The sequence below is a fragment of the Streptomyces sp. CBMA29 genome, assembly GCF_014596445.1.
Taxonomy (GTDB): domain Bacteria; phylum Actinomycetota; class Actinomycetes; order Streptomycetales; family Streptomycetaceae; genus Actinacidiphila.
This window is the reverse complement of the sequence record NZ_MECL01000028.1, coordinates 1-56,735: the sequence shown is the minus strand read 5'-3', so window position 1 is coordinate 56,735 and position 56,735 is coordinate 1. Positions and strand designations below refer to the sequence as shown.

The window sequence follows — 56,735 nt, the reverse complement described above, 5'->3', positions numbered from 1 at the left end:
GTCGAACAGGTAGTGGCCGACCACCGACCAGGCGAAGTTGCCGTTCTCCACCAGGGTGTCGGCGGCCACCGCGAGCAGCAGCAGGACCAGTGCGGCGGTCACCCATCGCAGCGGGCGGGCGGGGCGGCGTACCGGCAGTCCGGCCACCTCGTCCGCGCTCAGCACGACGTCCTCGGCGGAGGCGACCCGTGCGGCGGCGGGGGCGGTCATGGCGTCGGGGTCGGAATCGGGCTGCTGGCCGCCAGGTTGATGCCCGGCTCCGTCAACTGTAGGTCGTCCAGGTCCCACTTCTTCATGATCGTGGCGTACTCACCGCTGGCGATGACCGCCTTGAGGGCGCCGAGGAACGCCTGCTGCAACTGCGTGGCGTCCTTCTTGAAGATCATGCCGTTGTAGTACTTCTGGAGCAGCGGATTGGTGACCATACGGATCGGCTTCGGCGCGGCCTTCTTGAGGGCGTCGGCCGCCGCGTAGTCGTTGAGGACGAAGTCCACGCGGCCCGAATAGAGGGCCAGCAGCGCCGCGTTGGCGGTCGGGAACTTGTGCACGGAGATGGCCGGCTTTCCGGCCTTCGTACAGTGCGGGTTGAACGTGGTGTCGATCTGCTCCGCGAGGTCGAGGCCCTGCTGGGTTCCCGTGCTGAGACCGCACAGCGACAGCGGGTCGGAGGTGACCTTGGTGTCGGACTCCAGCGTGTAGACGGCGCCGGTCGCGTACGCGTTGTCGACGAAGGTGACCTGCTTCTCGCGCTCGGTGTTGTCCGATATGCACTCCATGGCCATGTCGTAACGGCCGCTCTGGACGCCCGGTATGAGGCTGTCGAAGGTGATCGACGTGGCGTCCACCCGGATGCCGAGCTTGGCGGCCATGGCGTTCCACAGGTCGGGCTCGTACCCGACCATGGTCTTGGCTCCGCCTTCGACGCTCTCGCACGGCGGGTACTCGGCGTCGGTGGCCAGTTTCACGACGCCGGACTTCCTGATCGCCGCGGGCAGCAGCGCGTTGAGCGCGGGGTCACCGCTCGCGGACGCCGCAGCGGTAGCGCCGCCGCTCCCGGTCGGACCGGCGTTCGCGGCCGATCCACCGCCGTCGCCGCACGCCGCGACCGTCACCACCCCCAGCAGTGCGGCTGTGACGGACACGAGGACTCTCACCGAACGATCCATCTCTTCCTCCCACCTCGGGCTCCCGGATCACGGTCCCCTCACCCGCCACCCAGGTCCCTTTGCGCACGGCCGCGTCATTACGTGGCCGCCGTGAATCGACCTATGCAACGTAAGTTTGTGACGCATCCAATGCAATGCCTCGGGAAGATGAATTTTTCTATTCACAACGAGGTAACATGTCGGCAATCGCCTGCCGTGCCCGATCCGGCCACCTGTCCGGCGCGCCCGTACGGCGGTCAGTTCCGCTCGCGGGAGGCGCGGAGGGTGCGCGGTCGGTCGATGAGATGGCCGGGGCCGTTGTCGTCCTTCGACGCGGCGGGACCGCGCAACACGTCGGTGACGTCATGGAGTTGGCCGGCGAAAGGCCCCGCTGTCGCCGGGCGGCACGCGCACGCCGAAGTGCGCCGGGCAGTCGGCGAGGGACTCGTGCGGGGTGTCGACAGCGCCTGCGTAACGGGCGGGTCGGGTCGGGCCTGGCCCGTACGACCGACCGGCAGCGTGTCGGGCGCGGCCTCGCGACGGCGGACCTGACGCGGGACGCGCGCGGGTTCGCCGTGCGGGTTCGTCGCGCGGGAAGCCAAGGCCGGTCCAGGGCGTGTCCGGCGGATCATGGGCGGACCAGGCGGCACCTGGCACGCTCCCCCATGATCCGCCGGACAGGCGCTAGGCGGCCCCGCCGCCCATCAGCCGTCCGAAGGCGGCCGGGTCGGCGTCGTATCCGCGGATGTTCTGGTGGAACCGCCACTCCCCCGCGTCCCCGCGGGTGAATTCGGCGACGGTCGCGGCGGTGGCGTCGGCCACGTCGGCGAAGTCGTACTCCAGGAGAGCGTTGTATCCCTCCAGTAACCGGATGTCGGGGTTCGCCGCCTGACCGAAGGTGAGCCGGCCGTCGCGCTGCTGGATGGCGACGCCCACCACGACCCGGCCGTACGAGGCCGACAGCCGGTCGAGTTCGATGGTCATGCTCTCGTCGGCGCCGAAGCCCTTGCCGGTCTTGCTGTCACGGTTCAAGGTGATGGTGCCGTCGGGCGAGCGGCTGTCGAAGTACACGAGGTACGCGGGCTCGCCGCGCCGGTCGTCCGTGGCGAAGGTCGCGGCGATCAGGTCGAGATCGGTGTCGGGCGAGCCCAACGGACTGGGATCCCACCGCAGTTGGACCTCGATCTTCCCGCTGCCCTTGTTGAGGCTGCTGCTCACCGGGTCTCCCCCTCCTCGGAACCGCGCCGACGTGCGAGAACGTACCGATCATGCCGGAAGCGAACGTGCCGGATGTACGGGCCGCGCCGCCCGGTCGTCCGCGCCCCGGCCGTGCCCGCGTCGCCGACCGCCGGGGTCCATGCCTCGATTAACCACACCGCCGGGCGCGCTGTCCACACCGCCTCCGGCCGCGCCCGGCGTACTTTCACCGCCGGGGCGCGCCGCAGCTCCCGGCCTCGCGCACTGGCGTAGACCAATGATGGTCACCGGAGCCCCTTCCGCCACACGGTTCTACGCGCGTAACGTACGCCGTTGTCATGGCCACACCACCAAGGAACCACCCCTCTCGCCCTTGGAGGCGCACATGGACAACGCCGGACACGACTCCCGGCGCGGGTCGGCGCCACGCCGCGCGCTCGCGGCGATCGGCACGCTGACCGCTCTCCTCGCCCTGTTCGTCGCGGCTCCCGGCGCGGCCACCGCGGCCTCCCCTTCCGGCGGCGGCAGCCCGATCGCACACCCAGAACTGGACTGGATGGGCTCCACCATTACGGCCCACGAGGGCCGGTCGAGCGGCGGCGGCGCGGTGACCCCGAACGCCGCGCAGACCCTCGGCTTCGACGTGAGCCACTACCAGGGCACCGTCAACTGGGCGGGCGCGTACGCCAACGGCGCCCGGTTCGCGTACATGAAGGCCACCGAGGGGACGACCTTCCGTGACCCCAACTTCTCGGCGAACTACACGGGTTCGTACAACGCGGGCTTCATCCGCGGCGCGTACCACTTCGCGACCCCCAACTCCTCGACAGGCGCGGCCCAGGCCGACTACTTCGTCGCGCACGGCGGCGGCTGGTCCAAGGACGGCAAGACGCTGCCGCCCATGCTGGACATCGAGTACGGGCCGTCGTCGACCTGTTGGGGGCTGAGCCAGGCCGCGATGCGCACCTGGATCACGTCGTTCATCAACGAGGTGCACGCCAAGACCACCCGCTGGGCGACGATCTACACCACGACCAACTGGTGGACGACCTGCACGGGCAACACCTCCGCCTACTCGGCCAACGACCCGCTGTTCATCGCGCGGTACGCCTCCAGCGTCGGCGCCCTGCCGGCCGGCTGGCCGTTCTACACCTTCTGGCAGCACGCCGACTCCGGCGTCTTCCCCGGTGACCAGGACTACTTCAACGGGGCGTTGAGCGGACTGCTCAATCTCGCCAACAACACCTGAGCGCACGACGGCGGCCCCGCGCCCACGGAAGGGAGGAACCGTGGGCGCGGGGCCGCCGCATGCGCTGCCTCAGGGCCGTCAGCGGACGGCCGCGAGGTCAGCGGGAGCCGTGGTGGCTCTCGAAGGCGTAGCCGCCACTGGCCTCGAAGCCACCGATCTCACCCTTGACGGTGGTGATCCCGTACGGGCCACCGAGGTTGGTCTTCTCGAAACCGGCGAAGCCGCCCGCGGTGTGGAAGCCGCCCATCCCGGAGTGACCGCCGTCGTGCGAGACGGCAGCAGCGGCCGGAACGGCCGACAGGAGCCCGGCGGCGGAAACGGCGGCGACGGTGATGGCGATACGACGAAGCATGTCACTCTCCTGCGTGTTGGTGGGTGAGTCTTCACCGTGACCCGGTACCGCCCGGCCCGCACCTCGTCGCGCGCACTCGGCTGACGGGACGCCCCGAACGGGCTACGTGCCCTCCGGCGCGGTCAGCGTGAACAGTCCGCCGTCCGGGTCACGGACGACCGCCGACTCCCCCGCGGGACCCGCGTGGTGCGCCACGACACCGCCCCCGTTGGCGCGGACCGCCCGCAGCGCGGCGGGCAGGTCGCGCAGGGTGAAGAAGACCTCCCAGTGCGGGCGCTCGACGGGGTCGGGCGCGGCCTGGACGGCGCCGCGGCCGAGCCGGGCCACGACCCGCCCCGCACTGCGCAGCACCACCTCGTCGCCCTCGTACGCCACCTCGCAGGCGCCCGGCCGGTCGCTTGCCCACAGCAGCACCTCGCCGTAGAAGATGGCCGCCTCGAACGGGTCGGGGGTGCGCAGCCGCAGCCACACCGGCTGCTCGTCGCGCCAGCGCGGCCAGGATTCGGAGAGCAGGCCCTCCCAGATGCCGAAGACGGCGCCGTTGCGGTCGGCGGCCAGGGCTGCTCGGCCGGATTCGAAGGCGATCGGGCCGACGGCGACGGTGCCGCTGCGCTCCCTGATCCTGGCCGCGGTCTCGTCGGCGTCCTCGACCGCGAAGTACGGCGTCCAGGCGACGGGCACCTGCCAGGCGGAGGCCAGTTCGGCGATGCCCGCCACCGGCCTGCCGTCGTCCAGCGCGACGCTGAACCGGCCGCCCAGCTTCGTCCCGCGGTAGGTCCAGCCCAGGACCGCCGCGTAGAAGCGGTGGGTCGCGGCCAGGTCGCGCGAGGTCAGGCTGACCCAGCACGGCGCGCCGAAGACGGCGTCGCTGGATGTCGCGCCCGTCCCGGGGCGCGGGCTCTGTCGCGTGGACACGGCAATCACCACCTGACGGGTTCGACGGGGGGCCGGACGTGTTCCCGCGGGCCGCCGGGCCGGCGGGGCGGATCGTCCTGGTCCGTCCCTCAGTGTGCCGTCGATGGGCCCGGACCTCCTGTCGAGCCGGTCGCGCCGTCACGCTCCGTGGCGCCTGCCGCCTGACAGTGAGCGCGTACGGCGCGGTGGCCGGGGTTCGGCGGAGGACCGCCGGGCGCGTCCTCCGAGGGCGAACACGGTGGAACTGCGGGTGGCAGGCCGCGTACCTAGGATGGGAGTGGCGGGCCTCGGCGCCATGCCGTGGCCCGGCACCGGTGATCCGCACGAATGGGGGCATGGATGCTGGGGACAGAGCCCAGCGGCGCGACACGGACCGTGATCGTGACCGTCGACGACGATCCCTCGGTGTCGCGTGCGGTCGCACGCGACCTGCGGCGGCGCTACGGCGAGGAGCACCGGATCGTCCGGGCGGAGTCCGGGGAGTCGGCGCTGGAGGCGCTGCGCGAGATGCGGCTGCGCGGCGACGCGGTCGCGGTGATCCTGGCGGATTACCGGATGCCCGCGATGAACGGCATCGAATTCCTCGAACGGGCGATGGATGTGTATCCGGGAGCCCGCCGGGTGCTGCTGACGGCGTACGCCGACACGGGCGCGGCCATCGACGCCATCAATGTGGTGGACCTCGACCACTATCTGCTCAAGCCCTGGGACCCGCCGGAGGAGAAGCTGTATCCGGTGGTGGACGCGCTGCTCGACGCCTGGCGCGCCTCGGACCACCGGCCGGTGCGGGAGACGAAGGTCATCGGCCACCGCTGGTCGGCGCGTTCGTCGGGGGTCCGCGAATTCCTGGCGCGCAATCAGGTGCCGTATCACTGGTACGCCTCGGACGAGCCGGAGGGCCGGAAGCTGCTGGCCGCCGCGGACGAGGACGGGGTACGGCTGCCGGTGGTGATCACCCCGGACGGCAAGCCGCTGGTGGAGCCGACCGACCAGGATCTGGCCAGCAGCGTCGGTCTGGCGACGACGCCCTCGGCGCGCTTCTACGACCTGGTGGTCATCGGCGGCGGCCCCGCCGGTCTCGGCTCCGCGGTCTACGGCGCGTCCGAGGGGCTGCGGACCGTGCTGGTGGAGCGCACCGCGACCGGCGGACAGGCGGGGCAGAGTTCCCGGATCGAGAATTACCTGGGCTTCCCCGACGGGGTCTCCGGCGGGCAGCTCACCGACCGCGCGCACCGGCAGGCCACCCGCTTCGGCGCCGAGATCCTGACCGCGTGCGAGGTCACGGGACTCGAGGTCAGCGGCTCGGCGCGGACCGTGACGTTCGCCGACGGCTCCGCGGTCTCGGCGCACACGGTGATCCTGGCGACCGGCGTGTCCTACCGGCAGCTCGACGCGCCCGGCGTGTCGGAGCTGACGGGCCGCGGGGTCTTCTACGGTTCCGCGCTGACCGAGGCGGCCCGCTGCCAGGAGCAGGACGTGTACATCGTGGGCGGGGCGAATTCCGCCGGGCAGGCCGCGGTGTATCTGGCCAGGGGCGCCAAGTCCGTGACGATCCTGGTCCGCGGCGACTCCCTGACCTCGTCGATGTCGCACTATCTGGTGCAGCAGATCGGGGCGACCCCGGCGATCAGGGTGCGTACGCGCTCGGAGGTCGTGTCCGCCGAGGGCGAGGACCATCTGGAGCGGATCACGCTGCGCGACACCACGACCGGCGAGACCGAGACGGTCGACGCGGGCTGGCTGTTCGTGTTCATCGGCGCCGCCCCGCTGACGGACTGGCTGGACGGGGTGGTGCTGCGCGACGAACGCGGGTTCGTCGTGGCGGGTCCCGATCTGGCGCCGCCGGGCGAACGCCCGGTGGACTGGCCGCTTGAGCGGCCCCCGTACCACCTGGAGACCAGCGTGCCGGGGGTGTTCGTGGCCGGTGACGCGCGCGCCGAGTCCGCCAAGCGGGTGGCGTCCGCGGTCGGCGAGGGCGCCATGGCCGTCATGCTCGTCCACCGATACCTGGAGCGGCTATGAGCGTCCAGTACCTGCCGTGCGACGTGGCCGAGCTGCGCTCGCTCTTCTTGTTCGAGAAGCTGACCGACGACCAGTTGGACTGGCTGTGCCGCAAGGGCCGGGTGCAGATGGAGGAGCCGGGCGCCGTCTATCTGGAGGGCGAGCCCGCCACCTGCTTCTACGTGCTGCTCGAAGGCACGGTGGTGATGTCGCGCCGGGTGGGGGCCGACGACGTGGAGGTCTCGCGCACCTCGGACCGCGGGGTGTACGCGGGCGCCTTCCAGTCGTATCTGGGCGACCGGGTGCCGCAGGTCTACAACAGCTCGCTGCGGGTCACCGAGCCGTCGCGTTTCTACGTACTGTCGTCGGACCACTTCGCCGAGCTGATGCGCGAGTGGTTCCCGATGGCCGTGCACATGCTGGAGGGGCTGTTCTTCGGCAACCGCAGCACCAAGCAGGCCATCGGCCAGCGTGAGCGGCTGCTGGCCCTGGGGTCGCTGTCGGCCGGTCTCACCCACGAGTTGAACAATCCGGCCGCGGCGGCGCTGCGGGCCACGGCCACACTGCGCGAGCGGGTGGCCGGGATGCGGCACAAACTCGGCATGATCGCCGGGGGGCCGCTCGACCGGGCCACGCTCGCGACGCTGATCGAGCTCCAGGAGCGGGCGGTCGAGCAGTCCGCGAAGGCCGTGCAGCTCACCCCGATGGAGACCTCGGACCGCGAGGACGCCATCTCCGACTGGCTCGACGACCACGGTGTGACGGCCGGGTGGGACCTCGCGCCGAATTTCGTGCAGGCCGGGCTCGACACGGACTGGCTGGAGCGGGTCGCCGCCACGGTGACGCCCGACACCCTCGACAGCGCGATGCGGTGGCTCAACTACACGGTCGAGACCGAACTGCTGATGAACGAGATCCAGGACTCCACGGCCCGGATCTCGACCCTGGTCAACGCGGCGCGGCAGTATTCGCAGCTCGACCGGGCGCCGTACCAGGTGGTGGACGTGCACGAGTTGCTGGAGAGCACGCTGCACATGCTGACCGGCAAATTCGGTCCCGGCATCAAGGTGGTCAAGGACTTCGACCGTACGCTGCCGAAGATCCCCGGCTATCCGGGTGAACTCAACCAGGTGTGGACCAATCTCATCGACAACGCGGTGGCCGCGATGGAGGGGACGGGCACGCTGACGGTGCGTACGGCGCTGGACCGCGAGCAGCTTCTGGTCGAATTCCGTGACACCGGAGCCGGTATCGCGCCGGAGATCCGGGAAAGGATCTTCGAGCCGTTCTTCACCACCAAGCCGGTGGGCGAGGGTACGGGGCTTGGACTCGACATCTCCTGGCGCATCGTGGTGAACAAGCACCACGGCGACCTCCAGGCGGAGTCGGTGCCCGGCGACACCCGTTTCCTGGTCCGCCTGCCGCTCACGGCGGAGCAGCCGGAGGCCGCACCTGATGCGGCGTCCGACGCCCGGCCGGAGGCGGCGCGGCAGGCCAGCCCCGACAGTCCGTCCGACAATCAGCGGGAGCCGTCATGACGACCACCCCAGGTATCGACCCCACCGCCCAGCCCAGCGGGGCCGGTTGCGCCGACTGCGACGCGGCGGGCGGCTGGTGGTTCCATCTGCGCCGCTGCGCCCAGTGCGGGCACGTCGGCTGCTGCGACTCGTCGCCCGCGCAGCACGCGAGCGCGCACTCGGCGGCCACCGGCCACCCGATCATGCGGACGTTCGAGCCGGGCGAGGACTGGTTCTGGGACTTCACGACCGACGCGTACGTCGAGACCGACGTGGCGCTGGCCCCGCCGCAGAGCCGTCCGGCCGACCAGCCGGTGCCTGGCCCGGCCGGCCGGGTCCCGGCCGACTGGCGCGCCCGCCTCAACTGAGCGGCGGACGCGCCGAGTCGGCGTACCGCGCGGACCGGCGTACGTCGGGCGGGAGCGCGCCGTCACGGCGTGCTCCCGGCCCGCGTACGCCGGATCCGTCAGCGGTGGGCGCTGCTGTTGCGGCGGCGGGTGAAGTAGACCGCGCCCGCGCCGAGCACCAGCAGGGCGGCGCCGCCGCCCGCGAAGGCCACGGTCTGCGAGCCGTTGCCGCCGGTCTCGGCCAGGTCACCGCTGGAAGTGTCGGAGGCCGGCTCCACGACGGGCGAGCCGACCGGGCCCGCGGAGTTCGTGGGCGACGCGGTCGGTGACGTGGTGTCGTCGACGACCGGGGCGCTGGAGCTCGGCGTCGTCGACGGAGTGTCGGACGGGGTGTCCGACGGCGAGTCCGACGGGGTGTCGGTGACCGAGTCCGACGGGGACGGGCTGGTCGTCTCGCTGTCCGAGGGCTCCGGCGAGGTGGTGGTCGAGTCGCTGGGCTCGGGGCTGTCCGTCGTCTCGCTCGGGGACGGCGACGGAGAGTCGGTGACCGAGTCGCTGGGCGACGGCGACGGGGTGGAGCACGGCGCGCTGCCGTTCCACGCCGTGATCAGGTTCTCGGGGGTCGCGGAGTACGGGTAGCGCGGCAGCTTGCCGTGGCCCTTGCCCTCGCCGCCGTCGTACTTGGTGCCGTTGCCGTACAGGTCGATCTGGCCGAAGCAGGACGGCGCGTAGGCGCTGACGTCCAGGGTGGCCTTGGTGTTCTTGTGGTCGAGCGTGGTGGTGTCCCAGCCGAGGAACGCCTGCGTGCCGGAGGTGTCCCAGGTGGGGCCTTCGGCACTGTAGGACGCGAGCGACACGTTGTAGGTGCAGCCCTTGGTGACCTTGTCCGTAAGGCGGACGGTGATCTTCGTCGGGATCGTGTTGTCGATCCGGCCGTTGGTGGACCAGGTGCGGCCACCGTCCTCGGAGTGCTCGATGTGCGAACGGCCGCAGTTGTTCTTGTCGTTGCCGGACGCCTGCGCCGTACCGACGCCCGCCAGCGTGACGGCGGCGGTGAGCGAGCCGAGGCCGACCACGCCTATGGCTCGTCTGGTGATGGAACGCTGCACTGAATCTGCTCCCTGCACTGTGAACGGGCAGCGGAGGCAGGCGGAGCGGGTCGGACCCTACGCCGTACGCGAGACTCGTGCCCGATGGCCTGCGATGGAGTCTCGCCGCCGACGATGATCGGCCTGTTGGCCGGTGACCGAGTATGCCCCTGCGGGGGACGGTCTGTACAGCGCGAAAACGCCGTTTTCGCGGCTTTGCGGTCGGATTATCGCCCTGCGAATATGTCGCCGCACTGATACCGAAATGGGGCGGCGTTCACGGGAGTTCGCAGGAGTTCCCAGGAGTTGACTGGAGTTCACACGCGGCGGGGTGCTTCACCAGGAGTGCGTGCAGGTGCCGCCGGGCGCGTGGAAGCAGGCGGTGACGGTCTTCCCGTCGGGGCGCGGGTGGGCCTCCCACTCGTCGGCGAGCGCGTCCACGATGGCCATGCCCCGGCCGTGGGTGCGCTCCTCGTCGGGCGCCTTCTCGGCGGGCAGCATGCCGGAGGAGTCGCTGACGCTCAGGTGCAGGCAGCAGCCGTCCCAGACCATGACGACCTGGGCCTCGCTGTGCGCGTGCACATGCGCGTTGGTGACGAGTTCGGAGACGGTCAGGACGACGGAGTCCGCCGTGTCGGGCGCCTGCGTGCTCCAGCCGAGCACGTCCAGGTGCTCGCGCGCCCACTCGCGCCCGGCCCTGACGCCGTACGAGACAGGGAACGACCTGGCCCAGCCGACTGCTTTCACGGACATCTCGCACGCTCCCGCACCGAGTCGTTGTGTGCTCGCCGGCCGAGCCCCGGCTCCGGTGAAGGTCGGGGCCCCCGGCCGCCATGCCGGTAGGGCGAACGGCGGCCGGGCGCGATCCCCTGCGAGTCCCCCGCGGGGGATGAACGTCCCCTACCCCCGCCCGCGAACGCCATGCCGGGCGAAGGTGTCGGCCCGTGCGTACGCCGCGTCGCGGCCGGACGGCAGCCGGAGGGCAGCCGGAGGGCAGCATCATCGCGTACGTCGTCGTCACTCGTACGCCGATGCTCGCCGCGGCGCTCGACCGCCGTCCTGGCACCTCAGCCGATACGGTGTGAGCAGGGGTCGATGCTCGGGTTCGCGGTGCGCGTGGAGGACCGGTGGGAGAGGACGGCGACAGCTCGGGCGGGCGCTTGCCCCGTTTGCAGCTCGACGAGCTGCTTGACGAGTTGCAGGTCCGCATCGGCGCGGTGCGCGGCACGCAGAACCGGGTGCACAGCCTGCTGGAGGCCGTGCTGTCGGTGGGCCGGGAGCTGGACCTCGCGCATGTGCTGCGGCGGATCGTGGAGACCGCGGTCGTCCTGGTGGACGCCGAGTACGGCGCGCTGGGGGTGATCGGCGACGACGCGCGGCTCTCGGAGTTCCTGACCGTCGGAGTGTCCGAGCGGGAGGCCCGCGCGATCGGGCCGCTGCCGTCGGGGCACGGTCTGCTCGGTGAACTGATCCGCCGTCCGGAGCCGCTGCGGCTCGCGGAACTGTCCGATCACCCTGCCTCGTACGGCTTCCCGGCGAACCATCCGCCGATGCGCTCCTTCCTGGGGGTGCCGATCCGGGTGCGCGACGAGGTCTTCGGAAACATCTACCTCACCGAGAAGCGCGGTGGCAGGGAGTTCGACGGCGACGACGAGACGCTGCTGTCGACGCTGGCGGTCGCGGCGGGTGTCGCGATCGAGAACGCGCGGCTGTACAAGACCGCCCGCGAGGGGCAGCGGTGGATGGCGGCCAACGCGGAGATCGTGAGCACGCTGCTGTCGGGCGCCGGTGAGATGGACGTGCTCGGGCTGATCGTCGAGCACGGCCGGCACATCCTGGCCGCGGACCTGGGCGTGGTGGCGCTGCCGGTCGAGGGGACCACCGACCTCCAGGTGATGATCGCCGTGGGTGTCGACGCCGAGACCCACCGCGGTCTGGTGCTGCCGTGCGAGGGCTCGTTCATGGGCGCCGCGATGGCCGCGGCGCGGCCGATCACCACGGTGGAGATCGCCGAGGACCCGCGGGTGACGTCGGGGCCGCCGCGCTGGAGCGGCCTGGGGCCGACGATCGCCGTGCCGATGATGGCGGGCGGCACGGTGCGCGGTGTGCTGCTGCTCGCCCGTGAGCTGGGTTCCGTCCCCTTCACCGAGGCGGAGTCCTCGCCGCTGCTGAGCTTCGCGGGGCAGGCCGCCCTGGCGCTGGAGCTGGCCGAGCGGCGGCGCGGCGCCGAACAGCTCGCGCTGCTGGAGGACCGCGACCGGATCGCCCGTGACCTGCACGACCTGGCCATCCAGCGGCTGTTCGCCACGGGGATGACCTTGCAGAGCGCGGTGCGCTTCGTCCAGCATCCGGAGGCGAGCGAGCGGCTGCTGCGCGCGGTGGACGACCTGGACGAGACCATCAAGATCATCCGATCGACGATCTTCGGACTGCGCTCGCACGACCGGGAGCGGACCACGCGTGGCCTTCGGATACGTGCCTCGATGGCGGTCGAGGACGCGGTCCCCACGCTCGGCTTCACCCCCGGCCTGCGGATGGAGGGGCTGATCGACACCGATGTGCCCGCCCCGGTCGCGGAGGAGACCGTCGCCGTCCTGGTCGAAGCGCTCTCCAACGTCACCCGGCACGCCCGAGCGACCTCCGCCGAGGTCTCCCTGGTCGTCGCGTCCGGAACCCTGACCGTTACGGTCGACGACGACGGCGTGGGCGCCCCTTCCGGCGGGCGCCGCAGCGGGCTGCGCAATCTGGAGGAACGGGCCGGGCGGCTCGGGGGCGAACTGGCCCTCTCCACCAGCCCCCGCGGCGGCACCCGCCTGGTCTGGCGCGTGCCGGCCGCACCGCCCTCGGCGGGTCCCAAGGCGTAGCCGGGCACCGCGCGCGGCCGGGGCCTACGGCGTTCCGCCGTCGGTGACGTCGGCGGCGGGGCGGCGGGGTGTGGCCGGGCCCTGCGGGCCGTAGCCGAGGCGGATCAGCATCTGTACGTGTTCCATGCCGCCGCGCGGGTCGCGCAGCAGCCACCGCAGGTCGTCCCATTCCAGCGCCTGATGGAGCAGTGACGCGCGGACGGCATGGGCGGTCGCGACGAGCAGGACGTGCTCCAGCGCCTGACCGGCGCGCAGCCAGTCCGCGGGGTGGTCGTGGCCGGTGGACAGGACCGCGATCACCGGGCGCCGCTCGAAGGCCGCGGCGGGCTGGTAGTTCTCCGGGCGCAGCGCGGAGAAGTCCCGCAGCGGCAGCCGGCCCGCGCTGTCCCGCGGGCCGAGCGCCCGGCCCGGGAGGCCGTCCGCGCTCCCCTCACGGATCCAGCTGCGGCTCTCGGTCCGGCGGTCCGAATCGCTCATGCCGCGCCGCTCGGCCTCCGTGGTGAACTCCAGCAGGCGGGCGGTCTCCTCCGCGGCGGGCCGTACCAGCCGGGCGCCCTCGGCGTCCGCGGCCTCGGCCAGTTCGGTCAGCAGTTCGGCGGGGAGTGCCTGCTCGGAGAACGGCAGACGGCTGCTGTGCCGCCGCCAGATCGCGTCGTACAGGCCCTGCCGGTCGTGGCGGGCACCGGTCGGCAGCGGTCCGGCCAGGCGTACCGCGGCCAGCAGGTCGGGCTCGGCGGGGTCGGGCAGCAGCCGCAGCACCGGGTCCCAGCCGAAGTGGGCGACCGCGACCCGGAGGTTGAACAGGGCGGCGCCGACCGACAGGTGGACGGCGCGGCCCATCGGATCGGTGTGCCGCAGCCCGCGGTCGACGGCCGCCCGTACCTCCAGCGTGCTGGTGTCGGGGTCGAGCCGGAACCGCCACGGCTGAGTGTTGTGGATCGAAGGCGCCGCGCCCGCCGCGGAGATCAGTTTCTCCAGGGTCTCCGCGTCCAGTAGTGCGGTCCGCATCGCGTTCTCCTCCCGGCCCGTCCTGCTTCCAGGCTGAGGGAGCACGACGGGTGGCGGGAGGGGCCGTTGGTGCCCGGCCGGAGGGCCGGTCGGCCCCCGTATTCAGCGGCGGCCGTGCTCCGGCCCCGAGTGCTGGCCGGTGTCGTGCGTGGCCATGACGGCCGCCTGGATGCGGCGCTCCACGCCGAGCTTGGCCAGCAGCCGCGAGACGTTGTTCTTGACCGTCTTCTCCGACAGGTACAGGCGCTTGCCGATCTGGCCGTTGGTGAGTCCCTCACCGACGAGTTCGAGGATCTCGCGCTCGCGCGGCGACAGCGAGGCGAGCGCCTCCACCTCGGGTTCCGCCTCCGCTGTCGCGCCGCCGCCGCGCAGATTGCTCATCAGCCGGGAGGTGGTGGCCGGATCGAGCATCGACTGTCCCGAGGCGACGGTCCGCACGGCGGCGACCAGGTCGGAGCCCTTGATCTGCTTGAGCACATAGCCCGCGGCGCCCGCCATGATCGCGTCGAGCAGCGCGTCGTCGTCGTCGAAGGACGTCAGCATCAGGCAGGCGAGACCGGGCAGCCGGGACCGCAGCTCGCGGCAGACGGTGATGCCGTCGCCGTCGGGCAGCCGGACGTCCAGGACGGCGACGTCCGGGCGCAGGGCCGGTCCGCGGGCCTCGGCCTGCGCCGCGGTCGCGGCCTCGCCGACCACCTCGATGTCGGGTTCCGAGTCGAGCAGGTCGTGGACGCCGCGCCGGACGACCTCGTGGTCGTCCAGCAGGAAGACCCTGATCGGCGCCTGCGGTGAGAACTGCCGTACTTCGGTCATGTCCGCCGATCCCTCGCCCTGTCGTGTGCCGCGCCCGGTTCTCCGATCATGAACGGTCGTACGGACCCGTTGCTAGGGCCGAACGGTCCCTTGGCCGGTATCGGACGTCGGGGCTGGGTCTGGCCCGCCGTTGTCGGAATGGCGGGCCCACGGCCGGGAGGCCGCTCACCCTCCTTCGCCTCCGCGTCTCCGGCGGCTCACGCGGCTCACGCGGTGCTCACCCGTCGAGCAGTCTGGCCCGGGTGCTCTGCAACCGGTGGGCGACGACCTCGCCGACCCTCATCGCCAGGGCTCGTCCGAACACCGGGTCCGCTTCGGCCAGCGCCCGTACGATAGTGGCGTCGAACTCCTGCGCCCGTACGGGGCTTTGGGCCTGGGCGCCCATGTGCCAGAGATACGGCGGGAACAGCCAGGACCAGCCGAGCAGATCTCCGGGGCCCAGCATCTCCACCTCGGGGGCCGGGCGTCCGGGCCGGCGGAGGTCGAGTGTGACGGCGCCGGTGCGCACGACCCAGAACCGGTCGGCCCGCTCGCCCTCCTCGTAGATCCGGGTGCCCGCGGGGAACGACACCTCTCGGGCAAGGCTCTCCAGCCGCTGCCGTCCCGGGGACGGGAGCGAGCTGAACAGGCCAGTAGTAGCGGTTCTCATCACCGTTCCCCTTCGGCTCGCGTCGCTTCGGCTCCGCCGACGCGCTCTCACCTGCCGCCCCTCCCCCTCACGGTGCGGCGCGCGCACCCCGTATTCCAGGGCCACCCGGGGTAGCCGCCCCGGCCGAACGGCCCTCGCGAGGTCCCTGCACAGGGGCCAATGGGCCCACTGTTCATCTGCATAAACAGGGGAATGGGTAGATAAAGGGACGAAAGCGAGGGATCTCAGGGGCGGCCGGTCGATATCCCGGCCGGTTCGCCCGCGGCGGCGAGAAGGGAACGGCCATGGCGTGCGGAAGCCTGCGGGTGTATCTCGGGGCGGCCCCAGGAGTGGGCAAGACGTACGCGATGCTCGGCGAGGGCCACCTGCGGGCCGGCCAGGGCACCGACGTGGTCATCGCCTACGTGGAGGACTACGGCAGACCGCTGACCCGCCGGATGGCGGAGGGCCTGGAGCAGGTGCCGCGCCGGACCATCGGATACCGCGACTGCGCCTTCACGGAGATGGACCTCGACGCCGTCCTCGCCCGCCGCCCGCGACTCGCGCTGGTCGACGAGATGGCCCACACCAACGTCCCCGGCTCGCGGAACGAGAAGCGCTGGCAGGACATCCACGAATTGCTCGACGCGGGGATCAACGTGATCTCCACCGTCAACATCCAGCATCTCGAGTCGCTCAACGACGTGGTGGAGCACATCACCGGAGCCAAACAGCACGAAACCGTTCCGGACGACGTGGTCCGCGGCGCGGACCAGATCGAACTCGTGGACATGTCCGCCGAGGCGCTGCGGCAGCGGATGGCCGACGGCGACGTCTATCCGCCGGAGCGGGCCGAGCTGGCACTGGTCAACTACTTCCGCGCCGGAAACCTCACCGCCCTGCGCGAGATCGCCCTGCTGTGGGCCGCCGACCGGGTGGAAGAGGCACTTCAGCGCTACCGCCGGGGCCACGGCATCCAGCAGCCCTGGTCCGCGCGCGAGCGGGTGCTGGTCGCCCTTTCCGGCGGCGCCGAGGGAGACACCCTCATCCGGCGCGCCAAGCGCACCGCGTCCCGCGGCGCGGGAGGCGAATTCCTCGCCGTCCACGTCGAGCCCGACGACGCGTCGACGTCCCCTTCCGCTCACCTGCCGAACGGCCAGCGCGCGCTGGTGGAAGAACTCGGCGGCACCTACCACACACTCACCAGCGGCGACCCGGCCCGCGCCATCCTCGACTTCGCCCGGCAGGTGAGCGCCAGCCAGATCCTGATCGGCGCCACCCGGCGCACCCGGCTCCAGAGGCTGTTCAGCCGGGGTGTCGGCGAGATCATCGTCGAGGGTTCGGGCGACGACATCGACGTATGCGTCGTCACGCATTCCCGTGCCGCCCACGGCCGGCTGCTCCGTGTCCGCCAGGCGCGGCCGGACGGCTGAGGACGCGCGGCGCTCCGTCTGACGGGCCACCGGCGCCACGCGCCCGCGATGGTTACTCCATGAGTGACGCGGAACGGATGCCCGCCCGGATCGGCGCCACGCGCCCGGGGTGGTTACCCCGGCCGACCGACGCCCCGTGGCAGACTCGCGCGAGGAACGCCGTGTCCCGGCGCGGGGGCGCTGGCCCGAACGGCCCCCGAACGCTGCCCGGTCGGCTCTGTCGGACCGCGGGCGGGTCCTCCGAGGCTGGGACGACGACTTCGACTGCGCGGAGGAAGACATGCCTCAGGCACCCCCGGCCGAGCCGGGCAGCGCTCTTGACGACACCGAACTGGCCGCCCTGGTCGCCCACTGGAGGGCCGCCAACTACCTGTCCGTCGGCCAGATCTACCTGCTCGCCAATCCCCTGCTCAAGGAGCCGCTCCGCCCCGAGCACATCAAACCGCGGCTGCTCGGCCACTGGGGGACCTCCCCCGGCCTGAACCTCGTGTACACCCACCTCAACCGGGTGATCAGGGCCCGCGGGCTGGACGCGCTCTGCGTGTGGGGCCCCGGACACGGCGGCCCCGCGGTGGTGGCCAACTCCTGGCTCGACGGCAGTTACTCCGCGACCTATCCCGACATCGGGCGGGACGCGGACGGCATGGCCCGGCTGTTCCGGCAGTTCTCCTTCCCCGGCGGCATCCCCAGCCACGTCGCGCCCGAGACGCCCGGCTCGATCCACGAGGGCGGCGAGCTGGGATATTCGCTGTCCCACGCGTACGGCGCGGCCTTCGACAACCCGGACCTGCTGGTGGCGTGTGTCGTGGGCGACGGCGAGGCGGAGACCGGTCCGCTGGCCACTTCCTGGCACTCCAACAAATTCCTCGACCCGGTGCACGACGGCGCCGTCCTGCCGATCCTGCACCTCAACGGCTACAAGATCGCCAACCCGGCGGTCCTGGCCCGGCTCCCCGGGCGCGAGCTGGACGAGCTGCTGCGCGGCTACGGCCACGACCCGATCCACGTGACGGGCGACGACCCGCACGACGTGCACCGCGCGATGGCCGCGGCCATGGACACCGCGCTGGACCGTATCGCCGCCATCCAGGACGCGGCACGCGCAGGCGGCGACGGCGAGCGGGCCCGGTGGCCGATGATCGTGCTGCGTACGCCGAAGGGCTGGACGGGACCCGCCGAGGTCGACGGGCTTCCGGTGGAGGGCACCTGGCGGGCGCACCAGGTGCCGCTGGCCGGGGTCCGCGACAACCCGGAGCACCTGCGCCAGTTGGAGCGGTGGCTGCGCTCGTACCGCCCCGAGGAGCTCTTCGACGGGGACGGCCGCCCGAGCGCCCAGGTGCTGAGCCGCACGCCGGACGGCGAGCGGCGCCTGGGTCTGAACCCGCACGCCAACGGCGGGCTGCTCCGGCGCGACCTGCCGGTGCCGCCACTGGAGGACTTCGCGGTGGCGGTCGACAAGCCGGGGGTGAATCTGCACGAGCCCACCCGCGTGCTCGGCGAGCTGCTCAAGCAGATCATGGCCGACACGGCGGAGCACCGGGACTTCCGGCTGGTCGGCCCGGACGAGACCGCCTCCAACCGGCTCGAAGCCGTCTACGACGTGAGCGGGAAGGCGTGGGAGGCCGAGGTACTCGACACCGACGAGCACCTGGAGCGCGGCGGCCGGGTGATGGAGATCCTGTCCGAGCACACCTGCCAAGGGTGGCTGGAGGGCTATCTCCTGACGGGCCGTCACGGCTTGTTCTCGTGTTACGAGGCGTTCGTGCACATCGTCGACTCGATGGCCAACCAGCACATCAAGTGGCTGCGCACCTCACGGCCGCTGCCGTGGCGGCAGCCCATCGCGTCGCTCAACTACCTGCTGACGTCGCATGTCTGGCGGCAGGACCACAACGGCTTCTCGCACCAGGACCCCGGCTTCGTGGACCACGTCCTCAACAAGTCCCCCGAGGTCGTGCGGGTCTATCTGCCGCCGGACGCCAACACCCTGCTGTCCGTGGCCGATCACGTGCTGCGCTCCAAGGACTATGTGAACGTCGTGGTCGCCGGGAAGCAGCCCTGCTTCGACTGGCTCGACCTGGAGGCCGCCCGCGCGCACTGCGCACGCGGCGCCGGTATCTGGGAATGGGCGGGCTGCGAGGACGGCGCGGAACCGGATGTGGTCCTGGCCTGCGCCGGTGACGTCCCCACGCAGGAGACCATCGCCGCCGTGTCCCTGCTGCGCGAGCACCTGCCCGAACTGTCGGTACGGGTCGTCAACGTGGTCGATCTGGCGCGGCTGCTGCCCAAGGACGAACACCCGCACGGCATGCCCGACGCCGAGTACGACGCGCTGTTCACCCCCGACAAGCCGGTGATCTTCGCCTACCACGGCTACCCGTGGCTCATCCACCGGCTCACCTACCGCCGCACCGGCCACGCCCATATGCATGTGCGCGGTTACAAGGAGAACGGCACCACCACCACGCCGTTCGACATGGTGGTCCGCAACGACCTCGACCGCTACCGGCTGGTCATGGACGTCATCGACCGCGTCCCCGGCCTCGCGGTGGCGGCGGCGCCCGTCCGTCAGAAGATGGAGGACACCCGGCTGCGCCACCACGACTGGATCCGCGAACACGGCGTCGACCTCCCCGAGGTCGCCGACTGGACCTGGACCGGCTGAGGCCGGGAGACACCAGAGGTGACGACGGCGGGCCTTCCGGATTCCGGGAGGCCCGCCGTCGGTGAACGGGGGCGGGTCACTCACCGCACCGGCGGGACCGTGGCCGGATCGGCGCCCTCGGTCACACGCTGTGGTGGCCCCAGCGGGAGTCGGCGTCCGTCCATTCGGCGTCCCAGCGGGCGCACCGGCGGTGGTCGAGAACCTTGGTGGTGATTCCGCAGCCGATCAGGACGCCGGCGCAGATTCCGAAGGCCGCTCCTACGCCGATCACATCGGCCTGGAATTCCCCGGCGGAGCGGGACAGCGGCTGCGCGACCTCGACGCCGCGGCTGTTGGTCCACACCGGAACGACGGCGCCGCGGGAGGTGCCGGGGCTGGCCGTGACGATGCCGGTGAGCACGGTGCCGTCGGGTGCCTTCCACTGCGCCGGTACGTCCACCCGGGACAGCCGGTAGCCGTCCGGGGCCTTCTGGGTCAGTACCGCGCCGGTGCTGTGCCGGTCGAGACGTTGCTGTGCGTACTCGCGCTGGAGACCGTGCGCGGTCGAGACTGCGACCAGCACCGCGACCACCAGCGTGGCCAGGGCCGCCGCGAGGAAGGCCCACGCCTCCACGGCGTACGAACGTCGGCGCAGCGGGTTCTTCCGCAGACGCCACAGCCAGGTTCTGCGTTTCATGGTCGGTCCCTCCTCGTCGAGCGACACGACGGGGGCCGACTGACCCCGTGTCTCCACGCTCCCGCGTCCCGCGCCGCCTGCGGAGGGCCGAACGGCCCTGTCGGGTGGGCGGACCGGACCGTGTGGGATGTCGAGGGCTCCGCCGGGCTCCGCGACCGGACCGAATGAGCGCCTCGGCCACCCGTCACCGAAACGGAGCGGCCATGAGCACACGGTGAGTGGTCGTGGGATCGCCGGACGGGTGAGGTCTCTCGGGGCGCCGGACGGTACCGGCGGGGACGGCGGCGCACGGTGGCCGCCGGGTCCGCCGGGGCCGCCGCGAGGCGCCTGCCGCGTCAACGCCTCGGCACGTTCGGCCCAACCGGGCCGCCGGGCAGAGCCGTTCGGCCCCGCGGGTCGGACCGTGAGCCCCCAGCCTCCGGCCAACACCACGCAGCACAGTGGTGGCTGACCGAACGTCAACCCCCATGGAACTGGGAGCCGTCATGGCAGTCCACGACCACACCCGGCAGCACGCAGGGTTCCGCCTCCTCGCTTGGAACAAGGCGTCCGCCCACCGCGGCGGCGACGCGACGGCAGTCGGCACCGACTCCGCGCTCGTGGCCAAGTCGCTTGCCACCGTGCGGATCGCGACCGGCTTCGTCTTCCTCTGGGCCTTCCTCGACAAGACCTTCGGCTGGCACTACGCGACCGGCTCCGGAAAGGGCTGGATCGACGGCGGCTCGCCCACCAAGGGCTTCCTGGCGGGTGTCTCCGCCGGTCCGCTAGAGTCGTTCTTCCACGACATCGCGGGCAGGGGCTGGACCGACTGGCTGTTCATGCTGGGCCTGCTCGGCATCGGCGTCGCCCTCACGAGCGGCATCGCCCTGCGCCTGACCGCCGCCGCGGGCACCGCCCTGATGGCGATGATGTGGGCCGCGGAATGGCCGCCCGCGCAGCACCTGTCCACCGGCGCGCCGAGCATGTCCTCCAACCCGTTCGTGGACTACCACCTCGTCTACGCCCTCGCGATGATCCTCTTCGCGGTCGCCGCGGCGGGCACCACCTGGGGCCTCGGCCGCGTCTGGGCCCGCATCCCCCTCGTCGCCCGCCACCGCTGGCTCGTGTGAGCCCCGCACCGCCCGCGTGCGACGGGGCACCGCCACCACGGCGGTGCCCCGTCGCAGGCACGCGCGCCCTCGATGTCCGTCGTCGGCGCCGTCAGCGGCCGTCAGCGGTCGCGTCGTCAGCGCGAGGCCCGGCGGAGCCGCTGTACGCGCCGCAGGCGGCGGAGCCTGGCCAGGAGCGTGCCGCGCCGCGCGGTCGGCACGTCCTTCGCGGAGGACGGCCGGGGGTCCGCGGGCGCGGGAGGGCCTGGCGGCGCGGGCGAATCGGGCCGCGGCTCGGCGTCCCGGGCCGGGTCGTCCCGGGCCGGGTAGAGGCCCTCTTCCGGGTAACGGGCGGTGGCGATGGCGTCGACGATCTGGTCGTCGGTGAAGGCGGCGCCGCCGAGGACGTGCGGGAGAAAGCCGACGAGAACGCCGTCGCGCGTCACCACCGCGTCCAGCCCGGCGGCTCCGCCGAGGTTCCACTGGGCCTCGCTGCCGTCCCCCAGCGCCACGCCGATGCCGAATTCGTAGACGCCCGCGTCGGCTCGGTGGGCCATGACGCCTCGTACGCGCAGGGCGGTCACCATGCGCTCGATGCGTTCAGGATCCATGGCAGAAGTCCTTCTTTCCATCGCCTCTCCCCCCGGTCCGCCGCGTGGACGCGGCCTTCGGTCAGGTGGTGTGGCCCGCTCCGTGCGTGGCACGGGGCCGGGCCGGCGGGTGCGGGTGGCGCCGGGTCAGCCCTGCGATGTCCTCGGCGGTGACCACGCCGACGACGCGGTTGTCGTGCAGGACGAGAACGGGGCTGCCCGAGGTGGTCGCGAGACGGTCGAAGACGTCGGTGACCCGGTCGTCGGGGTCGACCAGCAGGCAGCGGTCCAGTGGCAGGGCGACGTCCCGTACCCGGGTGTCCCGCCTGCGCGCCGCCGGGACGGACATGAGCGCGGACGCGGTGACCACGCCGCTGGGCCGGCCGTCGAGGTCGGTCAGCGGAATCATCGTACGGACGCCGGGGCCGGAGGCCGAGGTGGCCAGGAACGCGTCCACGGTGTGCCAGTCCTGGCCCGCGACCGCCGGGCGCATCGCCTGGATGACACGGACGCCGCGCAGAGTTTCGTACAGCACCGAGCGGCGGACCTCAGCGTAGGCGGTGAGCGAGATGAAGGCGCCGAGCAGGACCAGCCACAGCCCCGCGGCCTGGCCCATGAGGACTTCGAGCCAGCCACCGGCGAGCAGTGCGACCCCGAACACCTGGCCGCAGCGCCCGGAGATCCTGGCCGCGCGCTCACGGTCGCCGCGGATGCGCCAGATCACCGCTTGCAGGACCCGGCCGCCGTCGAGCGGGGCGGCGGGCAGCAGATTGAAGACACCGAGAAGTCCGTTTGCCCACGCGACCCAGGCGAGTACGGCCGCGGCCACGGCCCAGTGCAGCGTGTCGTCGACCGTCACGGCGGCGGCCAGGCACAGCCCGCCGAGCACCAGGTTGGTCAGCGGTCCGATCGCCGCCACCCAGCCCTCGTCGCGGGGCGTGGTCGCCGACCCCATTCGCGTGACACCGCCGAGCGCGAAGACCGTCACGTCCTTGACCTCGATCTTCGCGCGGCGCGCCGCCAGGGCGTGGGCCGTCTCGTGCGCGACCAGGCTCACGGCGAGCGCCAGCGCGCCGATCAGCGCCCCGGTCCGGTAGGCGGCCGCGGAGTGGCCCGGCGCCCAGGCGGACAGGACGCCGCCGCCCAGGGCGACGCTCACGAAGACGATCAGCAGGGGCGCGCTCCAGTGCATCCGCAGCGGTACACCGGCGATCCGGCCCAACCGCACCGATCCGTTCATCGCACCCTCCAGCCCCCGCCCACCGCACACCGGGCAAACAGCGACAAAAGTCGCCCTCTCCTCCATGGTCCTCCCCCGAGCCCCGGACCGTGCGGCCCGGCCGGCTCCGGGGCGGGATCTTGACGTCTCCCTTGCACCGCCGCACCCGCGTCTCCCAGCGCACCCGACGAGCGGAAGCCGGGGCGCCCGGTGCGGGATTCCTTCTGCGCAACGCCTTGACGCCACCACAGTGAGCGCTAACAATAACGGCCAAGTGATAGAGCGTCAGGCCCACGCGTGACGCGCTCTCGCGCTCTGCGTCCAGGCCGAGCCGCCACGGACGGACACAGGAGCCGAGAGCGCGTCGGCGGGGCGAACGGTTGTCCGGTATCCCGAGGCCGCCAGGGACGGCGCAGGCCAGGATCGTTCACGCACGACTGGCACGCCCCGGCGGGCGGCACCGGCCGCGTGTCGCCTTCGCGTTGCCGAGGCACTGGACCATGTCGCGTTGTTAGCGATCACAATTCGAGCCCATCCGACCGTCATGAACCCGCCGTACGGCCATGTGCGACGCCCCGCCGCCCGCTGCCCGCGGCGGTCCCCCCACTTACGTCGAGGAGGACATTCATGTCCCTGACCGCATCGAATCCCCTACCGGGCCGCTTCAGGAAATGGGCGCTCTGCCTCGCCGCCGCGGTGACCCTCATCGCGGGTGTCCTGATCGGCGGCACGGGCACCTCCCACGCGGCGGGTTCGCTCCCGTGCGACGCGTACAGCTCGGGCGGCACCCCCTGCGTGGCCGCCCACAGCACCACACGGGCGCTGTACTCCACGTACAACGGCTCGCTGTACCAGGTCAGGCGCGCCTCCGACAACGCCACACAGAACATCGGCGTGCTGAGCACGGGCGGATACGCCAACGCCGCCGCGCAGGACTCGTTCTGCTCCGGGACGACCTGCGTCATCACGGTCATCTACGACCAGTCCGGACGCGGCAACAACCTCACCCAGGCGCCCGGCGGCGGGGCCGCGGGCGGTCCCGACAATCTGGCGAACGCGACCGCGGCGCCGACCACGGTGGGCGGCCACAAGGCGTACGGCGTCTACGTGGCGCCCGGCACCGGCTACCGCAACGACCACACCAGCGGGATCGCGACCGGCGACCAGCCGGAGGGGATGTACGCGATCCTCGACGGCACGCACTACAACGGCGGCTGCTGCTTCGACTACGGCAACGCCGAGACCAGCAACAACGACACCGGCAACGGCCACATGGAAGCCATCTACTTCGGAAACATCAAGGTCTGGGGCTACGGCGCGGGCAACGGCCCCTGGGTCATGGCCGACCTGGAGAACGGCCTGTTCTCCGGCGTGAACCAGCACTACAACGCCAACGACCCGTCCGTGAACTACCGCTACCTGACCGCCATGGTCAAGGGCGGCCCGAACCAGTGGGCGATCCGCGGCGGCAACGCGCAGTCGGGCGGCCTGTCGACGTACTACAGCGGCGTCCGCCCCAACGTCTCGGGCTACAACCCGATGCACAAGGAGGGCGCGATCATCCTCGGCATCGGCGGCGACAACAGCAAGGGAGCCCAAGGCACCTTCTACGAGGGCGTGATGACGTCGGGCTATCCGTCCGACGCGACGGAGAACGCGGTGCAGACCAACATCGCCTCGGTCGGCTACGGCGGGTCCTCGTCCGGCTCCGGCGGCCTGACCCCCGGTTCACGGATCTCGCTGCGGGCCACGACCGCGTGCTGCACCGCCGACTACATCCGGCACGACGACAGCGACGCCAATGTGGTCATCTCGCCGGTGTCCTCGTCCAGTTCGGCGACCGACAAGGCCGACGCGACCTGGATCGTACGGGCGGGCCTGGCCAACAGCGCCTGCGTCTCCTTCGAGTCCGCGAACGCCTCGGGACAGTATCTGCGCCACTACAACTTCCAGCTCAAGCTCAACGCGAATGACGGCAGTTCCCTCTACGCCCAGGACGCGACCTTCTGTCCGCAGGCGGGCAACAACGGCCAGGGCAACACCTTCCAGTCCGTCAACTACACCGACAAGGACATCCGCCACTACAACAACACCGTCTACATCGGCAGCAACGGCGGCTCCAACGCCTGGGACAGCGCCACGTCCTGGAGCGACGACACGAGCTGGGTCGTCTCCCAGCCCTGGGGCTGACCCGTCCGACGGCTACGGGCCGCGCCGCCACCCGGCGACGCGGCCCTCCGCCGAGGTCGCCCGGGTTCACCCGCTCGGGCCGCCTGCCAGGCCGACCAACTTGTATATGAGATACAATGCGGCCATGTCATCCGAGCCCGAACCCGTCATCGACAGACCCGAGAGTCTGACCAATGTCGTGTACGACGCCATCCGTCGGCTGATCATCACGCAGTCGCTGGCACCGGGTGCCCGGGTGTCGGAGAACATGCTGGCCCAGCGCCTCCAGGTGAGCAAGACACCGGTGCGCGAGGCCGTACTGCGACTGGCGCACGCGGGCCTGGTGATCGCGGACGGCAAGCGGGGCGCGCGCGTGCCGGAGCTCTCCGCCGAGCGCCTGGCGGCCGCGTACGAATTCCGGGAGGGCGTGGAGGCGCAGACGGCGAAGCTGGCCGCGGCCAAGGCGGGCCAGAAGGCCCGCGAGACCATGCGCGGTGCGGCGGCGGCCTGTATGGCGGCGGCCCGCAGCGGTGACATGCAGGGCTTCCAAGAGCACGACCGGGCCTTCCACCTCGCCGTCGCCGACGCGGCGAACAACAGCTATCTGCGCGGCTGCGTCGAGGACGCCTACGACCTGGTGTGGACGCTGCGGCTGCGGGACTCCCCGGCCAGCGGGGACGTCGTCTACACCGCGGGCGAGCACGAGATGATCCTGGGCGCCATCATCGACGGCCGCGAGGACGCGGCACGCGGCCTGATGAGCACGCACATCAGGAATGTGCAGGCCTTCGTACTCGGCGCCATGGCGGGCAGCGGCACCTGATCGTCGCCTCACACGTGTGGGGGCCCGGCCACCTCGGTGGCCGGACCCCCCACACGTGTCGTGTCCGCTCACTCCAGTTCGCGGTCCCTGGTCTCGGGTCCGACCGCCACCGCGATGAACGAGATCACCGAGAGCCCGACCGCGAAGATCGCGATCGGCCACACCGAGTGGTAGGCGGCGTAGAGGGCCGCCGCGATGTACGGCGACAGACCGCCCGCGAAGACGGAGCCGATCTCCCGGCCGAGGGTGATCCCCGAGAAGCGCACGGACGTCGGGAACAGCTCCGCGAACAGGGCGCCCACCACGGAGGTCAGCGCTCCCCACCCGATCGAGATGCCGAGGATCAGGGCGATCGTGAAGGGCACCGGCGAGCCGATCCTGACAAGACCGAACAGCGGGAACGCGGCCACGATCGAGAATCCGGCGCCGAACAGGAACACCGGTTTGCGCCCGATCCGGTCGGACAACCGGGCGAACTGCGGGATCAGTGCCAGCGCCACCACGCACGAGATCGCCAGGCAGATCAGTGCCGTGGTGGGGTTCATGTCCAGTTCCTGCTTGGAGTAACTGAGCAGGTAGGTCGCGTAGACGAAGAAGACGCCGTTGTCGACCAGACGCGCGCCCAGCACGATGAGCACCGACCGCCAGTGGTGGCGTACGACCTCGGCTATCGGCATCCTGGCGCGCTCTCCGGCCGCCTCCGCCTCCTCGAACACCGGTGACTCCGAGACGCGGGAACGAATGATCATCCCGACCACCACGAGCACGATGCTCAGCAGGAACGGCAGCCGCCAGCCCCACGCCTCGAACTGCGCGTCGGTGGTGAGATACGTGATCAGCGCGTAGACGCCCGACGACAGCAGCAGGCCGCCGACCACACCGCAAGCCATGAACGAGGTGTGGAACGCCCTGCGTTCCTTGGTGGTGTGCTCGACCGCGAGCACGATCGCCCCGCCGAGTTCGCCACCGGCCGCGAAGCCCTGGACCAGCCGCAGCACGACCAGCAGCGCGGGCGCCCACCAGCCGATCGCTGCGTGCGTCGGCAGCGCGCCGATCAGCGTGGTGGCCACGCCCATCATCAGCAGCGTGATCACAAGGATCGTCTTGCGGCCGAGCCGGTCCCCGAAGTGGCTGAAGACGAAGCCGCCGACGGGCCGGGCGGCGAAGCCCACGCCGAAGGTGGCGAACGACGCCAGGGTGCCGTTGGTCGGGGAACTGTCGGGGAAGAACACGGACCCGAACACGAGCGAGGCGGCCGTGCCGTACGCGAAGTAGTCGTACCACTCCAGCACGGAGCCCACCGTCCCGGCGATGATCGCCTTGCGGGTCTCCTTGCTCTGCGCACCGGCGGTCACCGGGTCACGTATCTCTGCGGGGCTCGAAGTTGCCATGGCTGACGTCCTTGTCGTCCGAGGGGGGGATCACGCGGGCCGCGTGCCGGCCCCGGAGGGCTGAAAGAGCTCGATCGTGACGCCGTCCGCGGTGCGCAGATAGCAGGTCACGGCTCCGGCGTTGGCGCCGGAGGGAACGACGACGGGTTCCGGGCCGCGCGGGGTCGCGCCCAGGGCCAGGGCGCGCTCGAACTCGGCGCGCGCGTCGTCGACCTGGAGGCAGACGTGGACATTGCCCGCGTGGTACGTCTCGGGGTCCACGGCGGTGGGGTCGCGGTCGAGGTACTGGAGCAGTTCGAGGTAGCCGCCGGAGGGCAGGTCGACCTGGCTGCCGAGGATCCGCACGCCGGGGTAGCCGGACATCGCGGCGATGAACGGGCCCTCGATGACGTAGCGGCGCACCGATGTGGTGTGCAGCAGCTCTTCCCAGAACCGCTCTGAGGTGTCCATGTCCCGTACGGTGATGCCGATGTGGTGGACCCGGAATCCGGTGGTCATGCCTGGCTCCCTTCCTCGCCGTTGTCGGCGGCAGGCTGTTTGAAGGCGGTGTAGACGGCCGTGAGCGCCCGCTCGATGGGGATGCGCTCGGTGCTCGACGCTCCGACGAAGCCGTGGGCTCCGGTGCGGGCGGCGACGTACGCGGCGTCGGCGGGCTCGATGATCGGGCCGCCGTGGCTGAGCAGGATGATGTCGTCGCGGACCTCGCGGGCGGCGTCGAAGACCGCGCAGAAGACCCGTGCCACCTCGTCGAGCGGTGTGGTGCGTTCCTGGGTGATGCCGACCTCGCCGCCGCCGGTCACCCCGGCGTGGCCGACGACGACGTCCGCGCCCGCGCGCACCATCTCGGCGGCCTCTTGTGGTGTGTAGACGTACGCGAGGGCGGCAAGGCCCCGCTCGCGCGCCGCGGTGATCATGGCGTACTCGCGGCCGATGCCGAGGCCGAGCGCTTCCAGGTCCTTGCGGTAATTGCCGTCGATGCGTCCGACGGTCGGGAAGTTGATCACACCGCTGTAGCCGGTCGCCGCCATCTCGTCGAGCAGGTCGTCCATATCGCGGGTGATGTCCTGCGCGTACACCCCGCCGATCACGGGCGTGTCGCGCACAACGGGGAAGATCCGCTCGCGGCCGAGCTGGAGCATGACGTCGTTGGCGTTGGCGACGGGGAGCGCGCCCATGATGCTGGGCAGGCCGTCCTGGCGGAATTTCCCCGACGCGTAGACCACCAGCAGGTCGACGCCCGAGCGGTCGGCGATGCGGGCGACCAGCCCGCTGCCCGCGCCGCTGCCGACGATCTGTCGCCCCTGGGCGATCTCGGCGCGCAGCCGCCGCAGGACTTCGTCACGGGGGATTCTTCTGTTCATGTCGGTTCGCTTCTCTCGGTTCCCTCGGTGGCGGCCGTCGCGGCCCTGCCGCCTGTGTCGGCCGTGCCGCACGAGAAGTCGGCCACGGTGTCGAATTCCGCCAGTACGGCGGCGGCGAACGTCTCGTCGGTGAGATGGGCGTCCACCTCCCGGATCGGTACGGTGCCGGGCAGGGCCCGGCGCAGCCGGACGGTGAAGGCACCGTCGGCCACCGGGTCGAAGAACGGCTGCCCGGTGGCGTCCAGGGCGGAGAAGCCGCGGGACGGTACGACGACGCGGACGCGTTCCGGGTGGCGGGCCAGGCCGATTCTGGCCGCGAAGTACTCGGCGACCGCCTCGCTGTCGGCGGCGGAGGCGCGTACCAGCGTGGTGGTGGGGCTGTGCCGTACGGTCGCGCGCCCGGCCAGTTCCGCGGGCACCGTCTCCGGCGGCCCGTAGTTGATCACGTCGATCGCACCGGGTGCCAGCACGCACGGGATGCCCGCGCGCAGCGCGGCCTCCAGCCGCCTCGGCCCGGCTGACCGGGCGCCGCCCGCGACCTCGTCGGTCACCTCGGTGGTGGTGAGGTCGATGACGGCGCTGAGCGCGCCCTGGTCGATCATGGCTTCCATCGCCCGGCCGCCCGAGCCGCGGGCGTGGAAGACGCAGACCCGCAGCCCGCGCCGTTCGAGGCCGGTGACGACGCGGGCGACAGCCGCCTCGGTGACACCGAAGGAGGTCACGCCCACCTGGGGCCGGTCCGTGGTCGGCCGGTAGGGCAGCGACACGACGGCCGCCATGGCGGCGGCGGCCCTGCGCAGCACCACCTCCAGCAGGTCGCTGTCGCCGTGGAAGTCGACCACCGGCTGGACGAGGTGGATGTCGCCCACGCCGACCAGTGCGGACACGTCGTCGGTGACGCCGGTGGAGACCAGCATCCGGGGAAAGCCGACCGGCGCCCGCCGGATCGCCGGCGCGGCGATGCTCGCCCCCGTGCCGCCGCCGATCGCCAGAAGTCCGCTGATCCCGTGGGCGTGGCGCAGGTCGTCCACGATCGCGGCCAGCCCCGCGCCGAGCGCGGGAAGCCGGTCACGGCCGCTGCCCTGTACGGACCCCAGGACGGCCAGACCGCGCTGCTCCACCTGGTCGGCGGTGATGTCGGAGGCGACGGCGCGCGGCGCTCCGGGGCCGAGGCCCGCGCCCGTGCCGGTGTCGATGAGCAGCACCGGGCAGTGGCGGCGGCGCAGTTCGTCCAGCAGCACGCGGACCGCCGGGCCCTTGGTGTCGAGCGTCGCGGCGACCACCAGGGGTGCGCTCGGGGTGGTCACCTCGGCACCTGCTGCCAGGCGCGCGCCTCCACCGACGCCTCGACCGCCTCTTCGACCTGCTTGGCACGCAGGCCCTCCTCGAAGCCGGTCTGGACCTGCCCGTCACCGGCGATCGCCTTGACCAGTTCGAGGAACTGGAGGGTCTTGGTCTCGCCGAAGCCGATCTGGTAGCCGGGCACCCGCCAGAAGTGACCGGCGTAGGGGTGCGCGGGGCCCATCAGCAGGGTGCGGAAGCCCTGGCGGTCCTTGGGGTCGCGGGAGTCGTAGAAGTTCAGCTCGTTCATCCGCTCCCAGTCGAAGACCAGCGAGCCCTTCGTGCCGTGCAGTTCGAAACCGCAGTGATTCTTGCGGCCCGGCGAGGAGCGGGTGTTCTGAAGGTAGCCGTAGGCGCCGCCGGTGAACTCCGCGAGGAAGGCGGAGTCGTCCTCGACGTCGACCTCGACGGCTTCGCCGGTGGCCGGGTCGCGGCGGTAGGGGACGTGGATGCGGGACAGGCCGACCACGGAGTCGAAGTCGCCGACGAGGTAGCGGGCGATGTCGATGACGTGACTGCCGGTGTCCCCCAGCGCGCCGGAACCGGCTCCGGCGCGGCTGTACTTCCAGGTCATGGGGGCGGTGTCGTCGGCCCCGAAGTCGGCGAGCCAGAAGCCGCGGAAGTCGCGGACCTCGCCGATCGTGCCGTCGTCGATCAGCCGCCGTGCCTGCTGTACGGCGGGTGCCAGTCGCCAGTTGAGGCCGATCTGGTGGACGATGCCCGCCCGCTGCGCGGCCCGCGTCATCTCCTCGGCCTGAGCGGCCGTGTTCGCCAGCGGCTTCTCGCAGGTCACGTGCTTGCCCGCGGCGATGGCCGCGAGCACCACCTCATGGTGCATCGCGTTGGGCAGCACGATGTCGATCACGTCGACCTCGGGGTCCTCCACGACCGCGCGCCAGTCGCTCGACCAGCGGCGGAATCCGAACGCTTCGGCCGCCGCCCGCGCCAGTTCGTCCGTGGCGTCGCAGATGACCTCGCGGACGGGTTCGAGCGGGAGCCCTTCCACGTAGACGGGCAGGTTGGCGAGGGCGACGCTGTGCGCCCGCGCCATGTAGCCGCCGCCGATGATGCCGATCCTGAGAGCCGCCATTGCCTCTTCCTCCAACGCCACAATCCCACAATGTTGTATATGAGATATGAGATTTATGAGGGCATAATAGTGTGTCTTCGCCACAGCGCAACCCCGGACGCACCCTCATGGGGTCGGCGATCGCGAGCCGACAGGGTGACCCGACACCCGCTCGGTGCGCGGGCTCCGCAGGTCCGCCACAAGTGGCCGCCGAATCAGTGGGGTTGCGACCATCGGCGTGACGGCAGGGTTGCCAGACCTCTCGCCGACCCCGCGCTGCGACTCTAGTGTATAAGATATGAGATGCATACCTCGATGGTGTGCCGACTTACGAGACGCGGCGCGCGGTCCTCCCCAGGGGCGGCCGCATCGCGCGCACTGGAAGGACTCGGATGACGAAGCTCTCAGCCGGAGTGTGGGGCGTCGTGGCGACGCCGTTCCACGACGACCTCGGCGTCGACCTCGACAGCCTCGCGACCCTGGTCGGCCGCTACGAAGAACTGGGCGTGGCCGGGCTGACCGTGCTCGGCGTCTTCGGCGAGGCCGCCAAGCTCGACAGCGCGGAACGCGCGCGGGTGCTGTCCACCGTGATCGAGACGGTGGACCTGCCCGTGGTGGTCGGCGCCACCACCTTGGCCACCGCCCCGGTGATCGAGGAGGCGGAACTGGCCAAGCGCGTCGCGGGCGACCGGCTCGCGGGCGTCATGGTGCAGATCAACAGCGTCGCCCCCGCGGTCCTCGCGGCCCACCTCAACGCCGTCCACCGCGCGACCGGCGTCGGCCTGGTCGTGCAGGACTACCCCGCCGCCAGCGGCGTGTCCATGCCGCTGCCCAGCCAGCTCGAAGCGCTCGCCGACGTCGACGGCATCGTCGCCGTCAAGGCCGAGGCGGCCCCCACGGCGGCCCGCGTCGCGGCCCTGAGCGAGCGATTCGACATACCGGTCTTCGGCGGCCTCGGCGGCATCGGCCTGATCGACGAACTCCAGGCGGGCGCGGCGGGCGCGATGACCGGCTTCTCCTACCCCGAGGGCCTGCTCGCCACCATCGACGCGTACCGCGACGGCGGCTTCGCGGCGGCCCGCGAGGCCCTCGCGCCGTACCTCCCGCTGATCGCCTTCGAGCAGCAGCCGGGAATCGGGCTCGCCATCCGCAAGGCGTGCCTGGCCCACCGCGGACTGATCGCCGGAGGAGCCGTACGGCCCCCGGCGCCGGGCATACCCGAGGCGCTGATGCCCAGCCTTCACCACCACCTGGCCGCCGTCGAAAGCGTGGTGAATCACTGATGGACCTGCGCATCAAGGGAAAGCGCGCCCTCGTCCTGGGCTCCACCGGCGGGCTCGGCGCGGCTTCGGCCCACGCCCTGGCCGCCGAGGGCTGCGCCGTGGCCGTCTGCGGACGCCAGGAGGAACGGGTCCTGACAATGGCCGCGGAGCTGCCCGGCGCCGCCGTCGGCATCCCCGTCGACCTCACCGAACCGCGCGCCGCCGACACACTCGTCGAGGCGGCGCAGCGGCACCTCGGCGGTGTGGACATCCTCGTGCTCAACGGTCCGGGACCGCGGCCCGGAACCGCGGCCGACCTCGACCCCGACACCCTCACCGACATCCTCGACCCGCTGCTCGACGTGCATGTCCGCCTGGTACGGGCCCTGTTGCCCGCGATGCGCGCGGCGGGCTGGGGCCGGGTCGTGGCGATCGGCTCCTCCGGGGTCGCCGCGCCGCTGCCGAATCTGGCCGCCTCCAACGTCGGGCGCTGGGCGCTGGCCGCGTATCTCAAGACCCTGGCCGCCGAGGTCGCGGCGGACGGCGTCACCGTGAACATGGTGCTGCCCGGCCGGGTCGCCACCGACCGGATCGCCCGGCTCGACGAGGCCGCGGCCGAGCGCTCCGGCACCGACGTCGAGACCGTACGGGACGCGTCCCGGGCCGACATACCCGCCCGCCGCTACGGAAGCCCCGAGGAATTCGGCGACGTCGTCGCCTTCCTCGCCTCCGCGCGGGCCTCGTACGTCACCGGGTCCGCCGTCCGTGTCGACGGCGGCCTCGTCCGCGCCCTGTGAAACTCCCCACGAAGGAGCGTGCCTCCATGACCGGCACCCGCATCGTCGTCACCGAGTCGCTCAACGACGCGGGAGTGCGCAGGCTGCGTGCCGCGGCCGATGTCGTCTTCCTCGACAAGTCGCTGCCCGAGCGCGAACAGCGCGCCGTCCTCAGGGACGCCGACGTGATCGTCAGCCAGATCTACCCCGTGGACCGTGAGCTGATCGCCTCCGCGCCCCGGCTGCGGGCCGTCGCCAAGCACGGCGTGGGCGTCGACAACATCGATGTCGCCGCCGCCACCGAGCGCGGTGTCCCGGTGCTCTTCGCACCGGGCGCCAACGCCGCGTCGGTCGCCGAGCACACCCTCGCCGGTGCGCTCGCCGTCGCCCGCAGATTCGGCGAACTCGACGCCGCCGTACGCCGAAGGGACTTCTCCGTACGGCAGGACCTGCACCAGGTGGACCTGGAGGGCGCGACCATCGCGGTGCTCGGCTACGGAAACACCGGGCGCCGCGTCCTGCGGCTCGCGCACGCCGCTTTCGGGATGCGCGGGATCGCCTACGACCGGTATCCGCAACCGCCGCAGGCGCTGCCGCCGGGCAGCAGATTCACGTCCTCGCTGGAGGACGCCCTGCGCGGCGCCGACGTGGTCACCGTGCATCTGCCGCTGACCGCCGAGACCGACGGCCTGCTCGGCCGGAAGCAGTTGGCCCTCCTCCCGCCCGGCGCCATCCTCGTCAATGTCGGACGCGGTGGCGTGGTGGACGAGGCGGCGCTGGCCGCCGCGCTACGCGAGGGCCGACTGTTCGGCGCGGCGGTCGACGTGTTCACCACGGAGCCGCCCCGGCCGGACAACCCGCTGCTCGCGCCGGACCTGCGCACCCTGCTCACCCCGCACGTGGGCGGCCTCGGCCGCAGCGCCAGCGTGGCCATCGCCCACATGCTCGCCGACGGCATCCTCGCGGTACTCGGCGGCGGCGCCCCGGAGCATGTCGTCACCACCGACTACCGCGCCGCCGCGCCCGCGGTCTCCCCCACCGCCTGACCGTCCGGGGGATCGGCGGTCTCGCGGGGACGGGCCGCGCGTCAGACCGCGATGGCGCGCGGGGCGGACTTCAGGGAGACGGCGGCTTCCGCGGTGTGGACGAGGAAGGTCAGGGTCTCCTGGAAGTAGAGGCGCACGCTGGTGTCGTCGTGGGAGAGGTAGCCGATGGACAGGTCCTGGCCGAGGCGCAGTTCGAAGTCGCCGCCGCGGCCGGCGATCAGGAAGGCGCCGTCGATGGCGGGCGCCCAGATGATGTCGCCGTCCAGCAGCCGGGCCAGGTGCTGGTGGATCGGGTAGCCGTGGTCCGAGGTCTCGTTGACCGCGGTGTACGCGTCGGCGCTGAGCGCCAGGTGGTAGGTGCCGTCCACGCCCGCGAGGCGCAGCGCGGTGATCGCCTGGCTGACGGCGTTCGGGTAGTCGCGTACGTCGTCGGACAGGGTGATCGCCTGGTTGGAGGAGGCGGCGCGGATGCCGTCGATACCGGCGGCCGGGTAGCCCTCGAAGATCACCCGGTCCTCGGCGAAGGCGAGCTGCCGGGCGGCGTCCTTGACGGGCTGCCAGTCCGCGTCCTTCGCGCCGCGCTCGACGTCGTCCACCTGGCGGCGGTCGACGCTGAAGGGCAGCCGCAGTTCGACCACCGGCTGCGAGCGCCGTACGTGCGCGGCGACGCCGTCGGCGGGCGACTCGATGGCGTCGAGGTGCCCGGTGGCGACGGCGGACAGCTCGGATCCGGCCGGTTCCGGTACGTCCACGATCCGGCGCCCCGCCACGTTGCGCTTGAACGTGCGTCGCGCCTCGTCCTCCAGATCGGCCCAGGCGGCGGCGGAGATGGGGGCCAGTTCACGATGCAGGTTGTTCACGGCGTGGTGCTCCTCTTCAGGTCGCCGATACCCAGCGAGTCGTCGGGTACGGCGGGGGCGGATTCGACGGGGACCGGGGCAGGGGCGGGGGCGGGTTCGGCCGGGGTCGCGGTGCCCGACGCGGACGCGCGGGCGGGCGGGTCGGGGAGGTCGTCCAGGAAACCGGCGGACGGGGCGTGGAACAGGGTCCCGGTGACGGCCGTGGAGAAGTCCAGGATGCGGTCGTGGGTAGCGGGCGGCAGGCCGAGGAACATGTTCCGCAGCATCCGCTCGGTGACGTCGGGGGTGCGCGCGTAACCGATGAAGTAGGTGCCGAATTCGCCCCGGCCAGGACTGCCGAAGGGCATGTTGTCGCGCAGGATCTCGCGCTCGGTGCCGTCGGCCTCGGTGATGGTGTTGAGCGCGACGTGCGAGGCGTCCTCGTCCAGCTCCACATTGCTCAGCTTGCGGCGGCCGATGATCTTTTCCTGTTCCTCGACCGGCAGCGCGTTCCAGGCGTCCAGGTCGTGCAGATACTTCTGCACGATGACGTAGCTGCCGCCCGCGAAGCCGGCGTCCTCGTCACCGATGAGCACGGCCCGGTGGGCGGCCGGGCCGACCGGATTCTCGCTGCCGTCGACGAAGCCGAGCAGGTCGCGGGCGTCGCGGTAGACGAAGCCCTGGGTCTCGTCGCGGAGGGTGACCGAGCCGCGCAGCCGGTTCATGATCTCGGTGGCCAGCGCGAAGCACAGGTCCATCCGGGTGGCCCTGATGTGGAAGAGCAGGTCGCCGGGGGTGGACACGGCCCGGTGCCGGGCGCCGCGCAGTTCCTCGAAGGGGTGCAGCTCGGCGGGGCGCGGTCCGTCGAAGAGCCGGTCCCACGCCGCGGAGCCGATGCCCGCGACACAGCTCAGCCTGCCCTCGGGGCTGCCGAAGCCGATCGACCTTTGCAAGCCCGCGAGGTCGGCCAGCAGGTCGCGCGTCACGGCCTCGCCGCCGGGGTCGACGGTCACCACCAGGAAGGTCGCCGCGGTGGTCAGCGGGCTCAGCACCGCCTGCGGTTCCGCCGCCGGGGACGGTACCGCGGGCACGCCGCTCTCCTGTGTCGTCACAGCATTCCTCACCAGGCTCGGATCGGACAGGGACCCCGTGGATCGGACGGGGTCCGCGTACCAGCGGGACATCTCCACTATCGCAAAGCACCAGGGCTCGTGCCCGCGCCCCGGCCGGACATGCCGGTCGGGGCGCGGGAATGTGCGACGCGGTGGTGTCCGCCGGGGTCGATCCGTACAGGTCAGCCCGGTGGCGGCGGCGTCAGCCCAGGGTCGCGAGCGCCTGGTTCAGCGTCCGCGACGGCCGCATGACGGCCGCGGCCTTGTCCGCGTCGGGCCGGTAGTAGCCGCCGAGTTCGACTGGCGAGCCCTGGACCGCGATCAGCTCGCCGACGATGGCCTGCTCCTGCTCGGCCAGCGTCGTGGCGAGCGCGCCGAACGCCTCGGCGAGCTTGACGTCGTCGCTCTGCGCGGCCAGCTCCTGGGCCCAGTACAGGGCCAGGTAGAAGTGGCTGCCGCGGTTGTCGATGCCGCCGAGGCGGCGGCTGGGCGACTTGTCCTCGTTGAGGAAGGTGCCGGTCGCCCGGTCGAGGGTGTCGGCGAGGATCTGGGCGCGCGGGTTGTCCGTGCTCTGCGCGAGGTGCTCGAAGCTCACCGCGAGGGCGAGGAACTCACCGAGGCTGTCCCAGCGCAGGTAGTTCTCCTTGACGAGCTGCTGCACGTGCTTGGGCGCGGAGCCGCCGGCGCCGGTCTCGAACAGTCCGCCGCCGTTGATCAGGGGGACGACCGAGAGCATCTTGGCGCTCGTGCCGAGTTCGAGGATCGGGAAGAGGTCGGTGAGGTAGTCGCGCAGCACGTTGCCGGTGACGGAGATGGTGTCCTCGCCGCGGCGGATCCGCTCCAGCGAGAAGGCGATGGCGTCGACCGGCGGCAGGACGCGGATGTCGAGGCCGTCGGTGTCGTGCTCGGGCAGGTACCGCTCGACCTTGGCGATCAGGTTGGCGTCGTGCGCGCGGTCCTCGTCCAGCCAGAACACCGCGGGGGTGCCGGCGGCGCGGGCACGGGTGACGGCGAGCTTGACCCAGTCCTGGATCGGCACGTCCTTGGTCTGGCACATACGGAAGATGTCGCCCGCGCCGACGGCCTGCTCCAGCACGGCCCGGCCGGCTCCGTCGACCACGCGCACCGTACCGGTGACGGGGATCTCGAAGGTCTTGTCGTGGCTGCCGTACTCCTCGGCGGCCTGGGCCATCAGGCCGACGTTGGGCACCGAGCCCATGGTCGCCGGGTCGAAGGCGCCGTGCGCGCGGCAGTCGTCGATGGTGACCTGGTAGATGCCCGCGTAGCTGCGGTCCGGGATGACGGCGAGGGTGTCGGCCTCCTGGCCGTCCGGGCCCCACATGTGACCCGAGGTGCGGATCATGGCGGGCATGGACGCGTCCACGATGACGTCGCTGGGCACGTGCAGGTTGGTGATGCCGCGGTCGGAGTCGACCATGGCCAGCTCGGGGCCCTCGGCGAGCTCGGCGTCGAAGGACGCCTTGATCGCGGCGCCCTCGGGCAGCGACTCCAGGCCCTTGAGGATGCCGCCGAGGCCGTCGTTCGGAGTGAGACCGGCCGCGGCGAGCGTCGCGCCGTGCTCGGCGAAGGTCCTGGGGAAGAAGGCGCGCACCACGTGGCCGAAGATGATCGGGTCGGAGACCTTCATCATGGTGGCCTTGAGGTGCACCGAGAACAGCACGCCCTCGGCCTTGGCGCGGGCGATCTGGGCGGTGAGGAATTCCCGCAGCGCCGCGACCCGCAGGACGGCGGCGTCCACGACCTCACCGGCCAGTACGGGTACGGACTCGCGCAGCACCGTGGTGCTGCCGTCGTCCCCGGCCAGCTCGATACGGAGCGATCCGGCCTCGGAGACGACCGCGGACTTCTCGGTCGAGCGGAAGTCGTCGCCGTCCATGTGCGCGACATTCGTCTTGGACTGCGGCGTCCAGGCGCCCATGCGGTGCGGGTGCGCCTTGGCGTAGTTCTTCACCGAGGCGGGGGCGCGGCGGTCGGAGTTGCCCTCGCGCAGCACCGGGTTGACGGCGCTGCCCTTGACCTTGTCGTAGCGGGCGCGGACGTCCTTGTCCTGGTCGGACTTCGGGTCGTCCGGGTAGTCGGGCAGCGCGTAGCCCTGCTCGCGCAGCTCGGCGATGGCGGCCTTGAGCTGCGGGATCGACGCCGAGATGTTGGGCAGCTTGATGATGTTCGCGGCGGGCGTCTTGGCCAGTTCACCCAGCTCGGCGAGCGCGTCGTCGATCCGCTGGTCCTCGCGCAGGTACTCGGGGAAGACGGCGATGATCCGCCCCGACAGCGAGATGTCGCGGGTCTCGACGGTGACCCCGGCGGTGGAGGCGTACGCCTCGATCACCGGCAGCAGCGAGTACGTCGCCAGGGCCGGAGCCTCGTCGGTATGCGTGTAGATGATGGTCGAGTCAGCCACCGGTCACTCCGTCCAGGTCTGCAACATTGCTCGACATCAAGATATCCCGTGACCGACCCGTGTCCCACCCGCCCCCACCCCTGCGGCGTCCGGGGCGCGGACCGGACCGTACGCGCAGGTGTCGCGTAGGTCGCGATACAGGTCACCGCATGGGCGATTTGTTCCGTTTGCGGCACTTTGGAACCTCGGCCATGCTGAAGGAGATCCAGCCGAACAAGGAGATGATTCCATGAACTCGGATCTCACAGCCCCGGTCGAGTCGGCGGTCCTCGCCGCTGAGGTCGAAGGACTGCTGGACTCCGCGGAACCCGAGGGCATCTACCGCGACACGCGCGAGTGCGGCGGCGGCCTGCTCCTCGCAGGACTTCTGCTGATCTCGCCCCCGACCCCCCGTCCGACGAAGACGGACGCGTCCTGAACTGAGGGGTCACGTTGGCAGAGCAGGCGCAGGGGACATCCCCGCTGAGCGCTGTGGTCGCCGACGTCGCACAGGCAGTCGCCCTCGCCCTTCGGGGCGGGGGCGGCTCCTATGCGCTGTCGCGCGCACTCCCGCGAGGCGAAGCGGTGGCATCGGCCGCGATCCGGGTACTGGGCGCCGACGTACTGGCGCCGTACGCGCGGGACCGCGGTCCCGCCCATGACGGCCCCAACGATGACAGGGACGGCGCGGCGGGCACGGCCGATCAGGCCCTCGTCCGCGCCGCGCTCGCGGCCTATCCGCCGGGGGCCGACGCCTCCGAGGTGTCGGTGTGGAGCTACCGGGGGCTGGTGGCGGCGGCGCGCGCCTTCCTGCCCGCGGACGCCGCCGGCCGGCCGCCGGAGCCGCCCGCCGCGACGGACTGGGCCGCCACCGACGCGTGGCCGCGACTGGCCCACCGGGCCTCGCAGTTGGCCTCGCTCTCGCTGCCGGGGGTCGACACCCCGCTGGCCGGGTGCCTGGCGGAGCGCACCGACGATCTGGCCCGCGGCTTCGTCCGCGCGGTCCGCCGCCGCGACTGGCTCCAGGCCGCCGGACTCGGCCGCTGGCTGGCGGGCCTGCCGGACGTACCGGACTCGCTCGGTCTGGACAGCGGGCTGGTGTTCGTCCGTCAGATGAGCGGCGACGACCCCCGCGTGGCGCTGCACATCACCGCGGCGGCGCGTTTTTACGGGCGCGGTTCGTGACCGGCGGCCGGGTCCCCGCGGCGGGCGCCGGCCCGGAACTGCTGGACCGCATGGCCGTCTCGGCGCTGACCTGGCTGGACGGCATGCGCCCGTGCTTCCGGCTGCCCGCGGACGTGACGACCGACGCCGATCCCAACACCACGCTCAAACCCCTCGGCGAACTGGCCGAACTCAGCCACCTCATCCGTACGCACCACCCGCTGCCCGCCGTCCGCGACCTCGCGGACGGCCTCTTCCGCTTCGCCTGGCACGAGACGCGCGAGGGTGAGCTGTTCGGCGAACTCATCCGCGGCGAGCCGCGCGCGACCTACCCGGTCGAGCTGTACGGGGTCTTCGCGCAGACCGGGCTGAGCCATCCCGGCGTCGAGGACCTGGTGCGCACGATGACCGGGCTGCGCGGCTGGCGGGTGGCGCGCGAGGACCACACCCGTACTCTCGGCGTCCTCAACGCCGAGCGGCGGATCGGACTGCGCCACCACGCCGACTTCGACGCGGTGCTCGCCATGACGGGACTCGGCCGGACGGTCGAGCCCTGGACGCTGGACCGCAAGGCGGCCTACGGCGTGACGCACGACGTCTTCCACCTCACCGACTGGGGCCGCGCCCCGCACCGGATGCCCGCGGACCGCGCCGATTATCTGCGGCTGTGGCTCCCGTCCTGGCTGGAGAGCTGGCTGGAGGAGGAGCTGTGGGATCTGGTCGGCGAACTGCTCGCCGTGGCGGCCTGCCTGCCCGTGCCCGTGCCCGACGCGGCGGCCTGGCGCCTGCTGGCCGGGGCGCAGGGCGCGGACGGCGCGGTGCCAGAGACCGGCGCCGCGCCGCCGCCGGGCACGGCCGCCGCCGAGGCGTTCACCGCCTGTTACCACTCCACGTTGGTGACCGCCTTCGCGGCCACCCTGGCCCGGATCGGCCCGACGCGGCCGGCGGGCCCGACCGCGGGCGTACGGCGCCCGGTCCTGGAAAGCGAGGCAGCATCGTGATGACGACGGCCGCATCCCCCGCGCTCCTGCACCAGGTGGGCGAGCGCGCGCTGGCCTGGCTCGACGCGAACCGGGAGCACTTCCGGCTCACCGACGACGACCGCGCCACCAGCGGCGCGGTCATCGAACGTCTCAAGCCCATCGGCGAGTTGGCGATCAACATGCGGGTGCTCTCGCGCGAGGGTGTGGCCGGGTCACGGCAGCGCGACCGGTCGCTGCGGCTGCTGGACTTCGCCTGGCGCGAGTTGCTGGACGGCGGCAACGTACTGGCCGCGCTCCAGCGCGACGAACCGCTCTCCCCCGTACCGCTGGAGATCTACGCGACCTTCTACGAACTGGGCCACCGTCACCCCGGCGTGGAGGACGCGGTCGCCCTCTCGCGCCGCACGGCGTCCTGGCGGGCCCTGGAGATGGTGCCCAACCGGCGCCTGGGCCTGCTCAACGCCGAGCGCAAGCTGGGACTCGTGCCCAGCGGCGACTTCGACCTGGCCGTGGAGCGCACCTGGCTGGGCCAGACGCCGGAGCCCTGGACGGTGCAGTTCCACATCGCGTACGACCTCACGCACACCGTCTTCCACCTCACCAACTGGGGCGAGGCGCCGGACCGTATCCCGCCCGCGATCGTCGACTACCTGACGCGGTATCTCCCGGCCTGGACCGAGGACTGGGCCGATCTCGCCCATTGGGACCTGCTCGGCGAACTGCTGGTCGTGGACGCCTGTCTGCCGCGTCCGACGCTCGACGGCGAGGTGTGGGAGCGGTACGCCGCCGCGCAGTCCGACAGCGGTGCGATGCCGGTGCGCAACGGGATGCCGGACGGGGACGCGGCCGAGGTCTTCGACCAGGTGCACCACCCGACGCTGGTCGCCGCCTTCGCCTCCGCGATGGCCACCTCCCGCGCGCTGTCGGCGGACGCGGACGCCGTCGCGTGAGCGCCACGGCGGTGGACCTCGCACCGGACGAGGCCGAGGACCGTACGGCCGACGGCACGCCGGTCCGCGACCTGCTGGAGCGGGCGGTCACCGAGGTCAGGGCGCCCGATGTCGTGCTGGCCGTCTCCCGCGCGGGACGGCGGACGCTGGTGGGCGGCGGCAGCGCGCCGCCGCGGGCGGCGCGCGAGGAGGCGCGGTACGAACTCGGCTCGCTCTCCAAGACGTTCACCGTGCTGCTGCTGGCGGAACTCGCCCGCGACGGCGTACTCGGTCTCGACGACCCGCTCGCCGCGCATCTGCCGGACCTGCCGCTCCCCCACCCGTACGCGCGGCGGATCACGCTGCGGCACCTGGCCACCCACACCTCGGGGCTGCCGCGCGTGCCGCGTGACCTGGTGGCGGGCGCCGTGCTGCGGCCGTACACCAACAGCTACGCCCGTTACGACACCGGGCGGCTGCTGCGGGCCTTCGCCCAGACCCGTACCCGACACGCCCCCGGCAGCCGCTGGCACTACTCCAACCTCGGCATCGCGCTGCTGGGGCCCGCGATGGAACACGCCACGGGGACGGACTACGGCACGCTGCTGGCGGGGCGGGTGCTGGCGCCGTTGGGGCTGGACAGCACCACGACGGGGCCGGGCGGCGGCCTCGCGGCGGTCGGCTACCGGACCGACGGGCGTACGCCGCTGCCGCCGACCGACATGGCGGCCTTCACCGCGGCGGGCGGGGTCCGGTCCACACCGGCCGACCTTCTCCGCTACGCCGAGGCGCATCTGTGGCCCGGCGGCACGGCGTCGGAGGCGGCGCTGCGCGACGTCCAGGTCCCGCAACTGCGCCGGGGGCTCGGCCACCGGAACACCCACACGCTGACCTGGTACCACCATCCGGCGCCGGGCGGCCCCCTGCTCTTCCACGCGGGGGCCACCTTCGGGCAGCAGACGTTCCTCGGCTTCCACCCGGCGACCGGTACGGCGGTGGCCGGATGCGCCACCCGGCACGACCGCGGCTGCCGCATCGTCAAGACGGCCTACGCGCTGCTGTACCGGCTGTGCGGCGAACCGCGGGTCACGCCCTGACTCAGGAGGTCGCCGCCTCCGCCTTCTCCTCCTGCGAGAAGTCCCCTGCCGTGGTGCGCAACGGGACCTCCTTGATGAGCAGCGACAGCACGAAGGCGATCACCAGGACGCCCGCCCCGACGAGGAACGCGACGTTGATCGCGTCGGTGAAGCCGGTCTTGAAGGGGTGGGCGAGCGCCGGGTCGACATGGCTGAGGAACGACGTGTCGTTGAGCGTGCCGGTGCTGCCCGAGGACGCCGAGGTGAGCGTCTTGAGCTGGTCCGGGTGCGCGGCGGCGGCCTGCTGGAACGCTTCTCCGCCCTTGGCGGCGGCGAAGGCGGAGCCGATCTTGCCGCCCACGACGGAGTAGACGATCGACAGGAAGACGGCGACGCCGAGCGTGCCGCCCATCTGCCGGAAGAAGGTGGTCGAGGAGGTGGCGACACCGATGTCACGCGGCGGCACGGCGTTCTGCATGGCCAGCACGATCGTCTGCATGTTCAGGCCGAGTCCGGCGCCGACGACGAACATCGACACGTCCACGTAGAACAGGCTGCTGTCGGCCGACATCTGCCACAGCATCAGCATGCCGCCCACCAGCAGGGCGCAGCCGACGACGGGGAAGATCTTGTAGCGGCCGGTCCGCGAGGTGATCTGGCCGGACACCATCGAGAAGATCATGATGCCGAGCACCAGCGGCAGGGTGAGCAGACCGGCCTTGGTCGGCGAGTTGCCCTTGACGAGCTGGAGGTAGAGCGGCAGCAGCGTGATGCCGCCGAACATGCCGATGCCGATGATCGCGGACTGCGCGGAGCCGACCGCGAAGACGCCGTTGCGGAAGAGCCGCAGCGGCAGCAGCGCCTCGTCGCCCGCCCGGCGCTCGGCCAGCAGGAAGGCGACGATGCCGACCGCGCCGATGATGTAGCAGGACAGCGAGGACGCGGCGCCCCAGCCCCACTCGCGGCCCTGTTCGGCCACGATGAGCAGCGGTACGAGGGCGACGATCAGCGCGGTCGCCCCGAGGTAGTCGATCCGGTGCGGCCGTCGTTCCTGGCGCACGTGCAGGACCCTGGCCACCACGAACAGGGCGAGGATGCCGATGGGGACGTTGATCAGGAAGATCCAGCGCCAGCCGTCGATGCCGAGAAGCGAGTCCTGCCCGGCCAGCGCGCCGCCGATGACCGGCCCGAGCACGCTGGACGTGCCGAAGACGGCCATGAAGTAGCCCTGGTACTTGGCTCGTTGGCGCGGCGGGATGATGTCGCCGACGATGGCGAGCGCGAGCGAGAACAGCCCGCCCGCGCCGATGCCCTGGAGGGCGCGGAAGCCCGCGAGCATGTACATCGACGTCGACAGCATGCACAGCGCCGAGCCGACGATGAATATCGCGATGGCGAAGAGGAAGAACGGCTTGCGCCCGTACTGGTCGGAGAGCTTGCCGTACAGCGGTGTGCTGATCGTCGAGGTGATCAGGAAGGCGGTGGTCACCCACGCCTGGGCGGTCAGGCCGTTGAGGCTCTCACCGATCTTGTAGATGGCCGTGGAGACCACCGTCTGGTCCAGCGCCGCCAGGAACATGCCGAGCAGCAGCCCCGAGAGGATGACCATGATCTGCCGGTGTGTGTACTCCGTCGGGGGCGCCGCGGTGCCGGCCGGCGCGGCGTCTGCCTGAGCACTCATGGTGCTGCTTCCTCTCCCGTAATGCTGCTCTGTTTGCCTTGGGCAACATTACGCCGACCGGTTCCGCGACCCCCTACCGGCTGCTGGGGAGTGCGGGGGCGGGCGGGGTGCGGGGACGGGCACGGTGGCGGCGCCCTGCTCGGTGCTCTTGAGCCCGCTAGAAGAAGCCCTGGTTCGGCAGGGGCGTTCCGTTGAGTTCGTAGCGGCCCACCGCGACCGCTTTGAGCGTCTTCGGATTGTGGGCGGCGATCGTACGGATGTTGCGCCAGTGCCGGTCGAGGTGGGCGCCGCGGCGGACCAGCGAGCCGCCGCCGACGTCGAAGAGCTCGGACGCGGCGCGGTTGGCGAGTTCGTCCACGACGACCTTGGCCTTGGCGTTGAGCAGCGACGCGCGCGAGGACAGCTCGGCCTCCTCGGGAGTGCCGTGCGCCGCGTAGGCGTCCTCCAGCGCTCGTCCGGCGGTGAGGACCAGGGCCTGCGCGGCGAACGCCTGGCTGTGCAGCAGCCCCACGCTGTACTGCACGATCGGGTCCTCGGTCGGCGCGTCGGCGGGTGCGTGGTAGAAGGTCCGCTTCTTGCCGCGGACGTGTGCAACGGCGTCGGCCGCCACCCGGCGCAGGATGCCCGCGATCATCGCGTTCAGTTGGATGTGGAAGAACGTCGCGGGGTACGGGACGGAGTCGCGGGCGGCGGTCGCCCGCGCGAAGTAGTCCCCGGGTGTGATCGCGACATCGTCGAAGGTCACCGTGCCGCTGCCGGTGAAGCGCTGGCCGAAGCCGTCCCAGTCGTTGGGGCGCAGCACGCCGGGGCGGTCGGTGGGGACGATGACCTGGGCCCTCCCGCCGTCCGCGTCGGTGACGCCGACGACCAGCCAGTCCATGTACAGGCTGCCCGTCGTGTAGTGCTTGGTGCCGTTCAACCGCAGGCCGCCGGCCGTGCGGCTGACGGTGGTCCGGTACGGGAAGTCGGTGGCCCCCGCCTTCGCGCCCAGCTCGGTGGAGGCGGAGCCGATCAGCTCGCCGCGCGCGACGCGTTCGAGCCAGACCGCGTCCTCGGGGCGGGCGCCGCGCAGCAGCCCCTCCACCACACCGAAGTGGCTGCGCAGGATGTGCGCCACGTTGGAGTCCGCGGCGCCCAGGTCGATGAACACCTCGAAGAGCTGCGTGAGGCTCGCGCCGCCCCCGCCCAGTTCGACCGGCACCCGCAGGGCGCCGAGCCCGGCCCTTTTCGCCGCCTCGACGGCCGCGTAAGGCAGTTCGTCGCGCTCGTCCCGCCCGATCGCGCCGTGGCCGATGTGCTCGATCAGCTCCCGCAGTCGCGCCGAGCCGAAGGTGACACCGCTCGTGGCCTCGGCTGTTTCCGTCATGCGTGCTCCCCTGCTCGCTGTGGCGCCCGGGTTCCCGCGGCACCTCAGCGTCGATCCGGCGGCGTGACCGATCAACAAGGTTCGGCTACGGCGTCGTTGCGGCTGCGCTTAACTGTCGCCGGGGTGCGCTCGTGACCGCGGCGCGGTCCCCGTCCTGGCCCGCGCGGGTGCGCGGCGCCGCACGCGGTACGGTCGGCGCGGTCAGGACGGCGCGGTCAGGACGGCGCGGTCAGGACGCGACCCGCAGGACCGGTCTGTGCAGCGCCTGTTCACCGATCAAGCGCAGCGTGCGCAGGACGAGCGCGATGTTCGGATCGTTCCTCCGGGTGGTGCGCGCGACCGAACTGACCGTGCGGTAGCCGATCGGCACGCCCTCCACGATGAGGTGCTCCAGGTGCGCCGGTACGGACAGCCGGGGCACGATCGCCGAGACGACCTCGGTGGCGGCCAGGTCGCAGACGATCTGGGCGGTCACCAGCCGGTGGGTGATCCGCGGGGTGAACCCGGCCCGCTCGGCGGCCCGCAGCAGCGCGGTGTCCAGGGTGGAGTTGGCCAGACCGGTGACCCACACCTGTTCGGCCAGCGCGGCGAGCCCCAGGCCGCGGACCCGCGCGTGCAGCCCGGTCGGTGCCAGCAGCACGAACGGCTCGACCAGCAGCACCTCCCGGCTCAGCCCGTTGAGCAGGTCCTGCGCCTCGAAGTCGCACCGGTAGGTGACGGCCACGTCGACCTCGCCCTGCCGAAGCAGCCGCAGCGCGTCATCGGCCTCGGCCTGCTGGAGGTGGATCTGCACGTGCGGCTCCTCGGCGCTCAGCAGGTGGATCAGCGGCGCCGCCAGGACGGGTATGCCCAGGTTGTAGGAGACCATCGCGATCTGTCCCGAGACCTGGTCGCGGGTGGCCGCGAGGGCGCTCATCGCGTCGTCGACGGCGCCGAGCACGACGCGTACGTGGTCCACGAGGATCCGGCCGCTGCGGGTGAGGCCAAGGGTGCGCCCGTCCCTGCGGAACAGGATCGAGCCGGTCTCGACCTCCAGGACCCGGAGTTGCTGTGAGACGGCGGAGTTGGTGATGCTGCGCCGTTCGGCGACGGCGGTGACCGTGCCGAGATCGGCGAGATCGCGTAGCAGCATCATGCGACGCAGGTCGAGCATGCTCATGGTTGACCTCAGATGTTGTCGAGTTGACCCCCACGACACCCAGGCGCGACGCGGCCGGTACCGGCCGCGGTGGTCTGGGTTCGATTCTGACGAGCGGCGGCGCTCCTAGGAGGGCAGGCCGCGCTTCGGCACCAACGGCGTGGTGCGGATCAACGACGACAGGCGGCGACGCAGACGCGCATGAGATCGACATGGCGTCGCGCGAAGAGGTCCGTCCCGGTCACGGACCGAGGATCGCACACCCACCCCGATTCCCACCACGTCCTCGATCGTGTCGCTTGGCACAGTGCCGCCCCGGCCGCCCCCGCCCGCCCCACTGTTAAGCCAGGTCCCGGCTATTGCTGTAGCCAGATCTTCTTGTTCGTCCCCTGCCGTCCCCGCAGGCTGAGGCCCTATTCGCAGCTCGGCGTCGCCGTCGAGCACTCGATCGGGGAAGTCCATGGGTCTCGAACTCGAAGGAAAGCGCGCCGTCGTCACCGGGGGCGGCACAGGCATCGGTTACGCCGTCGCCGAGGAACTGGCGCGCGAGGGCGTGCGGGTGGCGATCACCGGACGACGGGGGGACGTACTGGACGACGCGGTCGTACGGATCAGGGAGTCGACCGGCGCCGACGTGCTCGCCGTGCGGGCCGACACCGGTCACGACGACTCGGTGCGCGAACTGGTCGAGACCGTGAGAACGGCCTTCGGCGGTATCGACATCCTCGTCAACAACGCCGCCGAGCAGCCCGCGCAGAAGGGGCCGAGCTTCCAGGACGCCGACGACGCCTGGTTCCAACGGCAGCTCAACGTCAAGGTGATCGGCTATCTGCGCACCATCAAGGCCGTCGCCCCGCTGCTGATCGAGAACGGCTGGGGCCGGGTCATCAACATCAGCGGCACCGGAGCCCGTTCGACCGTCTCGGTGATCGGCTCGGTCCGCAACGCCTCGGTGATCGCGCTGACCAAGAACGTCGCCGACGAACTCGGCCCGCACGGCGTCAACGTCACCGTCGTCCACCCAGGTCCCACCCGCACCGAGCGGTATGTCGAGCTTCAGAGCGGCGGCGCGGCCGACGGCGCGGCGCCCGCGGCGCCCGGCAACGTCATCGGCCGGGTGATCGAGCCGCACGAGGTGGCGTGGGTGGTCGCCTTCCTCGCCTCGCCGCGCAGCGTGGCCGTCGTCGGCGACGGCGTCCACGTCGGCGGCGGCGTGCCCGGCGCCATCCACTACTGATCCGACCAGAGTCCAGGAGAGTTCCCATGACTGAACCCGTCGCCCCCGCTCCCGCCTCCGCCATCGCCGTCGACGACTTGCGCGTGCTGCTCGACGGCGGCCAAGAGTACGCGCTCATCGACGTGCGCGAGTCCGGCGTCACCGCGGCGCGGGGGTCGATCCTGCTCGCCGTCTCGATCCCGCTCAGCGTCCTGGAGCTGAAGGCGGGGGCGCTGGTCCCCCGCCGTGACACACCGGTCGTCGTCTACGACGGCGGCGACGCGGAGCTGGCCGGGCGCGGTGCGGCCCGGCTGCGCGCGCTCGGCTACACCGACGTCCGGGTGCTCGACGGCGGCCTCGCCGCGTGGGCAGCGGCCGGGCACAAGGTCCACAGCGGCGGCGATCACGTCATCGGGCAGGCGTTCGGCGAGTGGATCGAGGAGGTCTACCAGACGCCGCACATCAGCGTGCCGGACTTCCTGAGCCGCCGCGCGGCCGGTGAGGACATCGTGCTGCTCGACAGCCGCCCCCTCGGCGAGTTCCGCGGCCACAGCATCCCCGGCGGGACGTCGATACCGGGCGCCGAACTCGTCTACCGCGCGGCCGAGGCGGTGTCCTCGCCCGACACGCTCGTCGTGGTCAACTGCGCCGGGCGCACGCGGAGCATCCTCGGCGCCCAGGTGCTCATCAACGCGGGCCTGCCGAACCGGGTGGTGTCGCTGGAGGGCGGCACCCAGTCCTGGGTGCTGGAGGGGCACGAACTCGACCACGGCGAGACGTCCTCGGTGGCGCTGCCGACCGGCGCGGCGCTGGAGGCGGCGCGGGAGAGCGCGGTCCGCTTCGGCGAGCGCTTCGGGATCGAGCACATCGACGCGGCGGCGCTCGCGGCCTTCGGCAAGGACGACACGCGTTCGCTGTACGTCCTGGACGTGCGCACTCCCGAGGAGTTCGAGGCCGGTCACCTGCCCGGCTCCCTGTCGGCGCCGAGCTGGGATGTCGCGCCGTGGGTGTTCCGGCATGTCGGCACGCACCATGCCCGTGTGGTCCTCGTCGACAACGACGGCGTACGGGCCGCGGTCGCCGCGTCCTGGATCGCCCAGATCGGCTGGGCCGAGGTGTTCGTCCTCGACCGGGCCCTGGAAGGTGCCGGCCTGGAGACCGGCCCGGTGCCGCCGCCCGTCCTCGACCCGCCCTCCGGCGGCTTCGACACCGTCACCGCGCAGGAGCTGGACGGCGCCCCGGCCGACACCCGGCTCGTGCTCGATGTGGCGGCCAGCCCGCAGTACCGCACCGGTCACGTCCCCGGCGCCCGCTTCGCCATCCGCGCCCGGCTCGCCGCGTCGGCGGCCGAGCTGCCCGGCACCGGACCGGTCGTGCTGACCTCCGCCGACGGGGTGCTCGCGCGGTACGCCGCCGCCGACCTCGCGGCGGCCACCGACCGTCCTGTGCGGGTGCTCGACGGCGGTACCGCGGCGTGGCGCGCGGCCGGTCTGCCCGTGGAGACCGACCGGGCGCAGTGGCTGCACGCGCCGGAGGACGTCGTCGCCTCCGGCTGGCGCGAGAGCGACCCCGAGGACCGCAAGGCCGGATTCCGCCGCTATCTGTCCTGGGAGCTCGGCCTGGTAGCCGAGTTGGCGCAGGACGACACCGTTCCGTTCAAGAAGTTCGCCTGAGGCACTGACCCTAGTGAGGACACGCTCATGACCGCCATCGCCAGGCCCCTCACCACCAGGCCGGTCGCCACCGCCGCTGAGGTGACGCGTTGACCGGCGCCCCTTCCGTCACCGACACCGCGCCCGCGCCGGGCGCGCGGACCGCCACGAAGACTCCGCGGGACGCGGCGGGGCTCATCGACCTCAGCCCGCGCAACCGCGGGCGCGAGAGCGTGCGCAAGCGGGTCCGCTTCTGGAGCGGCTGGACCTTGCGCGTCGGCGTGCCCGTCGCGCTGATCGCCCTCTGGCAGCTCGCGTTGACCTGGGGCTGGACCACCGAGGACGTGCTGCCCTCGCCGAAGACCATCGTCGAGGCGTACCAGTACCTGTGGAACAACGGCTCGCTCCAGGCCGCCGTTCCGGTGTCGCTGCGGCGGGCCGGTGAAGGGCTGGTGCTCGGCGGCAGCGCGGGGCTGGTGCTCGGGATCTTCGCCGGGCTGTGGAAGATCGGCGAGGAGATCTTCGACGCCACCCTCCAGATGCTGCGGACGGTGCCGTTCATCGCGCTGGTCCCGCTGTTCGTCACCTGGTTCGGCATCGACGAGCCGTCCAAGCTCGCGCTCATCACCGCGGCGGCGCTGTTCCCGCTCTACCTGAACACGTTCCACGCCGTGAAGGGCGTCGACCAGAAGCTCATCGAGGCGGGCAGGACCTTCGGGCTCAGCGGCTTCCGGATCGCGCGTCGGATCATCTTCCCGACGGCGCTGCCCGGCATCCTCACCGGTCTGCGCTTCGCCTGCTCCTTCTCCCTGCTGTCGCTGGTGCTGGCCGAGCAGGTCAACTCCACCGCCGGGATCGGCTATCTGATCATCAACGCCCAGAACAACCAGCGCCCGGACATCGTCATCGCCGGCATCTGGATCTACGCGGTGCTGGGCATCCTCATCGACTTCGTCATGCGCGGCGTCGAGCGTCTCGTCCTGCCCTGGAGGGCCCGTGTCGGTATCAACTGAATCGCCGGGGGACCTTCCCGCGGACAGTGCGGGATACGCCGTCACCGCGCTGGGGGTCCGACGGGTCTTCGACGGCCGGGCGGTGCTCGACGGGGTCGATCTCCGGCTGCGGAAGGGGGAGTTCGTCGCGCTGCTCGGCGCGTCCGGCACCGGCAAGACGACGTTGCTCCGTATCGTCGGCGGACTCGACACCGCCGACGAGGGAGATGTCGTCGTGCCCCGCGTGCGGTCGACCGTCTTCCAGGAGCCGCGGCTGGTTCCCGCGCAGAAGGTGTGGCGCAATGTCGTGCTCGGCGCGCGGCGCCCGCGAGCCGCGTACGGGAAAGCGCTCGACGCGCTGGCCGAGGTCGGTATCGAGAGCCACGCCAAAGCCTGGCCCCGGACGCTGTCCGGCGGTGAGGCGCAGCGTGTCGCGCTCGCCCGCGCGCTGGTCACCGAGCCCGATCTGCTGCTGCTCGACGAGCCCTTCGCGGCCCTGGACGCGCTGACCCGGATCAAGATGCACGACCTGCTGGCGGCGCTGTGCGCGAAGCACGAGCCCGCTGTCGTCCTGGTCACCCATGACGTGGACGAGGCGATCCTGCTCGCCGACCGTGTCCTGGTCCTCTCGCGCGGCTCGATCGCCCTGGACCAGCGGGTCGAGATCGACAAGCCCCGCCATCGCGACGATCCGCGGTTCCTCGAACTGCGGGCGGCGCTGCTCGACCAGCTCGGCGTGGCCCGCACTGTCGGCGGCGGCAACGAGGCGGTGACCGACGGTCATTGACGTCCCGTCAGAACAGAGCACCACGAACCGTCTTCGCCCGACACATCCCGAGGAAGTCATCGCACATGTACAGCACCGGCAAGCACTCCCCCTTCGTCCAGCGCACGTTCACCGCCTTCGCGGCCGTCGCCCTCGCCATGGCCGCCACCGCCTGCGGCGGTTCCGGCGGCGCCTCGGCCTCGGCGAAGAACGCGGGTTCGGGGTCGAACGGCGGCTCGACGGGTGGTTCCTCCGCCTCCGCCGCGGTCGACCTGTCCGGCGTCAGCCTCACGATCAGCTACCAGACCGCCGACTTCCCCGCGCTGCTGAAGGAGTCGGGCCTGTTCGAGGACACCCCGTACACGTACAAGGTCCCGATCATCGCGGGCCCGGCGAACCAACTGGCGGCGCTGTACGGCAAGCAGATCGACGTCGGCCAGGTCGGTGAGAACACCGCCGCCTTCGAAGCCGCCAACGCCTCGGCCGACTGGACGAAGACCGGTGCCCCGATCCAGGGTTTCGCGGTGACCTGGACACCCGACGCTCCCTACCCGGCAGCCGTGTACGTGACGAAGAGCTCCGGCATCACGACGCTCGCCGAGCTGAAGGGCAAGAAGATCGGCTACAACTACGGCGGCAACATCTACGCCGCCTACGTCGTCGCGCTGGAGAAGGGCGGCTTCGGCCCGAAGGACGTCCACGGTGTGCAGTTCCCGAGCAACCAGGCCGCGGCCAACGCCTTCAACGCCGGGCGCCTGGACGCGGTCGTGACCAGTTACAGCAACGTGAAGAAGCCTGTCGACGCCGGAAAGGCGATCAAGATCGCGGACAACGCGACGCTCGGCATCCTCGGCGGCAGCGGCTGGATCGCCAGGACCGAGGTGCTCGACAACCCGGCCAAGCTGGCGGCGCTCAGGGATTTCTACGGCCGGCTGCGGACCTTCTACGAGCAGTGGATCCCCGGTCACGAGGCCGCGTACGAGAAGGTCGAGCAGCAGGTCCTCAGCCAGACGCCCGACGTGGCCAAGGTCAACTGGGAGAACGCCCGGCACTCGACCTTCTACAAGATCGGTGACCCGGAGTTCCTGCGGATCCAGCAGGAGACCGTCGAGGCCGCGTACACATACGGCGGGCTGAAGACCAATGTCACGTCCAAGCTCGGATTCAACTACACCACGGCGCTGGACGACGTGACGACCGGCTGACACGGCGCCGTTCCCGAACCACCGGTTGAGGAGAGAGCATTGACTGACATCACTCGACGCGGGCTCGGCACCGAGGGACTGGAGGTCTCCGCCCTCGGCCTGGGCTTCATGAGCTTCACGCGGTCCACCGACGCCGACGAGCGGCACAGCGCGTCGGCGCTGGTGGGCGAGGCGATCGACCTCGGCATCGACTTCTTCGACACCGCCGACATCTACGGCCCGGCCATCAGTGAGACGCTGCTCGGGCAGGCGGTCAAGGGGGCGCCGTGACGGCCTCGTCATCGCCACCAAATTCGGCAACCCGCTCGACCGGGCAAGGTCCGCTGGAACGGCCTGTCGGAGCCGGGTCCGCGGACCCTGCTCCGCGCCCACGCCACGCATCCGGTCACCGCGATCCAGAACGAGTGGTCGCTCTTCACCCGCGACATCGAGGCTGAAACGCTCTCCGTCGCAAGGGAGTTGGGCATCGGCATCGTGCTGCGCAGCCGCGCGGATCTGACGGGCCGTCGGCTGGAGCACCCTCGGTTCGCCGAGGAGGTCTTCGACACGAATGTGAAGCTTGCCGACGAGGTCGTCGCCGTCGCGGCCGAACTCGCTGTCGAGCCCGGTCAGGTGGCTCTCGCCTGGGTGCTCGCGCGAGGTGAGGACGTCGTGCCGATCCCCGGCACGCGGCACGCCGCGTATCTGCGGGAGAACGTCGGCGCGTTCGACGACACGCTCACACCGGAGCAGGCCGCGCGGCCGGCCGGTATCGCCGAGCGGGTCGAGGGAGACCGGGCGCTGCGGCCCGGCGCCATCGGAGCCGAGGCGCGCCTGCCGGACTCCGCCGGTTCCTGATCCCGCGGCAGCCCGAAGAGCCGCCCGGTGTACCGACCCCACGGGGTAGGTACACCGGGCGGCTCCGTCGTACTGTGCGGCCGTCCGGCCTCAGACCGCGGCGGCAGCCGGGAAGGGCAGGCCGAGGTTGCCGCGCAGTGTGGTCGCCTCGTACTCCTTGCGGAAGATCCCGCGCCGCTGGAGCTCCGGCACCAGGTGGTCGACGATGAGGTCGAGGCCGTCGGGGTAGAGGTCGTGGTTCAGGTTGAACCCGTCCGCGGCGCCCTCAGTGAAGTACGCCTCCATCTCGTCGGCGATCTGCTCCGGGGTACCCACCACCATGCGGTGTCCGCCGCCGGCGATGTGCCGGTCGAGCAGGTCGCGTACCGTCAGGTTCTCGTGGCGGGCGCTGTGGAGCACGGAGTTGGCGAAACCGTAGCTGCTCGGCTTCCAGTCCGGCGAGTTGATCAGGTCCCAGGGCGGCTGCCGGTCGAGCTCCAGGCTGTCCACCGGCAGGCCGAGCTGCGCCGCCAGCGACGTCAGGGCGTCGGTGGTGTCAGTGCTCAGACCGGCCAGCAGGTCGCGGCGCTCGCGCGCCTCGGCCTCGGTACTGCCGATGACCGGCCACAGTCCGGGCAGGATGAGCACGTCGTCGGGGTCGCGGCCGTGGACATCGCGGGCTCGGGCCTTCACCTTGGCGGCGAAGTCCTTGCCCTGCCGGAGGTTGTGCGCGGCGCAGAACACCGCGTCGGCGTACTTCGCGGCCAGGTCGATGCCCTGCTCCGACGCGCCCGCTTGCAGGACGACGGGGTGGCCCTGCGGCGAACGCGGCACCTGGTACCAGGTCGTGACCCGCAGGTGCTCGCCGACGTGGTCGACCTCCCGCACCTTCGCCAGGTCGGTCAGCTCACCTGACGCCTTGTCACCGACGAGCGCGTCGGGGTCCCATGACTCCCACAGCGCCCTGATCACGGAGATCGCCTCGTCCGCGCGGCCGTAGCGGGCGTCCCGGTCGGGGTGCGCGTCGAGGCCGAACTGGGCCCCGGCGCGCGGCGACTGCGTGGTGACGACGTTGATCGCGGCCCGGCCGCCCGAGACCAGGTCGAGCGAGGAGCCCAGCCGGGCGATGTGATACGGGTGGCGGTAGGTGGACGACACGGTCGCCACCAGGCCGACGTGCGTGGTGGCGCGGGCGATCGCGGTCAGCACGACGAACGGGTCGATCGCGTTCCACGGCCTGGTGAAGTCCTGCTGCGAGAATCCGAGGGTCTCGGCGAGGAACACCGCGTCCAGCAGGCCGCGTTCCGCGGTCCGGCCGAGGTTCTCCCATTCGTCGATGTCGAGGAAGCCGAGCGGGTCGTCGCGCAGGCGCCAGCCCCCCGGTGCTCGTCCCAGCGCGTTGGCGTTGACGTTCAAGTGCAGTCGGCGTGTGCTCACTGGTGGCGGTCTCCTGACAGGGCCGTGCGCGCGGTGGCGCGGCTCGCGTCGGTCACGAGGGGCGGCAGCCCGTAGTGGCCGCGGAGCGTGGTGGACTCGTACTCCCCGCGGAAGATCCCGCGCCGCTGGAGCTCCGGCACCAGGTGGTCGACGACCTGCTCCAGGCCGGAGGGGAAGATGTCGAAGTTGATGTTGAAGCCGTCGGCGGCGCGTTGGGTGAACCAGTTCTCGATCTCGTCGGCGACCTGCTCGGGCGTGCCGACGATCGCGTTCTGGGCGTTCGCGCGGCGTTCGAGGACCTCGCGCACGGTGAGGTCGCCCTGGCGTGCCACGGACAGCACGCCGTTGGCGGCGCCGACGCTGCGCGGGCTCCACCGCGGCGAGTTGATGTAGTCCCAGGGCAGGGTCTCGTCCAGGCTCAGCAGGTCGGCGGGGACGCCGAGTTGGAGGGCCAGCGCGCGCACCGCGGCGTCGTCCGCCTCCACCGGGCCGACCAGTTCGGCGCGGCGTCTGATCGCCTCGGCCTCGGTGCCGCCGAGAGTGATGTTGAGGCCGGGCAGGACCAGCAGTTGGTCGGGGGCACGTCCGTGGGCGGCGGCGCGGGCCTTCAGCTCACGGTAGAACTCCTGCCCGGTCGACAGGGTGTTGGAGGCGCAGAACACGGCGTCGGCGTGCTTCGCGGCCAGGTCGATGCCCAGGGCCGACGCTCCGGCCTGGACGATGACCGGCCGCCCCTGCACGGAGCGCGGGAACTGGAACCGCGCCCTGAAGCCCACGTGTTCGCCGTCGTAGTCCACCGTCGGAACCCGGCTGTCGTCCACCAGTTCGCCCGTCGTGGGGTCGGCGACCAGGGCGTCCGGGTCCCAGGAGTCCCACAGCCGCTTGACGGCGTTCAGCACCTCTTCGGCCCGCCCGTACCTGACCTCGCGTTCGGGCAGTGACCCCCGTCCGTACAGGGCCGCGGCCGCGTCCTCGCCGGAGGTGACGATGTTGACCGCCGCCCGGCCGCCGGAGGCGATGTCAAGCGTCGCGGCGCGGCGCGCGATGTCCCACGGCTGGTAGAAGGTCGCGGACAGGGTCGTCACCAGACCGATGTGGCGGGTGGCGCGGGCCACCGCCGTCTGGAGCATGAACGGGTCGAAGGCGTGCCACGGCTTGCTGAAGTCGGTGGCGCCGAGGTGGTCGGCGAGGAAGACCGCGTCCAGCAGGCCGCGCTCGGCGATCTGCCCGAGCCTCTCCCAGGAGGCGATGTCGAGGAACCAGGTCGGCGGAGAGCTGTGCCGCCAGCTGTTCGGCGGTTTCGCCAGCCCGTTGGCGTTGACGTTGAGGTGCAGGAATCGTTCGGTCACGGCCCCATGCTTGGGCGCACCGCTCCGGGGATGAAGCCGAAGCGGCTACCGGTTCCCTTAAGCTGCCCTTCGCGGTGCACGCCAGGGCAGGGCCGGTGTCGGGCCAGGGCAGGGCCGGTGTCGCGCCGTGTCGGGCCGGTGGCACGTCGTTGCCGGGCGGCCCGTGCGGTCAGCCCGCCAGTTCCCTGATCAGCGGGACCGCGCGGGAGAGCCGGACGGTGCCGTACGCGATCAGGCCGACTGCCGCCAGCTGTGGCACCACCCACCAGCCGGTACGGATGTGCTCGCCGTAGACGGTGATGCCCAGCGCCAGGCTGACGGTGGCGTCGCCGAGGGTGAGGGCGGGCTGCGAGGCGATGATCGGCCCGGACTGGAGGGCGCTCTCCAGCAGGAAGATCGCGGTGACGCCGCACAGCGCGAAGCCGTACGTCTGCCAGGCGGTCAGGAAGGCGACGTCGCCGTGCGCGGAGAAGGTGTCGGCGGCGGACTTCATGAGTGCCGCGGTGAGCGCGTTGGCCACCGCGGAGGCGGCGCCCAGCAGGGCGGCCCTCGGCGCGCCGGAGGGCCGGTGGCGCGCGGT

Annotated in this window: 52 protein-coding genes and 1 pseudogene (1 of these 53 running past the window's edge); 26 read left to right on the top strand and 27 right to left on the bottom strand. The window is 71.7% G+C overall.

Translation table 11 applies throughout. The annotated features are described in order from the left end of the window. From BGM09_RS04335 to BGM09_RS04325, 3 genes are all read right to left on the bottom strand, one after another. Positions 1–210, bottom strand: the 5' portion of a protein-coding gene (locus BGM09_RS04335) for an amino acid ABC transporter permease (protein WP_188280043.1). 771 nt of this gene lie to the left of the window's left edge; only the first 210 of its 981 coding nucleotides appear in the window; the start codon lies at positions 208–210; its stop codon lies off the left edge, out of view. After that, complete coding sequence (locus BGM09_RS04330) at positions 207–1,154, bottom strand: ABC transporter substrate-binding protein (RefSeq protein WP_188280042.1); 948 nt, start codon at positions 1,152–1,154, stop codon at positions 207–209. Before BGM09_RS04330 ends, BGM09_RS04335 begins: the two co-directional genes overlap by 4 nt. Positions 1,155–1,829: 675 nt before the next feature. Next, positions 1,830–2,363 (bottom strand): TerD family protein, encoded by a 534-nt coding sequence (locus tag BGM09_RS04325; RefSeq protein ID WP_188280041.1) that lies wholly within the window; start codon positions 2,361–2,363, stop codon positions 1,830–1,832. 364 nt (positions 2,364–2,727) lie between these two features. On the opposite strand from BGM09_RS04325, the gene BGM09_RS04320 reads away from it, so the two are divergent. Next, a complete protein-coding gene (locus tag BGM09_RS04320) occupies positions 2,728–3,591 on the top strand; it encodes a GH25 family lysozyme (protein ID WP_188280040.1) in 864 nt (287 codons plus the stop codon). A gap of 97 nt (positions 3,592–3,688) precedes the next feature. On the opposite strand, the gene BGM09_RS04315 is transcribed toward BGM09_RS04320, so the two are convergent. After that, on the bottom strand, positions 3,689–3,943 hold the full coding sequence (locus tag BGM09_RS04315; protein ID WP_188280039.1) for a hypothetical protein: 255 nt from the start codon (positions 3,941–3,943) through the stop codon (positions 3,689–3,691). A 102-nt stretch (positions 3,944–4,045) separates the two neighbouring features. Next, positions 4,046–4,864, bottom strand: a complete 819-nt coding sequence (locus BGM09_RS04310) for a VOC family protein (protein WP_411158254.1) — start codon at positions 4,862–4,864, stop codon at positions 4,046–4,048. 333 nt (positions 4,865–5,197) lie between these two features. On the opposite strand from BGM09_RS04310, the gene BGM09_RS04305 reads away from it, so the two are divergent. Genes BGM09_RS04305 through BGM09_RS04295 form a run of 3 tightly spaced genes read left to right on the top strand, consistent with a single transcriptional unit; the run spans position 5,198 to position 8,744 of the window. Next, positions 5,198–6,880 (top strand): FAD-dependent oxidoreductase, encoded by a 1,683-nt coding sequence (locus BGM09_RS04305; protein WP_188280037.1) that lies wholly within the window; start codon positions 5,198–5,200, stop codon positions 6,878–6,880. After that, positions 6,877–8,397 (top strand): ATP-binding protein, encoded by a 1,521-nt coding sequence (locus tag BGM09_RS04300; RefSeq protein WP_188280036.1) that lies wholly within the window; start codon positions 6,877–6,879, stop codon positions 8,395–8,397. The genes BGM09_RS04305 and BGM09_RS04300 overlap by 4 nt, the downstream gene beginning before the upstream one ends. Further along, positions 8,394–8,744: a UBP-type zinc finger domain-containing protein gene (locus BGM09_RS04295; protein WP_188280035.1), complete on the top strand. Its 351-nt coding sequence runs from the start codon at positions 8,394–8,396 to the stop codon at positions 8,742–8,744. The genes BGM09_RS04300 and BGM09_RS04295 overlap by 4 nt, the downstream gene beginning before the upstream one ends. 98 nt (positions 8,745–8,842) lie before the next feature. On the opposite strand, the gene BGM09_RS38740 is transcribed toward BGM09_RS04295, so the two are convergent. Both BGM09_RS38740 and BGM09_RS04285 read right to left on the bottom strand, forming a co-directional pair. Beyond that, entirely contained in the window at positions 8,843–9,832 is a 990-nt protein-coding gene (locus BGM09_RS38740) for an LAETG motif-containing sortase-dependent surface protein (RefSeq protein WP_188280034.1), read from the bottom strand. A 315-nt stretch (positions 9,833–10,147) separates the two neighbouring features. Further along, positions 10,148–10,564: an ATP-binding protein gene (locus BGM09_RS04285; RefSeq protein ID WP_188280033.1), complete on the bottom strand. Its 417-nt coding sequence runs from the start codon at positions 10,562–10,564 to the stop codon at positions 10,148–10,150. Between the two features lie 191 nt (positions 10,565–10,755). On the opposite strand from BGM09_RS04285, the gene BGM09_RS04280 reads away from it, so the two are divergent. Continuing rightward, positions 10,756–10,896: a hypothetical protein gene (locus BGM09_RS04280; RefSeq protein ID WP_188280032.1), complete on the top strand. Its 141-nt coding sequence runs from the start codon at positions 10,756–10,758 to the stop codon at positions 10,894–10,896. 75 nt (positions 10,897–10,971) lie between these two features. Beyond that, complete coding sequence (locus BGM09_RS04275) at positions 10,972–12,675, top strand: GAF domain-containing protein (RefSeq protein ID WP_188280031.1); 1,704 nt, start codon at positions 10,972–10,974, stop codon at positions 12,673–12,675. 24 nt (positions 12,676–12,699) lie between these two features. Here BGM09_RS04275 and BGM09_RS04270 read toward each other — a convergent pair whose 3' ends face one another. The 3 genes from BGM09_RS04270 to BGM09_RS04260 all read right to left on the bottom strand — a co-directional run bounded on the left by BGM09_RS04270 (position 12,700) and on the right by BGM09_RS04260 (position 15,145). Next, positions 12,700–13,683, bottom strand: a complete 984-nt coding sequence (locus tag BGM09_RS04270; protein WP_188280030.1) for an Acg family FMN-binding oxidoreductase — start codon at positions 13,681–13,683, stop codon at positions 12,700–12,702. Positions 13,684–13,785: 102 nt separating this feature from the next. Beyond that, on the bottom strand, positions 13,786–14,496 hold the full coding sequence (locus BGM09_RS04265) for a response regulator (RefSeq protein WP_188280029.1): 711 nt from the start codon (positions 14,494–14,496) through the stop codon (positions 13,786–13,788). Between the two features lie 217 nt (positions 14,497–14,713). Further along, a complete protein-coding gene (locus tag BGM09_RS04260) occupies positions 14,714–15,145 on the bottom strand; it encodes a cyclic nucleotide-binding domain-containing protein (RefSeq protein ID WP_188280028.1) in 432 nt (143 codons plus the stop codon). 284 nt (positions 15,146–15,429) lie between these two features. Between BGM09_RS04260 and BGM09_RS04255 the strand changes: the two genes are divergently transcribed. Beyond that, on the top strand, positions 15,430–16,557 hold the full coding sequence (locus BGM09_RS04255) for a universal stress protein (RefSeq protein WP_188280027.1): 1,128 nt from the start codon (positions 15,430–15,432) through the stop codon (positions 16,555–16,557). Between the two features lie 280 nt (positions 16,558–16,837). Further along, positions 16,838–19,222: a phosphoketolase gene (locus BGM09_RS04250; protein ID WP_188280026.1), complete on the top strand. Its 2,385-nt coding sequence runs from the start codon at positions 16,838–16,840 to the stop codon at positions 19,220–19,222. Positions 19,223–19,343: 121 nt separating this feature from the next. On the opposite strand, the gene BGM09_RS04245 is transcribed toward BGM09_RS04250, so the two are convergent. Further along, the gene (locus BGM09_RS04245; protein ID WP_188280025.1) at positions 19,344–19,898 is read right to left on the bottom strand and encodes a hypothetical protein; all 555 of its coding nucleotides are present in this window, start codon (positions 19,896–19,898) and stop codon (positions 19,344–19,346) included. A 485-nt stretch (positions 19,899–20,383) separates the two neighbouring features. Here BGM09_RS04245 and BGM09_RS04240 point away from each other — a divergent pair, with 485 nt between their 5' ends. Further along, the gene (locus tag BGM09_RS04240) at positions 20,384–21,007 is read left to right on the top strand and encodes a hypothetical protein (RefSeq protein WP_188280024.1); all 624 of its coding nucleotides are present in this window, start codon (positions 20,384–20,386) and stop codon (positions 21,005–21,007) included. Positions 21,008–21,123: 116 nt separating this feature from the next. Here the strand turns inward: BGM09_RS04240 and BGM09_RS04235 are convergent, their stop codons facing one another. Next, complete coding sequence (locus BGM09_RS04235; protein WP_188280023.1) at positions 21,124–21,597, bottom strand: hypothetical protein; 474 nt, start codon at positions 21,595–21,597, stop codon at positions 21,124–21,126. Between the two features lie 61 nt (positions 21,598–21,658). Then, on the bottom strand, positions 21,659–22,816 hold the full coding sequence (locus tag BGM09_RS04230) for a site-2 protease family protein (RefSeq protein ID WP_188280022.1): 1,158 nt from the start codon (positions 22,814–22,816) through the stop codon (positions 21,659–21,661). A 606-nt stretch (positions 22,817–23,422) separates the two neighbouring features. Here BGM09_RS04230 and BGM09_RS04225 point away from each other — a divergent pair. After that, positions 23,423–24,985 (top strand): alpha-L-arabinofuranosidase B, encoded by a 1,563-nt coding sequence (locus BGM09_RS04225; RefSeq protein ID WP_188280021.1) that lies wholly within the window; start codon positions 23,423–23,425, stop codon positions 24,983–24,985. A gap of 124 nt (positions 24,986–25,109) precedes the next feature. Further along, the gene (locus BGM09_RS04220; RefSeq protein WP_188280020.1) at positions 25,110–25,787 is read left to right on the top strand and encodes a GntR family transcriptional regulator; all 678 of its coding nucleotides are present in this window, start codon (positions 25,110–25,112) and stop codon (positions 25,785–25,787) included. Positions 25,788–25,855: 68 nt separating this feature from the next. Here BGM09_RS04220 and BGM09_RS04215 read toward each other — a convergent pair whose 3' ends face one another. The 5 genes from BGM09_RS04215 to BGM09_RS04195 are packed head-to-tail and all read right to left on the bottom strand — an operon-like array spanning position 25,856 to position 30,970. Next, positions 25,856–27,178 (bottom strand): MFS transporter, encoded by a 1,323-nt coding sequence (locus tag BGM09_RS04215; RefSeq protein WP_188280019.1) that lies wholly within the window; start codon positions 27,176–27,178, stop codon positions 25,856–25,858. A 30-nt stretch (positions 27,179–27,208) separates the two neighbouring features. Beyond that, entirely contained in the window at positions 27,209–27,676 is a 468-nt protein-coding gene (locus BGM09_RS04210) for a VOC family protein (RefSeq protein ID WP_188280018.1), read from the bottom strand. Continuing rightward, the gene (locus BGM09_RS04205; protein ID WP_188280017.1) at positions 27,673–28,539 is read right to left on the bottom strand and encodes a phosphoenolpyruvate hydrolase family protein; all 867 of its coding nucleotides are present in this window, start codon (positions 28,537–28,539) and stop codon (positions 27,673–27,675) included. Before BGM09_RS04205 ends, BGM09_RS04210 begins: the two co-directional genes overlap by 4 nt. Then, positions 28,536–29,846 (bottom strand): Tm-1-like ATP-binding domain-containing protein, encoded by a 1,311-nt coding sequence (locus BGM09_RS04200; protein WP_188280016.1) that lies wholly within the window; start codon positions 29,844–29,846, stop codon positions 28,536–28,538. The genes BGM09_RS04205 and BGM09_RS04200 overlap by 4 nt, the downstream gene beginning before the upstream one ends. Further along, positions 29,843–30,970, bottom strand: coding sequence for a Gfo/Idh/MocA family protein (locus tag BGM09_RS04195; protein WP_188280015.1), 1,128 nt, complete (start codon positions 30,968–30,970; stop codon positions 29,843–29,845). The genes BGM09_RS04200 and BGM09_RS04195 overlap by 4 nt, the downstream gene beginning before the upstream one ends. Before the next feature lie 371 nt (positions 30,971–31,341). Here BGM09_RS04195 and BGM09_RS04190 point away from each other — a divergent pair, with 371 nt between their 5' ends. From BGM09_RS04190 to BGM09_RS04180, 3 genes are read left to right on the top strand one after another with little or no spacing between them, the layout of a single operon-like run. Continuing rightward, positions 31,342–32,232, top strand: a complete 891-nt coding sequence (locus tag BGM09_RS04190) for a dihydrodipicolinate synthase family protein (RefSeq protein WP_188280014.1) — start codon at positions 31,342–31,344, stop codon at positions 32,230–32,232. Next, positions 32,232–33,008, top strand: coding sequence for an SDR family oxidoreductase (locus tag BGM09_RS04185; protein WP_188280013.1), 777 nt, complete (start codon positions 32,232–32,234; stop codon positions 33,006–33,008). The genes BGM09_RS04190 and BGM09_RS04185 overlap by 1 nt, the downstream gene beginning before the upstream one ends. A 26-nt stretch (positions 33,009–33,034) precedes the next feature. Then, positions 33,035–34,033, top strand: coding sequence for an NAD(P)-dependent oxidoreductase (locus BGM09_RS04180; RefSeq protein WP_188280012.1), 999 nt, complete (start codon positions 33,035–33,037; stop codon positions 34,031–34,033). 41 nt (positions 34,034–34,074) lie between these two features. On the opposite strand, the gene BGM09_RS04175 is transcribed toward BGM09_RS04180, so the two are convergent. From BGM09_RS04175 to BGM09_RS04165, 3 genes are all read right to left on the bottom strand, one after another. Continuing rightward, the gene (locus tag BGM09_RS04175; protein ID WP_188280011.1) at positions 34,075–34,893 is read right to left on the bottom strand and encodes a family 1 encapsulin nanocompartment shell protein; all 819 of its coding nucleotides are present in this window, start codon (positions 34,891–34,893) and stop codon (positions 34,075–34,077) included. Then, entirely contained in the window at positions 34,890–35,963 is a 1,074-nt protein-coding gene (locus tag BGM09_RS04170) for a Dyp-type peroxidase (RefSeq protein WP_317452520.1), read from the bottom strand. The genes BGM09_RS04175 and BGM09_RS04170 overlap by 4 nt, the downstream gene beginning before the upstream one ends. 223 nt (positions 35,964–36,186) lie before the next feature. Beyond that, entirely contained in the window at positions 36,187–38,406 is a 2,220-nt protein-coding gene (locus BGM09_RS04165; RefSeq protein ID WP_188280009.1) for an NADP-dependent isocitrate dehydrogenase, read from the bottom strand. A 229-nt stretch (positions 38,407–38,635) separates the two neighbouring features. Here BGM09_RS04165 and BGM09_RS04160 point away from each other — a divergent pair, with 229 nt between their 5' ends. The 5 genes from BGM09_RS04160 (at position 38,636) to BGM09_RS04140 (ending at position 42,558) form a co-directional block, all read left to right on the top strand. Next, entirely contained in the window at positions 38,636–38,824 is a 189-nt protein-coding gene (locus BGM09_RS04160; RefSeq protein ID WP_188280008.1) for a hypothetical protein, read from the top strand. A gap of 146 nt (positions 38,825–38,970) precedes the next feature. Next, positions 38,971–39,570 (top strand): hypothetical protein, encoded by a 600-nt coding sequence (locus BGM09_RS04155; protein WP_317452519.1) that lies wholly within the window; start codon positions 38,971–38,973, stop codon positions 39,568–39,570. Further along, positions 39,567–40,550 (top strand): DUF6895 family protein, encoded by a 984-nt coding sequence (locus BGM09_RS04150; protein ID WP_317452518.1) that lies wholly within the window; start codon positions 39,567–39,569, stop codon positions 40,548–40,550. The genes BGM09_RS04155 and BGM09_RS04150 overlap by 4 nt, the downstream gene beginning before the upstream one ends. Further along, positions 40,550–41,482 carry a DUF6895 family protein gene (locus tag BGM09_RS04145; protein WP_223186287.1) on the top strand — a complete coding sequence of 311 codons (933 nt, stop codon included), beginning with the start codon at positions 40,550–40,552 and terminating at the stop codon, positions 41,480–41,482. Before BGM09_RS04150 ends, BGM09_RS04145 begins: the two co-directional genes overlap by 1 nt. Further along, positions 41,479–42,558, top strand: a complete 1,080-nt coding sequence (locus BGM09_RS04140; protein WP_317452517.1) for a serine hydrolase domain-containing protein — start codon at positions 41,479–41,481, stop codon at positions 42,556–42,558. The genes BGM09_RS04145 and BGM09_RS04140 overlap by 4 nt, the downstream gene beginning before the upstream one ends. A gap of 1 nt (position 42,559) precedes the next feature. Here the strand turns inward: BGM09_RS04140 and BGM09_RS04135 are convergent, their stop codons facing one another. From BGM09_RS04135 to BGM09_RS04125, 3 genes are all read right to left on the bottom strand, one after another. Beyond that, on the bottom strand, positions 42,560–44,218 hold the full coding sequence (locus BGM09_RS04135; RefSeq protein ID WP_188280006.1) for an MDR family MFS transporter: 1,659 nt from the start codon (positions 44,216–44,218) through the stop codon (positions 42,560–42,562). A 157-nt stretch (positions 44,219–44,375) separates the two neighbouring features. Continuing rightward, a complete protein-coding gene (locus BGM09_RS04130) occupies positions 44,376–45,584 on the bottom strand; it encodes an acyl-CoA dehydrogenase family protein (protein WP_188280005.1) in 1,209 nt (402 codons plus the stop codon). 229 nt (positions 45,585–45,813) lie between these two features. Next, complete coding sequence (locus BGM09_RS04125) at positions 45,814–46,743, bottom strand: LysR family transcriptional regulator (RefSeq protein ID WP_223186286.1); 930 nt, start codon at positions 46,741–46,743, stop codon at positions 45,814–45,816. Between the two features lie 439 nt (positions 46,744–47,182). Between BGM09_RS04125 and BGM09_RS04120 the strand changes: the two genes are divergently transcribed. From BGM09_RS04120 to BGM09_RS37395, 7 genes are all read left to right on the top strand, one after another. After that, a complete protein-coding gene (locus tag BGM09_RS04120) occupies positions 47,183–47,959 on the top strand; it encodes an SDR family NAD(P)-dependent oxidoreductase (protein ID WP_188280004.1) in 777 nt (258 codons plus the stop codon). Positions 47,960–47,985: 26 nt separating this feature from the next. Further along, positions 47,986–49,611, top strand: a complete 1,626-nt coding sequence (locus tag BGM09_RS04115; protein ID WP_188280003.1) for a rhodanese-like domain-containing protein — start codon at positions 47,986–47,988, stop codon at positions 49,609–49,611. Positions 49,612–49,700: 89 nt separating this feature from the next. Beyond that, positions 49,701–50,603 carry an ABC transporter permease gene (locus BGM09_RS04110; protein ID WP_188280002.1) on the top strand — a complete coding sequence of 301 codons (903 nt, stop codon included), beginning with the start codon at positions 49,701–49,703 and terminating at the stop codon, positions 50,601–50,603. Beyond that, entirely contained in the window at positions 50,587–51,369 is a 783-nt protein-coding gene (locus tag BGM09_RS04105) for an ABC transporter ATP-binding protein (protein ID WP_188280001.1), read from the top strand. Before BGM09_RS04110 ends, BGM09_RS04105 begins: the two co-directional genes overlap by 17 nt. 65 nt (positions 51,370–51,434) lie before the next feature. Beyond that, positions 51,435–52,553, top strand: coding sequence for an ABC transporter substrate-binding protein (locus BGM09_RS04100; RefSeq protein WP_188280000.1), 1,119 nt, complete (start codon positions 51,435–51,437; stop codon positions 52,551–52,553). A 39-nt stretch (positions 52,554–52,592) separates the two neighbouring features. Continuing rightward, a complete protein-coding gene (locus BGM09_RS37400) occupies positions 52,593–52,823 on the top strand; it encodes an aldo/keto reductase (protein ID WP_223186285.1) in 231 nt (76 codons plus the stop codon). Positions 52,824–52,844: 21 nt separating this feature from the next. Beyond that, positions 52,845–53,390, top strand: a complete 546-nt coding sequence (locus BGM09_RS37395; RefSeq protein WP_317452528.1) for an aldo/keto reductase — start codon at positions 52,845–52,847, stop codon at positions 53,388–53,390. A 90-nt stretch (positions 53,391–53,480) separates the two neighbouring features. On the opposite strand, the gene BGM09_RS04090 is transcribed toward BGM09_RS37395, so the two are convergent. The 3 genes and pseudogenes from BGM09_RS04090 to BGM09_RS04080 all read right to left on the bottom strand — a co-directional run. Next, a complete protein-coding gene (locus BGM09_RS04090) occupies positions 53,481–54,806 on the bottom strand; it encodes an NtaA/DmoA family FMN-dependent monooxygenase (RefSeq protein WP_188279999.1) in 1,326 nt (441 codons plus the stop codon). Then, entirely contained in the window at positions 54,803–56,155 is a 1,353-nt protein-coding gene (locus tag BGM09_RS04085; RefSeq protein ID WP_188279998.1) for an NtaA/DmoA family FMN-dependent monooxygenase, read from the bottom strand. Before BGM09_RS04085 ends, BGM09_RS04090 begins: the two co-directional genes overlap by 4 nt. A gap of 169 nt (positions 56,156–56,324) precedes the next feature. Further along, positions 56,325–56,735 (bottom strand): annotated as a pseudogene (locus BGM09_RS04080) (hypothetical protein); the annotation flags it as partial.

Coding starts and splice junctions, on each gene's coding strand:
- BGM09_RS04320 (WP_188280040.1), top strand. CDS start 2,728: ATGGACAACGCCGGACACGACTCCCGGCGCGGGTCGGCGCCACGCCGC.
- BGM09_RS04315 (WP_188280039.1), bottom strand. CDS start 3,943: ATGCTTCGTCGTATCGCCATCACCGTCGCCGCCGTTTCCGCCGCCGGG.
- BGM09_RS04305 (WP_188280037.1), top strand. CDS start 5,198: ATGCTGGGGACAGAGCCCAGCGGCGCGACACGGACCGTGATCGTGACC.
- BGM09_RS04300 (WP_188280036.1), top strand. CDS start 6,877: ATGAGCGTCCAGTACCTGCCGTGCGACGTGGCCGAGCTGCGCTCGCTC.
- BGM09_RS04295 (WP_188280035.1), top strand. CDS start 8,394: ATGACGACCACCCCAGGTATCGACCCCACCGCCCAGCCCAGCGGGGCC.
- BGM09_RS04285 (WP_188280033.1), bottom strand. CDS start 10,564: ATGTCCGTGAAAGCAGTCGGCTGGGCCAGGTCGTTCCCTGTCTCGTAC.
- BGM09_RS04270 (WP_188280030.1), bottom strand. CDS start 13,683: ATGCGGACCGCACTACTGGACGCGGAGACCCTGGAGAAACTGATCTCC.
- BGM09_RS04265 (WP_188280029.1), bottom strand. CDS start 14,496: ATGACCGAAGTACGGCAGTTCTCACCGCAGGCGCCGATCAGGGTCTTC.
- BGM09_RS04260 (WP_188280028.1), bottom strand. CDS start 15,145: ATGAGAACCGCTACTACTGGCCTGTTCAGCTCGCTCCCGTCCCCGGGA.
- BGM09_RS04255 (WP_188280027.1), top strand. CDS start 15,430: ATGGCGTGCGGAAGCCTGCGGGTGTATCTCGGGGCGGCCCCAGGAGTG.
- BGM09_RS04250 (WP_188280026.1), top strand. CDS start 16,838: ATGCCTCAGGCACCCCCGGCCGAGCCGGGCAGCGCTCTTGACGACACC.
- BGM09_RS04245 (WP_188280025.1), bottom strand. CDS start 19,898: ATGAAACGCAGAACCTGGCTGTGGCGTCTGCGGAAGAACCCGCTGCGC.
- BGM09_RS04240 (WP_188280024.1), top strand. CDS start 20,384: ATGGCAGTCCACGACCACACCCGGCAGCACGCAGGGTTCCGCCTCCTC.
- BGM09_RS04235 (WP_188280023.1), bottom strand. CDS start 21,597: ATGGATCCTGAACGCATCGAGCGCATGGTGACCGCCCTGCGCGTACGA.
- BGM09_RS04230 (WP_188280022.1), bottom strand. CDS start 22,816: ATGAACGGATCGGTGCGGTTGGGCCGGATCGCCGGTGTACCGCTGCGG.
- BGM09_RS04225 (WP_188280021.1), top strand. CDS start 23,423: ATGTCCCTGACCGCATCGAATCCCCTACCGGGCCGCTTCAGGAAATGG.
- BGM09_RS04220 (WP_188280020.1), top strand. CDS start 25,110: ATGTCATCCGAGCCCGAACCCGTCATCGACAGACCCGAGAGTCTGACC.
- BGM09_RS04215 (WP_188280019.1), bottom strand. CDS start 27,178: ATGGCAACTTCGAGCCCCGCAGAGATACGTGACCCGGTGACCGCCGGT.
- BGM09_RS04210 (WP_188280018.1), bottom strand. CDS start 27,676: ATGACCACCGGATTCCGGGTCCACCACATCGGCATCACCGTACGGGAC.
- BGM09_RS04205 (WP_188280017.1), bottom strand. CDS start 28,539: ATGAACAGAAGAATCCCCCGTGACGAAGTCCTGCGGCGGCTGCGCGCC.
- BGM09_RS04195 (WP_188280015.1), bottom strand. CDS start 30,970: ATGGCGGCTCTCAGGATCGGCATCATCGGCGGCGGCTACATGGCGCGG.
- BGM09_RS04190 (WP_188280014.1), top strand. CDS start 31,342: ATGACGAAGCTCTCAGCCGGAGTGTGGGGCGTCGTGGCGACGCCGTTC.
- BGM09_RS04185 (WP_188280013.1), top strand. CDS start 32,232: ATGGACCTGCGCATCAAGGGAAAGCGCGCCCTCGTCCTGGGCTCCACC.
- BGM09_RS04180 (WP_188280012.1), top strand. CDS start 33,035: ATGACCGGCACCCGCATCGTCGTCACCGAGTCGCTCAACGACGCGGGA.
- BGM09_RS04160 (WP_188280008.1), top strand. CDS start 38,636: ATGAACTCGGATCTCACAGCCCCGGTCGAGTCGGCGGTCCTCGCCGCT.
- BGM09_RS04145 (WP_223186287.1), top strand. CDS start 40,550: ATGACGACGGCCGCATCCCCCGCGCTCCTGCACCAGGTGGGCGAGCGC.
- BGM09_RS04135 (WP_188280006.1), bottom strand. CDS start 44,218: ATGAGTGCTCAGGCAGACGCCGCGCCGGCCGGCACCGCGGCGCCCCCG.
- BGM09_RS04130 (WP_188280005.1), bottom strand. CDS start 45,584: ATGACGGAAACAGCCGAGGCCACGAGCGGTGTCACCTTCGGCTCGGCG.
- BGM09_RS04125 (WP_223186286.1), bottom strand. CDS start 46,743: ATGAGCATGCTCGACCTGCGTCGCATGATGCTGCTACGCGATCTCGCC.
- BGM09_RS04120 (WP_188280004.1), top strand. CDS start 47,183: ATGGGTCTCGAACTCGAAGGAAAGCGCGCCGTCGTCACCGGGGGCGGC.
- BGM09_RS04115 (WP_188280003.1), top strand. CDS start 47,986: ATGACTGAACCCGTCGCCCCCGCTCCCGCCTCCGCCATCGCCGTCGAC.
- BGM09_RS04100 (WP_188280000.1), top strand. CDS start 51,435: ATGTACAGCACCGGCAAGCACTCCCCCTTCGTCCAGCGCACGTTCACC.